Raw genomic sequence first — 54,039 nt, forward strand, 5'->3', positions numbered from 1 at the left:
GCTGCGCGGGTGCGGGCGCCGCGGCCTCGGCGGGCGGCGTCGCCGGCGCGGGTGCCGCCGTCTGGGCCAGCGCAGGGCCGGCCGCCAGCAGGGCGGTAAGCAAAAGATAGGGGGCGCGCTTGGTCATCGGCTGGCTCTTTCTGGCAGAGGCGCTTGAGGAACCCAGACTAGCACCACCGGTTCCGCCCGTCACCTATTGCGTCAGATGCGCCGCAAGCGCGCGGCCCAGCGCGAACAGCCGCTGTTCGAGGATCACCGGCGTCTCGCAAACATAGGTGAGGCTTTGCTGGCGGTCGGAAAAGACGCGCATGTCCCAGTCGAGCGCCTCCTCCTCGGCGTCGATGGCGTCGAAGTCGGGGGGATCGGCCGCCTCGAGCTCGGCCATGCGGGCGCGGCGCGCCTCGACCCGCGCGGCCAGGGCCACCTGCCGGTGGCCATAGCGCGAGATGCCGCCGAGGATCGCCGTGCGCTGCATGTCGATGCGATGGAAGATCGCCTGCATCAGCAGCGCCAGGGTTTCCGCGTCCTTGCCTTGCGCAAAGGCGTCGATGGCGGCGGTGGCCTCCTCGATGGGCATCCGGCGCTGCACCACGCGCTCGGCCAAGGCGGCGATCTCGGGCGTCTCGGCCGCGCCTTCGGGTGGCGGCGGGCCGGTCCAGACCTGGCCCAGCGACAGATGCGACTGGCGCGGCTGCACGCAGGGCCAGTCGGGCGTCGGCGTTGCGGCCCGGGCCGGCACGGCCGCCAGCATGACCAGGATCAGCAGATGGCGCATCATCCCCCCTTTCGCCGGATTCCCAGCCCCCTCGCCGGGTCGTACATCAGCACCGCGCCGCCGAAGAACAGCGCAAGGCACCCCGTGACCACCCCAAGGGACAGCCAGTTGACCTGGAGGTAAAGGGCAAAGCGGATCAGTTCCACCGCATGGGTGAAGGGATTGAACCGGCAGATGTCGTAAAGCAGCACCGAGGATTCCCGCATCCGCCACAGCGGGTAGAGCGCGGAGGAGGCGAAGAACATCGGAAAGATGACGAAGTTCATCACCCCTGCGAAGTTTTCCAGCTGCCGGATGGCCGAGGACAGGAACAGCCCCATCGCGCCCAGCATCAGCCCCGACAGGACCAGCGCGGGCAGCACGGCGACGAGGCCCGCCGGTGGCGGGTGGATGCCCCAGACCCAGGCGATCAGCAGGAAGGCATAGACTTGGAGAAGCGAGACGATCACTCCCGCCACCAGCTTGGAGCCCAGCAGGAACCAGCGCGGGAAGGGGCTGACCAGCAGCGTCCGCATTGCGCCGGTTTCCCGGTCGTAGACCATGGTCAGCGACGACTGCATCCCGTTGAACAGCTGGATCATCGCGCACAGGCCGGGCGTGACATACACCTCGTACAGCACGTAGGTCTGGTAGGGCGGCGTGATCGAGAGGCCCAGCACCGCCCGGAAGCCTGCCGCGAAGATGAACAGCCACACCAGCGGGCGGACCAGCGCCGCAAGGAAGCGGCCGCGCTGGTTGACGAAGCGCAGCGTTTCGCGCCAGGCGATGCCGCGGAAGGCGGTGGTCCAGCCGCTCATGCCTGCACCCCGGTCAGGTCCAGGAAGGCGCGGGTGAGGTCGCCGCCCGCGGCGGTCGCGGCCTCGCCTGCGGTGCCGGTGAACAGGATGCGGCCGCGGTGCAGGATCACCAGCCCGTCCGATGGATCGATCTCGTCGAGGATATGGGTCGCCCACAGGGCCGAGACCTGATGCTCGGCGATCAGGCGGCGGGTCAGGGCCAGCACCTCGGCGCGGGATTTCACGTCAAGGCCCACGGTCGCCTCGTCCAGCAGCAGAAGCTCGGGGGCGTGGATCAGGGCGCGGGCGATCTCGGCCCGGCGCACCTGCCCGCCGGACAGCGCCGAGGCCCTGGCCCCGGCGCGGTCGTCCAGATCGACCTGGGCCAGCACCTCGGCCACGCGCGGGCGGGCCTCGGCACGGGCGATGCCGTGCAGGGCCGCATGATACATCAGGTTCTGCTGCACCGTCAGGTCGGCATCCAGGGCGCGCGACTGGAAGACGACGCCCAGGCGGCGCAGCGCCTGCGTGGGCTGGCGGCGCAGGTCGTGGCCCGCGACCTCGATCGCGCCCGAACGGTTGGCGTAAAGCCGCGTCACGAGGTTGAACAGCGTGGTCTTGCCCGCACCGTTGACGCCCAGCAGCGCGGTGAAGCCCCCGCGCGGAACCGTCAGCGACACATCCTCCAGCGCGCGGGTGGCGCCGAAGCTGTGGCTGACGTTCCGGACGAGAAGTGCGGGCCTGGTGGTCATGGCATGCGGCGAAGGACGGGGGCGCTGTGCCGCGCCGCCCGTCCGTTCATCCTCAGCGGATGTTGAACACGGCCTGCTGGCTTTCGCCCGACGAGCCCGGCACCGACAGGGTGTAGCGGCCGGGCGTGATGGCGATGAAGCTGATCAGCGCCTCGCCCGCCGCATCGAACTCGATCGAGTGGACGCCCATGGGGCGGATCTCGATGTCGTTGACGACAATCTCGTTCACCCAGATCGAGCGGAAGAAGTCGCCTCCCGAAAGCGCCAGTTCCGCGCTGCCGTCGGCCACGATGGGCAGGCGGTAATAGCCGCCCGACTGCAGCGAATATTCCCCGGCCGCGACCGGCTTGCCCGAGGCGAGCGTCAGCGGCGCCAGATCGGCGCGGTTCGAGCGGGTCATGATCCCCGAGGGGCCGAAGTCATGGTGCTGAGCCTCGCTGGCCGCGGGCGTCGCGGCGGTGCTGCCCTCCTCGCCCTCTTCCTGCTCATCCTCCTCCTCGCCTTCGGCCGGGGCGCCGGCTTCCGCCGAAACAGCCGCGGCATCGGCCTCGGGCGAGGCGGCGGGCTCGGCCGGGGCCTGGCTCAGCGCCGGGGTCCCCAGCAGCGCCGCAAGCAGGGCGACGGTCAGCAGTCTGGTCATGTTTCTCTCCCTTGGTGTCGATCAGTTCGGCGCGACGACGACGCCCCAGGGCTGCTGGCCCACGGGGATCGACTTGACCGCGGTGTTCGTCGCCACGTCGATCACCGTGACGTCGTTCGAGTTGCCGTTCGTCGTGTAGAGATGCTTCTGGTCCGGCGTGAAGGCCAGTTGCCAGACGCGCTGGCCGACAAGGATGTAGTCCGTCACCTCCAGCGTGTCGCCATCCACCACCGCCACCCGGTTGGCCGGTCCCAGCGCCACGAAGATCTTCTTGCCGTCCGCCGTGACGCGCACGCCCACGGGCTGGATTGCTTCGGGCAGGACGCCGGGGATCTCGAAGCGGATCGTCCTGGTGATCTGCTGCGAGGCCGGATCGATCACGCTGACCGTGCCGCCGATCTCGGAACTGACGAACAGGCGCGACCCGTCGTCGCTGAACTGGGCAAAGCGCGGGCGGCTGTCCACCAGCACGTTGGCCGTGATCTCGAAACTGTCGGTGTCGATGAAATGGGCCATGTTCGTCGTTTCCGACGTGTTGATCACGACCTTGCCGTCGGGCGAGACGCCCATGCCCTCGGGTTCCACGCCGACGGGGATCTCGGCCAGCACCTTGTGCGCCTTGGTATCGACCACGGTCACGAGGTTGTCGTCCTCGTTGGCGATGTAAAGCGGATTGCCCGAGGGATGCAGGACGAACAGCTCGGGGTCCGGGCCGGATGGCAGGGTATGGGTTTCCTGCATCGTCCCGGGGTCGAAGACGCGCACGAGGTTGTCGTCCGAGGCGCAGACGTAAAGCTCGGTCCCGTCGGGGCTGATGGTGATGCCGCGCGGCCGGTTGCCGACCGGATAGGAGCCCAGCACCTCCAGCGTGTCGCCGTCGATGACGGTCACGTCGTTGCCCTTTTCGTTTGTCACGTAAACCTTGTTGGCCAGCGCAGGCGTGGCCACGGTCAGCAGCAGGATGGCGAGTGCGTGTTTCATCGTCCCTCAGAACTTGCAGGCGGTTTCGGGGCGGTCGATGCCAAGCGTGTCCAGCGGGCTGGTCTGGTGCAGGTATTCGTCCTGCGGGCTGACGCTGGTGGTCAGCAGCCCGGTCGTCAGCAGGACCGGCTGGCGCAGCTGGTGGTCCCAGTCGCGCAGCGTCAGCTTCTGCCCCTTGAAGCCCGCGACCTGGAAATCGGGCGACAGCATGAAGTCGCGCAGCTGCGCCGGCTCGGCGGACCGGGTCTGGGTCGCCGCCTCGCCCACCATGCGCAGGGCGAGCCAGCTCTGGTAATCCTCCTCGCGCATGGGGCGGTTCGCCAGCCGCTCGAAGCGGTTCTGGAACTGGGTCGCGCCCCAGGCCTCCAGCGCGGGGTGCCAGCTGCGGGGGACAAGCCCCGCCGAGCCCGCGACCGGCCGCGCGTCCCAGGTGTGATAGGGCATGTAGCCCGCGAAGACGCCGTTCTCGTCGGCGGTGATCATGATGTCGTAATCGGGCGCGCGCTGGGTAAACACCGGCAACTGCGCCTGCACCTGCACATGACCCGAGTCCGTGGAGCGCGCGCCGCCGGTGTCGGTGAACTCGCGCTCCTCGACGATCTGCGCGCCGAACTTGGTCGCCGCGCGGCGCCAAGCCTCGGCCAGCGCCAGGTCCTCGGGGTGGCTGCCATGGACGAGGAACCAGCGCGGCCAGCGCTTCCACATCAGGAACTGGGCAAGGCCGTCCGCCAGCATCGCGTGGCTGGGCGCGGTGTGGATGACATTGGCCCGGCAATCCGCGCCCCGCAGCGCGTCGCCCCGTGCGGCGGCGTTGAAGACCAGCGCGCGGTCGCCCGCCTTGTCAGCCAGCGCGACGGTCGTGGCGTCGTCCGCCAGCAGGACGACGAACCGGATACCCTCGGCCAGCAGCCGGTCCAGCTCGGCCCCGGCGGTGTCGGGCGTGGCCGCGACCTCGACGGCCTCGAAGTCCTGGCCCATGAAGCGGCCGGTGGTGTCGTTGTCCTCGATCGCCAGCCTTGCGCCTGCGAAGCCCAGGTCCTCGGGCGGCAGTTCCAGCCGCGAGATCGGCGGCAGCTCGGGCGTGTCGACGCGCAGCACGGCCGCGCGGATCAGCTGCGGCTCGGCCTGCGGTGCAGGCGCCTGGGCAAGCGCAGGCATGGGGACCACCGCCAGCAAAGCCAGCGCTGTCAGGCAGTTGGGTGAACGCATCGGCTTCTCCTCCGCCGGGAAGTCTCACGGACGAGGCGTCCTGAATCAACCCGCAAGGTCGTCATTTCGCCGCCAGGCGCCTAAGACGTTCGGCTGATGGACGCGCCCTTGCCTGCGGGTAAGCTTGGCCGCGCAGGCCAGCGGGCGGGGCTGAATGTCGAGGGGCCGCTGGCAATTTACGACACCGGGAGAAACTTGCATGAAATCCGTTCTGGCGCTGATGGCCGCGGCGGCGATCCTGACCTGCGGCACGGCGCAGGCGCATGGGCCCGTGCGGCTCAAGCTCGAATTGTCCGAAAAGCTGAACGCCACGCCCGACGAGGTCTGGGCCACAGTGGGACGCTTCGACGACATGGGCTGGCACCCTGTCGTTGCGCGGACCGAACTGACCTCGGCCGATGCCACGACGCCGGACGGTTCGACGCGCGTGCTGCACCTGAAGGCCGAGAACGGCGACCCCACGATCACCGAGCAGCTGACCAAGTGGCAGCCGGAGAAGCGCTGCTACGGTTACATGATCACGCAGGTGGACGTGGCGGTGCTGCCGGTCACGAACTATGCCGCGACGCTTTGCGTGAAGGACGAGGGCGGCAAGGCCAATGTCGTCTGGAAGGGCGGATTTTATCGCGGCTTTCCCAACAACGACCCTCCGGCCGATCTGAACGACGAGGCCGCGATCCAGGCCGTCACCGGCGTTTACCGCGCGGGACTGGACGCGCTGGTCGAGAAGTTCGGCCGGGTCGAGTGATCCGGGCCACGGCGGCGGGTCTGCTGGCCCTTGCCGCGGGCGCGGCGGATGCGGGCGACATCGCCTTTGTCACGGCACAGAACGCAGGCGCGGTGGCGATCGTGGATCTGGACAAGGGCCGGGTCCGCGCCACGGTCCCCATCGAGGGTGCGCCCGCGCCGGTCGCCTATGACGCGGCCTCGGGTCGTGCCGCCGTCATCGCGGCGGACAGCGGCGAGCTGACGCTGCTGGACAGCCGGGGCAAGGTGCTGGACCGGGTGCCCCTGGGCGAAGGCAGCTTCGGCATCGCCATTGCCCCGGGCGGCGACCTGATCGTGGCGGACTGGTATGGTGCCCGGTTGCGGCGGCTCGACCCCTCTGGCCGGCATGAGCGATGGTCGGCCCCGACGGGACGCGCGCCCGCGGGCGTGGTGCTGTCGGGCGACGGGCGGATCGTGGCCTTGGCGGAACGGGACGACGACTGCGTCTCGGCTTTCGACGCGGACAGCGGCCGGCCGCTGTGGACGGCCGCAACCGGCAGCCATCCCTATGCGGTGGCCTTCCATGACGGCCGCTTCTGGACCACGGACGTGCAATCCCGCAGCGTCACGGTGCTGGAGGCCGCAAGCGGCGCCCGGCTCGGATCGGTCGAGACGGGCGACCATCCCTATGGCGTAGGCTTCGCAGCGGGAAAGGGGTTTGTCACCGACCAGTATGCGGCGACGGTGACGGTCTTCGACCCGGACTCGCTGGAAACCCTGGGCAGCATCGGGATCGGGGACTACCCCGAGGGGATCGCCGCCCTGTCGGACGGCCGCCGGCTTGCGGTGGCAAGCTGGGACAGCAACGAGTTGTCGATCATCGACGGCGAAAGGTTGGTGATCGAGCAGGTGATCGAGGTGCCGGACGGGCCGCGATCCTTCGGGCTGTTCGTGGGGCCCGACCGTTAGGGTTGCGTGGCGGGGACCAGATCCTCGCCCTCGGCCAGCCAGGCGTCGGTGCCCTGGGGGAACCATCCGACCCGACCGTGGCCGCGCAGGACCGCGCGCCGCGCGGCGTTCCAGCTCATCCAGCAGTCGGCCTTGCAGAAGAACACCAGCGGCGCGGTCTTGTCGCCATGGGTCAGGCGGTCGAGCGCCGCGAAGAACGCGGCCTCGACCTGGGGCGCAAGCCGGTCATAGCCCGTGTCGGGCAGCCAGACCGCGCCGGGGATGGTGTAATGCGAGGGCTGCCGCCACAGCGTGCCCTCGGGCAGGTCGGCGGGCTTGCGGACCTGAGGCATCACGTCGATCAGCACCGCGCCCCGGGCACGCCAGTCCTGCATCCCCGCGAAGTCCAGCACTGTCGCGCCCGCCAGCGTTTCGGGCACGGGCGAACGGTAAGGCTCGCCGTGGAAGCCCGGCGGCTCGGGTGGGGCGGACAGCGCCGGGCTGACGAGCGTCGCAAGCGCCAGGCCGACCACCAGCCGCCTCATGGCAGCATCTGCCGCCCGTAGTCGTCCACCAGGGGCACGCCGGCCTCGTGCAGGATGGCGTTGATGTCATCCTGGTTGCGACGGATCAGGCTGTTGAGCTGCCGCTTCCATTCCTGGTCGCTGGGGCGGACGCCCATGGTGATGCGGTAGAAGAGCTTGGGCCCGCCCTCCTCCTTCAGCAGCGGCGTGAACTGCAGCTCGGGATCGGCCTTGACCAGCGGCCCTGTCAGCGGCCCCCACAGGACCGCCGCGTCCAGCGTGCCGTCGCGCACGCCCGTCAGCATGTCGCCGACCGGGTTTTCCACGCGGCGGTCCACGAACAGGTCCCAGCCCCGCATGTCCTTGGCCAGGCCCGCGCGGGCCATGTGCGTGGCCGGGGGCGTGCCCGCGACGACACCGATGTCATGGCCCTTCAGCGCCGGATCGGTCAGGCGGTCCACGCCCGCCAGTTCGCCGTCCTTGCGGGTCACGATGCCGTACACCGAGGTGTAGTAATGGTTGGTGTTCTGCACCAGTTCGTCGCCCTGGGCATAGCCGACCACCACATCGCAATTGCCGTCCAGCAGCGTCTTGCGGATGAAGCCCATCCCCTGGGGAAACCAGAAATATTCAAGCGGCAGGCCGAGCCGGTCGGCCAGCAGATCGGCGATGCGGTTTTCAAAGCCGGTGCCGTCCTCCAGCGACATCGGCTCGGCCGCCGGGTCGGCGCAGACCCGCAGCGCGGTGGTCGAGCGCAGGTCCGCGACCTGCGCACCGGCCCCACCGGCGCCAAGCGCCAGCGCCGCGCAGATCCAGGCCGCGCGAAGGCCCCGCATGATCAGCCCTCCATGCAGGAGGCTTCCTGCGCCGCGAACTCCTCGGACTTGTCGGCCTTGTCGGCGGGGCGGCCGCGCGGGATGGCCTCGGTGCCGCGGGCCAGCAGATAGACATAGATGTCGTCCACGTAGCACCAGACGTTCCGGTTGGTGCCGAAGGCCGGCATCACCAGGTTCGCCGCCTTGTTCACGTCCTGTTTCCCCGAGGCGACGATTTCCTGGTAAGCGTAATAGTCGATCCGGTGAACGACCGACTCCTTCAGGGCCGGGGCATAGGTCGAGCCTTCGCCGTCCGGCCCGTGACACACATGGCATTCCGCGTGATAGCGGCGATAGCCCGAGAAGGTCGCGTAATCGACCTGGCCGTTCTGGATATTGGGCACGGGGATGCCCTCGGCATTGTACCAGCGGCCGTTCTCCATGTGGTCGGGCGTCAGGTCCAGCCCTTCCAGCGTGGGCTTGACGACGCTGACGGTCTGGTGGGCCGCAACTTCTCCGGCGCCCGTGGCAACGGCAGAGCCCGCAGCGTTGGCCTTCATCTCGACCGTGGTGGCGCCTTCGGGGATGGGGGTGGACGAGCCGCGGTTCGGCTGGGTCGCGGCGGGTGCCGCAGAGTCGGCAGCGGCAGGCGCGGTGGCGGGTGCGGCGGCGGTCTGCGCGAAGGCTGCGGTGGCGAACGCGAGGCTTGCCGCCGTGGCACGTACGGTCGTGGCGATCATTCTTTCTCTCTCCCCTGGTTGCCCCATCCTTTCAGATGGGACCGCCCCGAGGTTGGCCCCCGGGGCGGCATCTGGATCGTCAAACCCTGGTCCTGTTCAGGGAACCGTCAGTTCGACGCGGGTGCGGTTCCACCGGCCGCGGCATCCGCCGCGGGCTCCATCGGGACCCCGCCCGTGGCGGTGGACTTGCCCGCGCCCTGACCTTCCGCCGGAGCGGAGGGATCGGCGGGCGCCGCTGCCGCGCCGCCCGACGCCGCGGCGTCGGCTGCAGGCTCCATGGGCACGCCGCCGGTGGCGGTGGACTTGCCTGCGCCCATGCCCTCGGCCGGGGCCGAAGGGTCGGCCGTGCCCTGCGCCGGCATCACCGGGCTGGGCGTGGTCGCCGCATCCGCGGCGGTCGCCGCGGCGGCGCCTGCGGCCTGGGCCGAGGCGGCATTGGCGATGTCCGCCGTCGTCGCGGGCTGCGAGGTGGCCGCCTGCGTGGTCGCCGCCCCGGGCGCATCGCCCGGCAGTTCGAACACGGTCAGCTGACCGCCGAGTTCGGTGAAGTCCGACAGCGCCGCATAGCCGCCGACCGCGCCCAGGCCCTCGTTCGGGTTGGTGAGGCCCGCGGCCAGTCCGATGCCGGCCCAGCCGCCGACGCCGGACAGCACGCCCACATACTGCTTGCCGGCATGCTCATAGGTCATGACGTTGCCGATGATCCCCGAGGGCGTCTTGAAGCGGTAAAGCTCGTTGCCCGTTTCGGCATCGACGGCCTTCAGATAGCCCTCCAGCGTGCCGTAGAAGACCACGTCGCCGTTGGTCGCCAGGGCGCCCGACCAGACCGAGAAGCGTTCCGGCAGCGACCACTTGATCTCGCCCGCGATGTTGTCCCAGGCGATGAAGTTGCCCATGCCGCCATGGCTGTTCGGGGCCGGGTACATCGACAGGGTGGCGCCGACATAGGGCTGGCCGGCGGTATAGGCGACGCGGAAGGGTTCGTAGTCCATGCAGACGTGGTTCGTCGGCACGTAGAACAGGTTGGTCTTGGGCGAGAAGGCCGCGGGCTGCTGGTCCTTGGACCCCAGTGCCGCCGGGCAGATGCCGGTGGTGTTCTCGTCCTCTCCGGTCTGGGCGGTCGAGTATTCGGCCACGACCTGCGGGCGGCCATACTGGTCGCTGGCAGGGTCCATGTTGACCTCGGTCGCCCAGTTCACGGTCGGGTCGTATTTCTTGGCGACCAGCAGCTCGCCCGTGCCGCGGTCCAGCGTATAGGCGAAGCCGTTGCGGTCGAAGTGGGTCAGCAGCTTGCGCGCCTGGCCGTTGAAGTCCTGGTCGGTCAGGATCATCTCGTTGACGCCGTCGAAGTCCCATTCGTCATGGGGCGTCATCTGGTAGAACCACTTGGCCATCCCGTCGTCGGGATCGCGGGCCATGATCGTCATGGACCAGCGGTTGTCGCCCGGACGCTGCGACGGGTTCCAGGTCGAGGGGTTGCCGGTGCCGTAGTAGATCAGGTCCAGTTCCGGGTCATACGAGAACCAGCCCCAGATCGTGCCGCCGCCGATCTTCCACTGGTCGCCTTCCCAGCTGTTGAGCGAGCTGTCCTTGCCGACCGGCTTGCCCAGATGCATGGTCTTTTCCGGGTCGACCAGCATTTCCTCGTCCGGGCCGGTCGAAAAGGCCTTCCACGCCACTGCGCCGTCCGACAGGTTCAGCGCCGTCATGCGTCCGCGGACGCCGTATTCGCCGCCCGAGATGCCGACCATGACCTTGTCCTTGACCGGCATGACGGTCGCGGTCAGCGTTTCGCCGATGGCCGGGTCGCCGACCTTGGTCGCCCATTTCTGTTCGCCCGTCTTGGCGTCGAGGGCGACAACCGTGGTGTCGGCCTGCGACAGCAGGATCATGCCGTCGGCATAGGCGAGGCCGCGGTTCACCGTGTCGCAGCACATGACCGCGATGACTTCCGGGTCCTGCTGCGGCTCGTAGCGCCAGATGATCTGGCCGTCGTTGGCCAGGTCCAGCGCGAAGACGTTGTTCGGGAAGGGCGTGTGGACATACATGATGTCCCCGATCACCAGCGGCGAGCCCTCGTGCCCCCGCAGGACGCCGGTCGAGAAGGTCCAGGCGACGCGCATGTCGCCCACGTTGTCGCGGTTGATCTGGTCCAGTTGCGAATAGCGGGTGTTGGCGTAGTCGCCGGTCTGGATGGCCCACTGGCCGGGAACGGCAATGGCTTCTTGGACGCTGTCATTGGCCAGGATGGCCGAACTCGACAGCAAGAGCGCCACACTGGCGCCGGTCAGCGTGAGTTTCATCGTCTCCCTCCCCTTTTTTCGCCCAAGGCGCCGCGGGGCGGCGGCCTGAGCATGAGAGAGAGTTCTCTTCTAATATCTTTCCGTCAACGACCTATGCCGGGGCTAGGCGAAAAGTCTTAGTCGGCAATGGAGGAGGCCGAGCCGGCGGGTATCAGCTCCGCCGGCCCGGAGGGTTCAGGCCAGCCGCTCGGCGTGCCACAGAACATGGTCGGCCATGAAGGTCTGGACGAACCAGTAGCTGTGGTCATAGCCCGGCTGCATCCGCAGCCAGCCGGGCTGGCGGCGCGCGGCCATGGCCTGGGCCAGTGATTCGGGCTTGAGCAGATCAAGGAACTGGTCGTTCGCCCCCTGGTCGATCAGCACCTCGCCCGGAAATCCCCTTTCCACCATCAGCAGGGTCGCGTCATGAGGGCGCCAGGTCGCGCGGTCCTCGCCCAGATAGGCCGAGAACTGCTTGCGGCCCCAATCCGATTCGGTCGGGTTGGTGATCGGCGCGAAGGCAGACACGCTGCGGTAGCGCTCGGGATGGGTCATGGCGATGGTCAGCGCGCCATGGCCGCCCATTGAATGGCCTGTGATCCCCTGCGCCTCGCGGTCCAGCGGGAAGCTGTCGAAGACCACGCCGGGCAGTTCCTCGACGACATAGTCCCACATGCGGAAATGCGGCGCCCAGGGGTCCTGCGTGGCGTTGACGTAGAAGCCCGCGCCCTGGCCCAGGTCATAGGCCTCGTCGTTGGCCACGCCCTCGCCCCGGGGCGAGGTGTCGGGGAAGATGAGCGCGATCCCCGCCTCGGCCGCGAACTGCTGCGCACCCGCCTTGGTCATGGCGTTCTCATGCGTGCAGGTCAGGCCGGAGAGATACCACAGCACGGGAACCGGCCCGTCGGCGGCATCGGGCGGCAGGTAGACCGCGAAGGTCATGTCGGTGCCGGTCGCCTGCGACTTGTGGCGATAAACGCCCTGGGTGCCGCCGAAGCTGCGGTTCTCGGACAGGGTTTCAAGGGTCACGTTTCGGCTCCTCCGGTCAGGTCGTGATACATCACGAGGGCATCGACATAGCCCTGCGCCGGGTGAAGAAACGCACCGGGCAGGCGGCCGACAATGGCAAAGCCCGCCTTCTGCCACGAATGGACGGCATCGGCGTTGGTGGCGACGACGAAGTTGAACTGCATCGCCCGGAAGCCCTGCGCGCGGGCCCAGTCCTTGGCATGGGCGACCAGCGCCGCGGCCACGCCGCGGCCACGCGCGGCGGGGGCGGTGGCGAAGCTGGCATTGGCCACGTGGGACGCGCCGCCGGGGCGGTTGCGGCCGACGTGGCTGGTGCCCAGCACCTCGCCGCCCTGCTCGGCCACGAAGGCGCTGAAGGGGGCGGCGAACCAGTCCGCCAGCGCATCCCCGCGCGAGATGTCGCGCGGAATGCAGTAGGTCTCTCCCGCCCGGTAGACGGGTTCGAGGATGGCCCAGATCGCGTCGTGGTCGGCGGAGGTGGCGGGGCGGATGCGAAGCTCCGCCCGGTCAAGGGTCATTTCAGCTCGTCCATGCTGCGGATCACGCGGCCCAGCAGGCCATAGTCCAGCGCCTCCTGGGTGTTCAGCCAGAAGTCGCGCTGGGTGTCCTTCTCGATCCGCTCGACCGGCTGGCCGGTGGCCTCGGCGAAGATCTGGTTCAGCCGGTCGCGCATCAGGCGGACCTGCTCGGCCTGGATCATCATGTCGGACGAGGTGCCGCCAATCCCGCCCGAGGGCTGGTGGATCAGGAAGCGCGTGTTGGGCAGGCAGAAGCGGTTTTCCCGCTGCGCGCCCACGAAGATCAGCGCGCCGGCCGACGCCACCCAGCCCGAGCCGATCGTGCGCACGGTCGGGCGGATGAACTTGATCACGTCATGGATCATGTCGCCCGATTCGACATGGCCGCCCGGCGACGAGATCAGCATGTTGATCGGCTTGTCGCTGTCCTCGGCCAGCGCGAGCAGGTGCGAAACGGTGCGCTGCGCGAGCTTGTCGTTGATCGTGCCCGCGACGATCACCGTGCGCGACTGGAAATACAGCTTGTCGATCGAGGGGCTTTGCGGAAGGCCCAGGTCCTCGCCCTTCTGGCGGTCTTCGCGCGGCTCGTCCTCTTCCTCGTCGTCGTCGTCATCGTCCAGGCGGTGGGGCGGGAAGGGGCGCAGCATGGAATCATCCTTTCAGCATTGCGGCGGGACGCCCGGTCCGGGCCCCGCCGCAGTCTTACCTAAGCATCCCTTGAGGATCAGTAAATGACGACCGACCGGATGGATTCACCCGAATGCATCAGGTCGAAGCCCTTGTTGATATCCTCGAGCTTGAGGGTGTGGGTGATCATGGGGTCGATCTCGATCTTGCCGTCCATGTACCAGTCCACGATCTTCGGCACGTCGGTCCGCCCGCGGGCGCCGCCGAAGGCCGAGCCCTTCCAGACGCGGCCGGTGACCAGCTGGAACGGACGGGTCGAGATCTCGGCCCCGGCCGGCGCCACGCCGATGACGATGGACTGGCCCCAGCCGCGATGGGCCGATTCCAGCGCCTGGCGCATCACGGTGACGTTGCCGGTGCAGTCGAAGGTGTAATCCGCGCCGCCGATCTGGTCGAAGGGGGTCTTCGTCATGCTGACGATTTCCTGGACGACGTTGTCCACTTCCCTGGGGTTGATGAAGTGGGTCATGCCGAAGCGCTCGGCCATCGGCTTCTTGTCGGGGTTCAGGTCCACGCCGATGATCATGTCCGCGCCCGCGAGCCGCAGGCCCTGGATCACGTTCAGCCCGATCCCGCCCAGGCCGAAGACCACCGCCTTGGCGCCGATTTCCACCTTGGCCGTGTTGATGACCGCGCCGATGCCGGTCGTCACGCCGCAGCCGATATAGCAGATCTTGTCGAAGGGCGCGTCCTCGCGGACCTTTGCCACCGCGATCTCGGGCAGGACGGTGTAGTTGGAGAAGGTCGAGCAGCCCATGTAATGCATGATGGGCGTGCCATCGAGCATCGAGAAGCGGGTGGTCCCGTCGGGCATCAGGCCCTGGCCCTGGGTCGCCCGGATGGCCGTGCAGAGGTTCGTCTTGCCCGACAGGCACGAGGCGCACTGACGGCATTCAGGGGTGTAGAGCGGGATCACGTGGTCGCCCGGCTTGACCGTGGTGACGCCGGGACCGACCTCGACCACCACGCCCGCGCCCTCGTGTCCCAGGATCGAGGGGAAGATCCCCTCCGGGTCCGCGCCCGACCGGGTGAAGTCGTCGGTATGGCAGATGCCCGTGGCCTTGATCTCGACCAGCACCTCGCCGGCCTTGGGGCCTTCGAGGTTCACTTCCATGATTTCCAGCGGCTTGCCGGCTTCCAGCGCGACGGCGGCACGAGTTCTCATTCTGTTCTCCTTGGTGTGGGGCCGTCCGGCCGGGTGTCGCGCCGAAGGGGCCGGCATGGCCGGCCCCCTGGATCGACGGGCTTTGGCAGGCGTTACACGTTCAACGTGTTCAACTTGCCGGTCTTCTTGGCAACATGCGTCGCGATCGCGTCCATCAGGGGGGGTGACAGCGCGTCATAAGGTTCGAGCCCCAGTTCCCTGAGACGGGCACGAATGGCAGGCAGACGATCCGGACTTACCCCGGATTCGATGATCGAGGAAACAAAGGCCGCGAACTCCGGCGCGGCCCAGCCTTCCTTGTCGGAAAGCTCGGTGTGGACGAAGTCGAGACCGTAGAAGGGATGCTCGGTGTTCTCGATGCGGCCATACATGTGGGTGCCGCATTCGGTGCAGGCATAGCGCTGGATCGGGGCGTCCTTGTTGACGACCTGCAGCTTGTCGCCGTTTTCCACGACTTCGACCGCATCGCGGCCGACCACGGCCACCTGGCTGAAGATCGCGCCGTCGGGCTTCCAGCACTTGGTGCAGCCGCAGACGTGGTTATGGGCGGTCTGCGTGTTGATCCGGACCCTTACGGGGTTCGAAGTGCAGCGGCAGGTGAGTTCACCCCCCGAGAAATCCTGCTCAGCGGATTTGACGCCGTTGTCCACGGCTGGATGGATCCTGATTCCCGCAGTATCTGCCATGACCGGCCCTCCCTTGACCTGGCGGAAGGTTAGGGCCGATCATCGCGCGATCAAGTCCGATGAAGGTTGTATTCCCGAAGGCGGCAGGTGTCAGTTGCCAGCGGGCAGGGATGACACCCCGACCTGGGCCGCGCGCAGCAGCCGGTCGTGCAGCATGAAGCCGTTGGCCATGACCTGGATGATGTCGCCCGCGCGGGTGCCGGGAACGGGGGCTTCGAACATCGCCTCGTGCTGCTGGGGATCGAAGCGGTCCCCGACGGCAGGCGCGATGACCCGGATACCGTGGCGGCCGAAGACGTTCTGAAGCTCGCGCAGGGTCAGTTCGACCCCTTCCAGCAGCTCGGGCGCGACCGACCGGTCGGCGGACTCGATCGCCCGGCTCAGGGCGTCATAGACGGGCAGAAGGTCGCGGGCGAGCTTCGAGCCGCCGTAGTTCTCCGCTTCGCGGCGGTCCTTGTCGGCGCGCTTGCGGGCATTCTCGGCATCCGCCAGCGCGCGCATGAACCGATCACGGTAATCGTCGCGTTCAGCCGTCACCGCCGCGAGCCGGGGATCCTCGCCATCGGCGTCAAGGGGATCGACAGCCAGCGGGTCTGCGGCGAGAGCGTCGCCGGAGTCATCCTTCAGCGGCAGATAGGACAGATCATGAGGCGTCAGCGTGTCGTTCATCTTTCATCCTTTGCGGTCGGACAAGGCCTTGCCGACCAGCTGAGCAGTGTAATCCACAATCGGGACGATGCGGCCGTAATTCAGGCGCGTCGGCCCGATTACACCCACCGCCCCCACAATCCGGCGATCAGCGTTCATATAGGGCGAAACAACGAGAGAGGAACCCGAAAGTGAGAAAAGCTCGTTTTCCGAACCGATGAAGATGCGCACGCCGGGGGCTTCTTCCGCCAGTTCCAGAAAGCGGGCGATGTCGCGCTTGCGTTCCAGATCGTCGAAAAGGCTGCGGATCCGGTCAAGGTCGGCCGCCTCATGTTCAAGAAGGTTCGCGCGGCCGCGCACGATCAGGCGCGGATCCGAGGCATCGGCGTCCCAGGAGGCAAGGCCGGTTTCCACAAGCTGGGCCGCGAGCGTGTCGAGGTCCTGCCGCGCGCGGGCAAGATGTTCGACGATGTCGCGGCGCAGTTCCGCCAGCGTGTGCCCCTCGCCCCGGGCGGACAGGAAATTGCCCGCCTCGCGCAGCGAGCTTGGGGTCTGACCGGGCGGAGGAGTGAATAGGCGGTTCTCGACCCGCCCATCGGCGAAGACCAGGATCACCAGGGCACGGCCCGGGGCGAGGCTGACGAACTCGATATGCTTGAGCGGCGCTTCCTCCTGCCGGGGCATCAGCACGACCGAGGCACCCCGGGTCAGGGTGGACAGCGCAGTAGACACGCGGTCGAGCATGGCCGCGGTGTCGGCCGGCATGTCGCCCATGATCTCGGCGATGCGGACGCGGTCCTCGGGTCCGATGGGACCCACCTCCATCAACCCGTCCACAAAAAGGCGCAGGCCCAGTTGGGTGGGAAAGCGGCCAGCCGAGACATGGGGGCTTTCCAGCAGGCCCATGTGTTCAAGGTCCTGCATGACATTGCGGATGGTCGCCGCGGAAACCGGCATGCTGCGGGTCAGCGTGCGCGAGCCCACCGGCTCGCCGGTGTCCAGGTAGCCCTCGACGACGCGGCGGAAGACCTCGCGTGAGCGGTCGTTCAGGTCTGCGAACAGGTCAGGCTGGGGCATTCGGGTTGCGGTGGTCCGGACGGGGCCTGTAATTTGCGACGATCAAGGCGAAGGCCCATATCGGGCCGAGAAAGGACCACATATGCGACCCTCTGGCCGGAAGTTAGTCGAACTGCGCCCGATTTCAATCGAAACGGGCGTCATGGCGCATGCCGAAGGATCGTGCCTGATCCGGATGGGGAACACGCATGTGCTGTGCTCGGCCTCGATCGAGGAAAAGCCGCCGGCCTTCCTGCGCGGAACGGGCCAGGGCTGGGTCACGGCGGAATACGGGATGCTGCCCCGGGCGACCCACAGCCGCAACCGGCGCGAGGCGGCGGCAGGCAAGCAGTCCGGCCGCACGCAGGAGATCCAGCGCCTGATCGGGCGTGCCTTGCGGGCGGGCGTGGACCGGCTGGCCTTGGGCGAGCGGCAGATCGTGATCGACTGCGACGTCATCCAGGCCGACGGAGGCACCCGTTGCGCCGCGATCACAGGCGGCTGGGTGGCGCTGCGCCTGGCGGTGAGCAAGCTGCTGGCGGCGCGCCTGGTGACGAGCGACCCGATCATGGACCATGTGGCCGCCGTCAGTTGCGGGATCTATGCGGGCCAGCCGGTGCTGGATTTAGACTATGCCGAGGACAGCGAGGCGGGCACTGACGGCAACTTCGTCATGACCGGCGCGGGGCGTCTGGTCGAGGTGCAGATGTCCGCGGAAGGCTCGGCCTTTTCCCGGGCCGAGATGGGCTCGCTGCTGGACCTGGCCGAGGCGGGGATCGCGCAATTGGTCGAGGCGCAGAAGGCGGCAGTGTCGTGAGGCGGTTCACCGAGGGAAAGCTGCTGGTCGCCACCCACAACGCCGGCAAGCTGGAGGAGATGCGCGCGCTGTTCTCTCCGCATGGCATCGAGGTCGTGGGTGCGGCCGAGATGGGCCTGGAGGAGCCTGTCGAGACCGAGACGAGCTTTCTGGGCAATGCGCGCATCAAGGCACGCGCGGCCATGGAGGCGACCGGCCTGCCGGTGCTGGCGGATGACAGCGGGATCACCGTGGACGGGCTGGACGGGGCTCCGGGCGTGCATACGGCGGATTGGGCCGAGACCGGGAATGGACGCGATTTCATGCAGGCCATGACGCGGACGTGGACCGAGCTGGAGGCCCGGGGTGTACCCGAGCCGCGAACGGCCCAGTTCCGGGCCACGCTGCTGATGTTGTGGCCGGACGGGCACGAGGAAGTCTTCGAGGGCGTGGCGCCCGGGCGGCTCGTCTGGCCGCCGCGGGGGCAGCTGGGACATGGCTATGACCCGATGTTCGTGCCGGACGGCGGAGAGCGCACCTATGCGGAACTGACCGCCGGGGAAAAGAACGCGATCAGCCATCGGGCTCGGGCCTTTGACAAGCTGAAGGCGAAGCTGGGATAGTGTTGGACAGCGCTCACGAGGATTGGCGGGACGGCGGCTTCGGGCTTTACATCCATTGGCCGTTCTGTGCCTCGAAATGCCCATATTGCGATTTCAACAGCCATGTCGTGGCCTCGATCGACCAGCGCGCGTGGCTCGACGCTTACCGGCTGGAGATCGCGCGGCTTTCGGCCGAGACGGGACCGCGGGTGCTGCGCAGCATCTTCTTCGGAGGCGGAACCCCGTCGCTGATGGACCCCGAGGTGGTCGCAGGCGTGATCGAGGCCGCGCGGGCGGGCTGGAGCTTTTCCAACGATCTTGAGATCACGCTGGAAGCCAACCCCGGAAGCGTCGAGCGCGGCCGATTTGCGGGTTATGCCGCTGCCGGGGTCAACCGGCTGTCGATGGGTGTGCAGGCGTTGAACGATGATGACCTGCGCCGCCTGGGGCGGCTGCACAGTGTTGCCGAGGCGCAGGCTGCCTTCGACGTGGCCCGCGCCTGCTTCGGCCGGGTGAGCTTCGACCTGATCTATGCCCGGCAGGGGCAGACGCGCGAGGGGTGGAAAGCCGAGCTGCGCGAAGCCTTGGGCATGGCAGTGGACCACCTGTCGCTCTACCAGCTGACGATCGAGGACGGGACGGCCTTCGGCGCGCGAGCCGCCGCGGGCAAGCTGAAGGGCCTGCCCGACGATGATCTGGCGGCTGACATGTACCTGGATACGCAGGATATTTGTTCTGCCCATGGCCTTCCGGCCTACGAGGTTTCGAACCACGCGCGGCCCGGTGCGGAAAGCCGGCACAACCTTGTCTATTGGCGTCAGGGGGACTGGGCCGGCATCGGGCCGGGAGCCCACGGACGGCTGATGCTTGAAGGACAACGGTGGGCGACGGAGGCCCCGCGCGCCCCGGGCGCATGGCTTGATGCGGTGCGGCATGGATCGGGAGAGTTGCCCCGGGTCCCTGTTCCCACGATGGAACAGGCCACGGAATATCTGCTAATGTCCACGCGGCTGGCAGAGGGGATGGATGTTGCCCGATACGAGAGGCTCTCGGGAGCCCCGCTGCCCGAGGTCGCCGTAGCAGACCTATCGGCGCTGGGGCTCGTGGAGCTTTGTCAGGGACGATTGCGCGCCACCGAGACAGGCCGGCCTGTGTTGAATGCTATCCTGCGCGCCTTGGCCTGAACCTTACAGCCCGGCGCCAAGGGCTTGGCACAGCCGGTCCAGCTGGTCGAGATCACGATAGGTGATCGTGAGGCGACCGCCTTCCTGGCCTGCATGCTCGATCCTGACGCGCATCTTCAGGTGGGCAGAAAGGTCGGCCTCGAGCGCGCGCGTGTCGGCGTCCTTTTCGGCGCGGACGCGCGCAGCCGGTTCGGGCCGCTCGGCCTGTTGACGGGCCAAGGCTTCCGTCTCGCGAACGGAAAGATTGCGGTCGATGACTTTCCGGGCCATGGCGACCGGGTCCGGCGCCGTGATCAGGGCGCGTGCGTGGCCCGCACTGATCTTGCCCTCGCGCACGAAGCCCTGAACCTGATCGGGCAGGTTCAGAAGACGTAGCGAGTTGGAGATGTGGCTGCGGCTCTTGTCGAGCGCATCGGCCAGCTTTTCCTGCGTATGGCCGAAACGGTCCATCAATTGCCGAAAGGAGGTGGCTTCTTCGATCGCGTTCAGGTTGGCGCGCTGGATGTTCTCGATCAGGGCGACCTCAAGCACCTCGGTGTCGTTGAGTTCACGCACCAGAACAGGAAGTTCGTGCAGCTGGGCGATCTGTGCGGCACGCCAGCGACGCTCTCCGGCGACGATTTGGTAAAGGTCGGGCTCGGTCGGGTGGGGACGGACGATCAGGGGCTGAAGGACGCCCCGGTTGCGGATGGACGCCGCGAGTTCAGCCAGCGCCTCGGGTTCGAACTGGCGCCGCGGCTGGTCGGGGTTCGGAATGAGTTGCTCGACCGGAACGGCAAGCGGCGCGCGGCCGGGACCGGGCGCAGGTGCCCCCGGTGCGAGCTCGACATCGGCCATCAGAGCCGAAAGACCGCGGCCCAGGCCGCCTTTGCGGGGTTTCGGATCAGCCATTTGCGGCCTTTCTCCTGTCGATACCCTTGGCGAGAAGTTCTTGCGCAAGTGCGCGATACGCGGCGCTGCCCTTCGAAGCCGGATCGTAGTGGATCACCGGCAGGGCATAGGAGGGGGACTCGGAGACCCGCACATTGCGGGGCACGACGGTCCTGAACACAAGCGGCCCGAGCGTCTTGCGGGCATCTGCCTCGACCTGCTGCGAAAGGTTGTTGCGGGAGTCCGCCATGGTCAGCAGAACCCCTTCGATCCGGAGCCGGGGATTGGCCGTGGTCCGCACTTCGCGAATGGTCAGCATGAGCTGCGACAAACCTTCGAGAGCGTAGAACTCGGCCTGGAGGGGCACGATCACCCCGTCTGCCGCCACCATGGCGTTGAGAGTCAGAAGCCCGAGGGCAGGCGGGCAGTCGATCAGCACCACCCCCTCGGCCGCACCAAGCGCATCGGCAAGCAGTTGGGTCCGGCGAGGCCGGGTCGCGATATCGAGCTCCGCCGAAGCCAGATCCGCAGTCGCAGGGATGACAGTGAGGTTGGGCAGAGCCGTTTCGCGCCGCGCCGCGCTCCAGTCGCTTTCCCCTGTAAGGAAGTCGTAGCTTGTCGTCTCGCGGCTCTCGGCATCAATACCCAGACCGGTCGAGGCATTCCCCTGCGGATCCAGATCGATAATGGTGACCGGCAGGCCTTGTTCAGCCAAGGCGGCGCCCAGATTGATCGCGGTCGTGGTCTTTCCCACCCCACCTTTCTGGTTCGCAATGGCGAGAATCAGGCGATCAGACATGATGGACATCGCGGATGGCAAGGATCGCTGAAGCCGAATCTGTCATGCTGGGATGCACGACAACATCGAAGTTCCAACTCTCTCGGGCAGTATCAAGTTCTGCTTGCCAGTTGCGTCCTTTCATAAGCCAAGCCGTCCCATTTTCCGCAAGATGCCGGGCGACATATGGCATGAGGCGATCCATCGGGGCAAGCGCACGCGCACTGAGGTTGTCGGCTGACGCAGGTGGAAGGTCTTCGATGCGTGTCGCGGTGGCGGTGCAGTTCTTGAGGTCCAACTGACGGATGGTCGCCTGCAGGAAGGCGACCTTCCGACGGTCCGAGTCGACAAGGCTGATCTTGCAGTCCGGCCGACAGATGGCCAGGACAATCCCGGGCAACCCCCCACCGCTTCCGATGTCCAGCCAGAGACCGGCCGGTTCATCCTGAAGGTTGGCCAGTTGCAAGCTATCCTCAAGGTGCCGCGTCTCGAGATCCTTCAGTGTCGAAGGAGCCACAAGATTGATCGCGGGGTTCCATTTGCGGATCAGGGCTGCAAAGGCAGCGAGGTCGGCTTCACGTGAAGCAATCACGCCACTGCATCCTGTAGGTTACGCAGGGTGGCGATCAACAGTGTCAGGGCAGCTGGTGTCATCCCCTCGATGGCTGCAGCCTGCGCCAGAGTAGCCGGGCGACGAGTGGACAACTTGATCTGAAGCTCGCGCGACAGGCCTTTCACGCTGGCGTAGTCAAGTTCCTGCGGAACCGACCAACCTTCATGACGGCGAATGTCAGCAGCGTCACGTTCCTGTCGCACGGTGAACTGCGCGTACAAGGCATCATTTCGGACAAGCGTCAGGGTGTCGGGGTCCTCGGTCAAGTCGGAAGGCAACACGGAAGACACACTTTCGAGTTCTAGGTCCGCTTGGCCCAGAAGATCAAAGGCCGAGCGCCGCCGCCCGTCCTGGCGTACTACGACACCGCAGGCTTCGAGCTGCTTCGGAGTGAAGACCGTTTCTTCGGCTTTCTTCCGCAGGGAGATGAAGCGCTGCAGCTTGTCAGCGAACTGTCGAGCGCGATCTTCGCCCACAAGCCCCAGCTCGGTCCCCCATGGCGTCAGGCGACGATCGGCATTGTCGATCCTGAGAGACAACCTGAATTCAGCACGTGAGGTGAACATGCGGTAAGGCTCGGTCACCCCACGCGTGATCAAGTCGTCTATCATGACGCCGATATAGCTTTCCGTGCGACTGAAGATCGCGGGAGAGCGTCCTTGGACATCCAACGCCGCGTTCAGCCCTGCCACCATCCCTTGCGCCGCCGCTTCCTCATAGCCTGTGGTCCCGTTGATCTGGCCCGCTAGGTAAAGGCCCTTGACGTTCTTGGTCTCGAGAGTTGGCCGGAGTGATCGAGGATCGATGAAGTCATACTCAACCGCATAGCCGGGTTGAACGATCACGGCCTCCTCTAGGCCGCGAATGGAGCGGACATAATCATGCTGCACATCCAAGGGCATCGAGGTCGATATGCCGTTCGGATAAACCAGATCGTTGTCTATCCCCTCCGGCTCCAGAAAAATCTGGTGAGAGTCCTTTTCAGAGAAGCGTACCACCTTGTCTTCGATCGAAGGACAGTAACGAGGCCCCACCCCATTTATGTGACCGCCGTACATCGCGGAGCGTCCGAGATTCTGCCGGATGATGTCGTGAGTCCTGGCATTGGTCTGGGTGATGGCGCAGGAAACCTGAGGCGCGGCATGTTTGTCACTGAGGAAGGAAAAAAAGGTCGGCTCGTCGTCCCCCGGTTGCTGAGGCAAGCTATCCCAGTCGATGGAGTCCCGCGCCAGTCGCGGGGGCGTGCCGGTCTTCAAACGTCCAAGAGGAAGGTTCAAGGACAGCAAGCTTGCAGAAAGGCCAGCTGCCCGATCGTTCCCCCAGCGTCCTGCGGGACGCACACTGTCGCCGACATGGATCAATCCGTTCAGGAAGGTCCCGGCAGCAACGATGACGGAATTGCAGCTCAGCTGAGATCCATCGGAAAGGAGAACTCTCTGAACCCTTTGCCCCTCGATGACGAGGGAGCGAACTTCTCCAAGTACGATTTCAATGCTGTTCAGTCCGGCAAGCGCTGCACCTGCCGCGGCGCGATACAACTGTCGGTCAGCTTGGGCCCGCGGCCCTTGGACTGCCGGTCCCTTGCGCCGATTGAGCAGCCGGAACTGGATCCCTGCCGCGTCCGCGAGACGCCCCATAAGGCCGTCCAGCGCATCTATTTCCCGCACCAGATGACCCTTGCCGAGGCCGCCGATGGCCGGGTTGCACGACATCGTTCCCGCGTCGTCAGGACGCATGGTGACCAGCGCGACCTGTACACCCATCCGGGCGGCCGCAGCGGCAGCCTCCAAACCCGCATGTCCCGCACCTATGACCAGCACATCATAATGTTTCACGTGAAGCACCTACTTGCCGATGCAGAAGCTGGAGAAGATCTCATCAAGGTAGTCATCGGGCGCGATGCGTCCAACCACCTCACCCAAGCGATGTGACGCGGCCCGAACTGCTTCGGCCAGCACCTCGGCCGGTTGATCCGGATGCACGTCCAGAACTCTTGCGGCATCCTCAAGCGCCTGCGCCTGCCGCTGCCGGGTAATCATTCCCGCTCCCGCGACTTGTCCTGCCAACCGGTTTCGAATCTCGTCCAGCATTTCCCGGACGCCTGCTCCCGTCACCGCAGAAACACCTGGACCACCCAAGTCGGCCTTCGTCCGAACAACAAGATCACCGTCACGAAGCAATTCAGAAATCGCCTGTCCGTCTTCGGAAAGATGCACGCGAATATCAGCAGCGCTCGCTCGTGCCCGTGCCCGCTCGACCCCCATGCCCTCGACCATGTCCCGGGTCTCTCGCAAGCCGGCCGTGTCAAGAAAGGTGACCGCCAAGCCCCCGAGTTCCGTATGCAGTTCGATCACGTCGCGCGTGGTTCCGGCGATCTCGCTCACCAAGGCAAGTTCGCGTTGTGCGATACGGTTGAGCAGCGAAGACTTGCCCGCGTTCGGCGGACCCACGATCGCCACCTCGAAGCCTGCCCGCAGCCGCTCGGCAGCAGGGTAGCCGGCAATGGCAATCCCGATGTCCTGCCGGACCCGGGCCAGCAGATCAAACACTTCTGCGGGCACCTCTTCAGGCACGTCTTCGTCGGCAAAATCCAGCGAGGCCTCGATCAGCGCGCCTGCCCGCACCAGTCGATCCCGCAACATCCCTGTCCAACGTGCGAGATCGCCCGAAACGATCTTCATGGCCTGCTGCCGCTGCGCCTCGCTCTCGGCAGACAGCAGGTCCGAAAGGGCTTCGACTTCACTCAGCGCCAGGCTGCCATTCAGCAGGGCCCGCCGGGTAAACTCGCCCGCCTCGGCAATGCGGGCACCATGGTCCCGCAACGCCCTTTCAAGCCTTCGAACGATGACGGGTGCGCCGTGAAGATGGAACTCGACAACCGGTTCGCCCGTGAAGCTGCTGCCCCCGTCGAAACGTATCACCAGCGCACGGTCGATCTGTTCCCCGTCACGCAGCAAGCGCAACTCGGCCCGCCGGGCTTCGGGCAAGGGGCCTGCGATGGCCTCGCCAATGGCGCGCGCCTCCGGCCCGCTCAGGCGGACGACAGAGACCCCACCCCGTCCCGAGGGCGTCGCTTCGGCATAGATCGTGTCCATCCCATGCTCAGGCGTTCATCGATTCGAAGAAGTCGGCGTTGGTCTTGGTCTGCTTCAGCTTCGAGATCAGGAATTCGATCGCATCCGTCGTTCCCATCGGGTTGAGGATGCGCCGCAGCAGATAGGTCTTCTGCAGGTCCTTCTGGTCCACCAGCAGTTCTTCCTTCCGCGTCCCGGACTTGAGGATGTCCATGGCCGGGAAGACCCGCTTGTCGGCAACCTTCCGGTCCAGCACGATCTCGCTGTTGCCGGTGCCCTTGAACTCCTCGAAGATCACCTCGTCCATGCGCGATCCGGTATCGATCAGCGCCGTTGCGATGATCGTCAGCGAGCCGCCTTCCTCGATGTTGCGGGCGGCGCCGAAGAACCGCTTCGGCCGCTGCAGCGCATTCGCGTCCACACCGCCCGTCAGAACCTTGCCCGACGAGGGCACAACCGTGTTGAAGGCGCGTCCCAGGCGGGTGATCGAGTCGAGCAGGATCACCACGTCGCGCTTGTGCTCGACCAGGCGCTTGGCCTTCTCGATCACCATTTCGCTGACCGCCACGTGACGGGTCGCCGGCTCATCGAAGGTCGAGCTGATGACCTCGCCTTTCACCGACCGCTGCATGTCCGTCACTTCCTCGGGCCGCTCGTCGATCAGCAGCACGATCAGATAGCACTCGGGATGATTCTTCTCGATGGAATGGGCGATGTTCTGCAGCAGAACCGTCTTGCCGGTGCGCGGGGGCGCCACGATCAGCGAGCGCTGGCCTTTCCCGATCGGCGCCACCAGGTCGATGATTCGAGCGGAACGATCCCTCACCGCGGGATCGTCCAGTTCCATCTTCAGCCGCTCGTTGGGGTAAAGCGGGGTCAGGTTGTCGAAGGCCACCTTGTGGCGTGCCTTCTCGGGGTTCTCGAAGTTGATCTTCTCGACCTTGGTCAGCGCGAAATAGCGCTCGTTCTCGCCCGGCGCGCGGATCACGCCCTCAACGGTGTCGCCGGTCCGCAGGCTGTGCTGGCGGATCATGTCGGGGCTGACATAGATGTCGTCGGGGCCGGGCAGGTAGTTCGCCTCGGGCGAGCGCAGGAAGCCGAAGCCGTCCTGGACGACCTCCAGCACGCCGTCACCGCCGATCTCGAACCCTTCCTCCGCATGCTCCTTCAGCAGCGAGAACATCATCTCGCCCTTGCGCATGGTCGAGGCGTTCTCGATCTCCCACTCCTCGGCGATCGACAGCAGGTCGGCGGGGCTCTTGGCCTTCAGGTCGGCCAGATTGAGACGTTCTTCGGTCATCATGTCACCATGCGCCGGACCTGCCCGTTGGGGCGCTGCGGCAGTTCTCATGTCGGAAGGATTCGCCCCGGACGGGACGCGCCGAGTCACATAGGGTGGAAGCGGCCGTGAGTCAAATCTTCAGAACTTCACGATCACCGACAGCACGATCACGACCATCAGCAGGGTCGGCACTTCGTTCATCAGCCGATAGCGCCGCCCGGTCGATCCTTCGCCCCGCGCAAGCTTCTTCCGCTCGATCATCAGCCAATGGTGAAAGACCGTCATCGCGAGCACGGCCGTGGCCTTGGTCCAAGGCCAGACCATCGTCCAGTCCACGATGCCGGGCGTGAAGACCAGCGCCAATCCGGCAACCCAGGTCGCGATCGAAGCCGGCCCCATGATGAAGCGAAGAAGCTTGTATTCCATGATCTTCAGGCTTTCGCGCGGCTCGCCCGCGCTTGTGCCGCGCTCGGCGTGATACACGAACAGCCGAGGCAGGTAGAACAGCCCCGCCATCCACGAGATCACCGCCATGACGTGGAACGCCTTGGTCCACGGGTAAACGCTCGCAAGCCAATCGGTGATCATTCGACCTCACTTCACTGCCTTATCTTTAAAAAAGGAAAGAGAAGAAGGGTAGATGGAGTCGTAGGGCCTGTGGACTTCGGAAGACTGCCGAGTCGCGTGATTCAATCCACGGGAATCCGCCTGTGGGAAAACCCTGTGGACCTGCAAGGACGACTCACATGGAAATGGAACAAGATCAAAGATCTATGTCGCATATACGGTCTGTGGATAACTCTGTTAATCCACAGACCGGGGATTGATCTTGGGATAGTTGTCTTCCTGTGGACAAGGATCCGGTGTTCTCTCTTTGTCTCGGCCATTCATCCCCAGCCCTCGTGGTCCATCCAGTTGTCCCCCGGGCACACCCCTGTCCTGCCCTGCGGTTTGGCGAACAGTTATCCACAGGCAGGGCTCCCCCACCCCGCGCTTTCCCTCCAACGCACCCCGCGCTAGACAAGGAGGGCTGGGGCGGCGAGGGTACGGAATGAACGACAGCGCGGCGGCGAAAGTGGCGGACGGGCAGGCTGGCCCGGCAGTGCAGGTGCCGCTGGCGGGGGTGATGGGATGGCCGGTGGCGCATTCGCGTTCGCCTGCGCTGCATGGCCACTGGCTGAAACGCTACGGCGTGGCGGGTCATTATGTTCCCCTGGCTGTCCGGCCCGAGCACCTGGGCCAGGTTCTCCATGCGCTGCCTCGCGCGGGCTTTGTCGGCGTCAACGTGACGATCCCGCACAAGGAAGCCGTTCTGGCGCTCGCCGATGTCGTGACCGACCGTGCGGCGCTGATCGGCGCTGCCAACACCCTGACCTTCGGCCCGGACGGAAAGATCCATGCCGACAACACCGACGGGCACGGTTTCATCGCCAATCTGCTGCAACAGGCGCCTGACTGGCGCCCGCCCTCGGGCCCGGCGGCGGTGATCGGCGCGGGGGGCGCCGCCCGCGCCGTGGTCGCCGCCCTTCTGGAACGCGGCGTGCCGGAACTGCGCATCGCCAACCGCACCCGCGCCCGCGCCGAGCGGATCCGCGAGGATTTCGGCGCCCGCGTGACCGTCCACGACTGGTCGCGGCTTGACGAAATGCTGGATGGCGCCGCTACCGTCGTCAACTCGACCTCAATGGGGATGAAGGGCGGCCAGCCGCTGGATCTGCCGCTGGAGGCACTGCCACCCGGGGCGCTGGTGACGGATCTCGTCTACACCCCGCTCGACACCGAGTTCCTGCGTGCGGGACGGGCGCGGGGCTGCATCACCGTGGACGGCCTCGGCATGCTTCTGCACCAGGCGGCACCGGGGTTCGAGCGCTGGTTCGGCGTCCGCCCCGAAGTCGACGAACCCCTGCGCGCGGCGGTGCTGGGATGAGCTTCAGGCTCGGCCTGACCGGGGGCATCGGCATGGGCAAGACCACGACGGCCGCGATGTTCGCGCGTCGGGGCGTGCCCGTCTGGGATGCCGATGCTGCCGTCCACCGGCTTTACGCGAAGGGCGGCGCTGCCGTCGAACCCGTGGCCGCGCTTTTCCCTTCGGCCCTAGGCCCCGAGGGCATCGACCGCGCCGTGCTGAAGGGGCTTCTGGCCGAGGCGCCCGGCCGTCTGGCCCAACTTGAAGCCGTCGTGCACCCGCTGGTTGCCGCCGACCGCGCTGCCTTCCTGGCGGACCGTGCCGGGGCGCCCGTGGTCCTGCTCGACATCCCGCTCCTGTTCGAAACGGGGGCCGACGCCTATATGGACGGCATTGCCGTCGTGTCCGCCCCGCCCGAAATCCAGCGCGCCCGCGTCCTCGCCCGTCCGGGCATGGACGAAGGGACGCTATCCCTGATCCTGTCCCGGCAGATGAGCGACGCCGACCGCCGCGCCCGCGCGACGTGGATCATCCCGACCGACACCCTGGCCCAGGCCGAAGCTGCCGTCGAAGCCATCCTGGCCGAGATCGCCGACCGAAAGACCAAGACCCATGCGTGAGATCGTCCTCGACACCGAAACCACCGGCTTCGACCCCGACACCGGCGACCGCATCGTCGAGATCGGCGCGGTCGAACTGATGAACCACCTGGCCACGGGCCGGCATTTCCATGTCTACATCAATCCCGAACGCGACATGCCGGCGGACGCCTTCGCGGTCCACGGACTTTCGACCGAGTTCCTGTCCGACAAGCCGCGCTTTGCCGAGGTGGCCGCCGACTTCCTCGCCTTCATCGGCGATGCCCGGCTGGTCATCCACAATGCCGCCTTCGACATGAAGTTCCTGAACGCCGAACTGCGCCGCGCGGGCCATCCCACGATGCCCATGTCGCGCGCGCTCGACACGGTCGCGATGGCGCGCCAGAAGTTTCCGGGCGCCCCGGTGTCGCTGGATGCGCTGTGCCGGCGCTGGGGGATCGACAACTCGAACCGCACGCTGCACGGCGCGCTTCTGGACAGCGAGCTTCTGGCCGAGGTCTATCTCGAGCTGATCGGCGGCCGCCAGCCCGACCTCGTGCTGGTCGCGGAACCCGCCCGCGCGGCCGAAGGCCCTGCCGCCACGACCCAGCACCGCCCGCGCGCGGCCCGGCCCGCGCCGCTTGCCCCCCGCATCACCGCCGCCGAGCGCGAGGCCCATGCCGCCTTTGTCGCCCGCATGGGCGGCAAGGCCCTGTGGCTGCGCGATGTCCCGGCGAACTGACGGGCGCGCCATGCCGGGATGGCCTGCATGATCAGCTATCTGCGCGAATCCTGGGGCTTTGTCGCCGCCCTGTTCGAGCGGATGGACAAGATCCACATGGGCCTGATCGCCGCAGGGGTGGCCTTTTACGCCATGTTTGCGGTGTTTCCCGGGCTCGCGGCCCTGATCACCCTGTGGGGGCTGTGGTTCGATCCGGCGATCATCCAGGAATACGACCGCTATGTGGACGAGTTTGTGCCCAGCCAGGCAGCCGCCCTGCTTCATGCCCAGATCGACGCGCTGACCTCGGGTGGGCGCACCCAGCTGGGCTGGGCCTCGGCCATCTCTTTCGTGATCGCCACCATTGCCGCACGGGCGGGCGTCGATGCGCTGGTGCGGGGCCTGAACGCGGCCTACGGGGTCAGGTCGCATTCGACGATCGTAGGCTTCGTGCTGGCCTATGCGCTGACGCTGGCCATCGTGGGGGTGGTGATCCTAGGGCTTGCCACCATCGTCATCGTGCCCCTGGCCTTCAACTTCATGGAGCCGGGACCGGTTCGCAACTGGCTGATTGGCGTGGTGCCCTGGGCCGCGATGTTTTCCATCGTGATCATCGGGATCGGCATCCTTTACCGCTACGGGCCGAACGTGAAGACGCCGCGCACCCGCATCTTCACCTGGGGGGCGCTGTTCGCGGCCCTGGCCTGGGCCGCGGCCTCGGTGGCGTTTTCAGGCTATCTGGCCCGCTTTGACAGCTACAACCGCATCTACGGCTCGATCGGTGCGGTGGTGGCGCTGCTCATGTGGTTCTATCTCGCCGGTTTCTCGGTGATGATGGGCGCGCTCATCAATGTGGAATTGGACCGCCACAAGCGGCTGGTGCAGGCGCGCAAGGCCCGCGCGCTGGCCCGCAGGATGGCCGAGGAACGCAGGAACGCCGAAACCCAGCGCGCCGCCTAGTGGCGCGCGCCCTCGCGGGCCGCCGAGGTCAGCACCACCCGGCGCTGTTCCGGCTCGCGCAGGTTGTGGCGCGTGTCGGGGCGGAAGCGCAGGTGCAGGCGGAACACGTTGCCTTCGGTGGTGACCTCGCTCTCGGTATCGAGCTGCATGGCGAAGGCCTCGATCAACTGGCTGCCGAGGCCCGTTCCTTCCAGCTCGTTGATCGGCCGGCCGAGGGAGTTCTCGATCGTCAGCACCGCGCAGCCGTCCCGGTCGCGATGCAGTTGCACGCGGACCCAGGCACGCTCGGCCCCCGGAGGCTTGCCGGCGTATTTCAACGCGTTGGTGAAGGCCTCGGTGGTCAGCAGCGTCAGCGGCACCGCCTGGTCGGGCAGCAGCACCAGGGGCTCCAGTTGCGTATCGACCTGGATCGACTGGTCGTTCACGACCGAGGCCGTGGACATCTGGCCGATGATGTCGCGGATCAGCCGGTCGGCCTCGACCGATTCAAGATGCTCGGCCTGATAGAGGTTCTTGTAGATCGTGGCCAGCGACGCCACCCGGTCCTGGACCGAGCGCAGCACCCGCTTGGCGTCGGTGTCGTCGATCACCCGGCTTTGCATGTTGATGATCGAGGCGATCAGCTGAAGGTTGTTCTTGACCCGGTGGTGGACCTCTTTCAGCAGGACCGTCTTCTCGGCCACCGCTTCCTCAAGCGCCGCCTCGTCGCGGATCACGATGCGGGCCATGTTGTGGAAGGTCTCGCTCACGTCGCGGATCTCGCCCGGCGCGCTTTCCAGGATCGGTGGCGGGGCGTCGCGGTTGCCAAGCGCGAAGCGGCGCATCTGCCCGCGCAACTCGCGCACATGGCGCAGAACCAGGCGGTAGACGGCGAAATAGGCGACGGCCAGCGACACCACCCAGAGGGCCACCGGAAACAGCACCGCTGCGAAGCGCGACACGTTCAGCCCGGCGATGCCGGTCAGCTGCGGGCTCCAGCTGCCCATCGCGTAGACGAGGTCGGGAACCACGGCGACGACGGAAAAGACCCGCTGCTCGCCCGAGTTCGAGGTCGCGCGGAAGGTCGTGTCGGTCAGCGGGATCAGCGAATCCAGCGTCATGCCCTGCGGCAGGATCCCGGCAGGATCGCTGCCATTGCCGAAATCCCCGACCAGCGCCTGGCCCGCGCTGTTGAAGGTGACGATCCGCGCCCCGTCCGACCAGTAGGCGGTGGCATGGGTGGACAGCAGCAGGTCATGGGACAGCGACACCGCCACATAGCCCAGCAGTTCCTGATCGCGGTAAAGGGGCTGCGAGACGATGACCACGGACTGCCGCGACACGGCCCCCGACTGGGTGGCGGTGATCAGCGTCCCGGGGTTCTGCATGAAGGCTTGGAAATGCGGCGATCCGCTCAGATCGACCACACGGTTTCCGGACGAGCAGGTGTTGCGCCCGTCGATGGTGGTGAAGCCGGCATAAACGAATGTCGCGCTGCGCTGGACGAAGTCGCGCATCATCTCGGAACAGGCGGCCGGGTCGCCCAGCAGCGCCAGAACCGAACTGCCCAAGGCGTCGGCTGTCCCGATCGCGCCCTGCAGCAGGGCCCGTTCCCCGGCGGCCGCGGCCGCGGTCCGCCCTTGGATCGCGATCTCGGACGAGCGTTCCGCTTCGCGCGACAGGTGCAGCGTCTGCAGAATCGAGATCATGCCGATGGGCAGGATCGCGATGCTGAGCAGCATCCCCAGCCGGAACCCGAGTGTCCGGGTGAAGGACGCGCCTGTTCCCAGCATCCCGTTTCCCTTCAGCGGGAAACGGGCTGGTTCACCGCCATGACGGCCAGCGTTGCGCGATCGGTCATGTCCAGTTCCTCGCCCTCGGCCATCTGCATAAGCTCGGCCAGCCGGCGCCGGCCCCGGTTTGCCCGTGACTTGACGGTACCGACGGCCACGCCCGTCATGCTGGCGGCCTCCTCATAGGAAAAGCCCGAACCGCCAACAAGGATCAGCGCCTCGCGCTGCTCGTCGGGCAGCTGCTCGAAGGCCACCTTGAAGTCGTTCATCGCCAGCCGCCCGTCGTGTTCGGGGCGGGTGGCCTGCCGGGCGGCATGGATGCCGTCGGTGTCGCTGACCTCGCGCCGGGTCTTGCGGCGCGCGGAATAGAAGGTGTTGCGAAGGATCGTGAACAGCCAGGCACGCAGGTTGGTGCCGGCCTGGAACTTCTCGATGTTGGTCCATGCCTTGACGATCGTGTCCTGCACGAGGTCGTCCGCCGACGCGCTTTCGCGGGTCAGGGACAGGGCAAAGGCCCGCAGGGCGGGCAGGTGATCCACCAGCTCGCTGCGGGGATCGGGACCGGACTGGGCCTTGCTGTCGGCCGCTCTGGACATCCGCATCACTCCTGCTCGCGCAGGCGCTCGAGAAGAATCAGAAAGCGATCAGGCACTTCCTGTTGCGTTTCCTGCTCATAGACGCGCCGCAGATTCTCATCGATCTGCTTTTCAAGGGCGGCGCGTTTTCGTTCTTCCCGCCTCGTGTTCATGTATTTGTTGGTCCCGGAAATCTTGTGCGCACGTTGCCTAACCGTTAGAGGACGTCAAGGTTCCCGTTGGGGATAAATTTGAGGTTTCGCCATGTCCGCTGCTGATCTTGCCCAATCCATCGGCCGCGAGCTGCCCTATCTGCGCCGCTATGCGCGTGCCCTGACGGGCAGCCAGACGGCGGGGGACAACTATGCCGCTGCCACGCTGGAAGCGATTCTCAGCGACCGCAGCCTGATGAATGGCGACGACACCCGCATCGGGCTGTTCCGCACCTTTCATGCCATCTGGCAGAGCTCGGGCCAGCCGGTGGCCAGCGACGACCAGAACTCGCGCGAGGCGGTGGCCCAGTCGCACCTGCGCGGCCTGACCGCGAACTCGCGCGAGGCGCTGCTGCTGCGCACGATCGAGGAACTGCGCTACGATCAGATCGCGCAGATCATGCAGATCGACCAGGAAGAAGCCGAGGAACTGGTCCAGATCGCCCTGAACGAGATGGGCCGGGCGATCCGCGGCCGCGTGATGATCATCGAGGACGAGACGATCATCGCCATGGATCTCAAGGGCATCGTGCAGGCGATGGGTCACGAGGTGACGGGCGTCGCCCGCACCCACACCGCCGCGGTGGAACTGGCCGCGAACCGCCGCCCCGACCTGATCCTGGCCGACATCCAGCTGGCCGACGGCTCCTCGGGGATCGACGCGGTGAACGAGCTTCTGGGCTCGCTCGGCGATATCCCGGTGATCTTCATCACCGCCTTCCCCGAACGGCTGCTGACCGGCGACCGGCCCGAGCCCGCCTTCCTGATCTCGAAGCCCTATTCGGAAGAACAGGTGCGCTCGGCCGTGTCCCAGGCGATGTTCTTTGCCTCGACCGAGGGCCTGGGCGCCGCCTGAGGCCTTTCCCCGAGAACGGAAAAAAGCGGCGCCCCTTGGGGCGCCGCTTTTGTTTTTCGGACGGGGATGGGTGTCAGAGGGGGACGAAGCGGTCGTCCTCGGCCAGCATCATCAGCTCGCCGTCGCGGATGTCGTGCCACAGACCGTGCAGCGACAGCTCGCCCGCCTCGACCGCGCTGGCCACGAAGGGGAAGGTCATCAGGTTGTCCAGCGACACCCGCACCGCCATCTTTTCCAGCGCATGGACCTGTTCGTCGGCGGGCAGGCCGGTCACGCGCTCGTAGCCCGGGCGCAGGATGTCCATCCAGCGGCCGACGAAGCTGGTGGCATCTTCAAGCTCGGGCGCCTGACCCGAGCACATCGCGTGGCAGCCCGCCACGCCGCCGCAGCGGCTGTGGCCCATGACGATCAGATGCGCCACCCGCAGGCTGCGCACCGCGTATTCGACGGCGGCCGAGGTGCCGTGCTGTTCGCCGTCCGGCGCATAGGGCGGCACCAGGTTGGCGATGTTGCGGTGGATGAAGAACTCGCCGCTGTCGGCCCCGAAGATCGAGGTGACGTGCACGCGGGAATCGCAGCACGAGATCACCATCGCGCGCGGCCTTTGCCCGTCGTCGGCAAGCCGTCGGTACCAGGTCTGGTTTTCCTCGAACGAAGTGGCGCGCCAGCCATGATAGCGCTGGATGAGGTAGTTGGGCAGCGGACGGGTGACGGTCATGAGGGCCTCGGTTCGGATCTCGGCCCTCTGGATAGTTCCGCGATCCCTAAACTTCGAGGGTTTTCTGCGGTCTCGCTCAAGGATTTCTTAGGTCGCCATCTGCAATCTGCGCCTCACGTGTGGGGACACGGGGTAAGACAACAATGGGGCAAGGTGATGGCGAACCTGATGGTTCTGGCCGTGCAGGAGCCCGTGCATGTCGATGCGCGGCGCCTAAGCGAGATCGTGGACGAACTGGGGGAAACGGCGGCGCAGGACGTGATCTGCGTGGCGCTGGAACAACTGGCGCAGGCCCTGGCCGACGCGCGGCAGGCAGCGATGGCGGGTGACATGGCGACCCTGACGGCGGGGGCCGAGATGCTGTCGCGCCTTGCCTGGCAGGTGGGGCTGACCTCGCTTGCGGGCGTCGCTGTCGATGTCGCGGCCTGCGCGGAACGGCGCGACGGGATCGGGCTGTCGGCCACGCTGGCGCGGCTGATGCGGATCGGCAACCGCTCGCTGACCGAGATCTGGGACGAGCGGCAGGGCCTCAGCTGAGCCGCAGCCTTGGGTCCGCCACCGCACGGGCCCGGACCCAGGCGGCCTCGGCCGCGAAATCGTGGGGCACCTGCGCCGCGCTGCGCGAGCCGGACAGCGACTGCGAGGCAAAGAAGTCGAAGCCGTAGAGGGTCAGCGCGGAAAGCGGCGCGCGCAGCAGCAGGTCCACCGCCATGATCCCGGTGCTGGGTGGCGCGCCAAGCTGGCGTGCCAGGGCATGATAATCCGCCAGCGGATGCAGGTAGAAACCGGGGCTGCGGGCCGTCGCCCAGTCCAGCCGCTTGCGCTTGGGCGACATCCAGAGGATGCGCCCGGGCTCAAGTCTTTGGCGGTCGGCTTCGGGCAGCCGCACGGCCAGCGCCAGCCAGTCGGTGCGCGTTCCGTGGCTTTCGGCCGAGGTCATGGGCGCGCGGTTGATCCGCACCACCAGATCTGCCGCGTCGATGGCGGCCCCCTGCCGCCCGCCCGACAGCGCGCGGGCATTGCCGACCAGCGCGACCTGCTTGCCTGAAGCAGCCCCCAGCAGCTCGGCCTGCGGCACGGAAAGCGCGGCAATGGCCGCGTCGTTCCGCAGCGTCCGGGCAAGATAGAAGCCCAGCCGGTTCATCGCCCCGTCTCCAGCAGGCGGCGGTAAACGGCGACAATGGCACGGGCCTCGGACTCGATCGCGTGGTTCGCCTCGACATGGGCACGGGCGGCCCGGCCTGCCGCCGCGCGGCCCGCATCGTCGGACAGCCAGCGGTCGAGGGCCGCGGCCAGCGCATCCACATCCTCGCGGGGGATCAGCGTTCCCGTCTCGCCGTCGCGGATCAGCGTCTCGTAGGCGCCGACGCGGGCCGCGATCACCGGCACGCCGCTGGCCATGGCCTCCAGCGGCGTCAACCCGAAGCCCTCCCACCGGGCCGGGGCCGCGAAAAGGTCGAGCGTCCGGTAAAGCTTCACGACCTCGTCCCACGGGATCTCGCCGAGGAAGCGGATACGGTCGTCCAGACCCGCCGCCCTGGCCTTTGCCATCAGTTCGTCGGCGAAGGCGCGGTTGTCGGGCGTGATGCGGCCGGAGAAGACAAGCTGCGCCCGGGGGTGGCGGGGGAAGACGCGCAGCGCGGCCTCGACCAGCAGGTCCACGCCCTTCTGTGCCCGCACCCGCCCGAAGCAGCCGACCAGCAGCGCGTCAGGGTCCAGCCCCATCTCGCGCCGCAGGGCCGCCCGGTCCTCGGCGGGATGGAAGACCTGCGTGTCCACGCCGTGCAGGATCACGGTCGCCGGGCGTTCCAGATAGCTCGCCGCCTGCGGTGAGGTCGCGATCAGCGCGTCCTGGCGCCGGATCAGCCAGCGGGTGAAGCCGGTGTGCCGCCGCTGCGCCGCGCTGGTGAACAGCAGCCGATAGCGGCGGCGCAGGACGTGCCGCAGGATCAGCCCCAGCGCCATCTCGGTGTTCCGCCGCGCGTGCCAGACCCGCCAGCGGTCGCGCGGCAGGGTCGCGGCGCGGGCCAGCGGGATATGCGGCAGATCCGAGGGCAGCCCCGGCCCGGTCGCCACGATCCCGATCATCCGCGCCTGCACCGGAATCAGCCGCACCACGGTCGCCGTCACCCCCGACAGGCGTTTCTTGAGGTTCGGGGCCACGACCTCGATCTGCATGGGCTCAGGCATCGGCGGCCTCGGGCGTTCTGAGGTAAAGGACCATCCCGATCACCACCGGCACCAGGAAGAACAGGAACAGCAGCGCATAGGATTGCGCCGGCGCGAAAAGGGCATCGGTCGCGTGATGCACGGGGCGCGAGGCGAACTGCATCACCCCGACCCCGCCGACCGAGATCATGTTGAGAAAGGTCACGCCGCGCCCGACCAGATGCACCGGCAGAAGCCCGCGCGCATGGGCCATCAGCAGCGCATAGTTGGTCCCGCACATCCCCAAGGCCGCCAGCAGCGCGACCGACAGTCCCAGCGACAGCGCGGGCAGCAGGCACAGCCCCGCCAGCGCCACGATCGCCAGCACATGCCCCACCACCGCCGCCCTGCGCGCCGACCGGCACAGCCACACGAAGCGCCCCGCCAGAAGGTTGCCCGCGACCATGGCGATGCCCATCGCCATGGTGGCCTTGCCGATCGCCGCATCGTCCGCCCCGAAGACGTCGCGCAGGTAGGGTGCGGCCCACAGCCCCCGGATCGCGGCCGAGACGGCATAGCTTCCGGCGATCAGCGGCAGCATCAGCCACAGCACGCGCAGCCGCAGCACGTCCGCGATCCGTCCGCGCGGCGCATCCGCCGCATGGGTCGGGTTGCGCACCAGCCACATCTGCAGGCCCGCGACCAGCAGCGTGGCGCCGGTCAGCAGCCACAGCGCGTTGCGCCATCCCGCCGAATGGATCAGCGCGACCAGCGGCGCGGTCCCGAGGATGTCCCCCAGCGAGCCGAAGCCCACCACCAGCCCCGTCATGCCCGCAAAGACGGCCGGCGGAAACTCGTGCGCGAGGATGTAATAGGCCGCCATCAGCGCGGGGGCGCAGCCGATCCCGATCAGCGCCATCGCCAGGTGCAGGTGCCAGACCTGGGTGGCCAGCGCAAAGATCGCGGCGCCACCGCCTCCGCCCAAGGCCAGCAGGATCGCCGCCGTCCTTTTGGGTCCGATGTTGTCCAGCGCCCAGCCCACGGGAACCTGCACCGCCGCGAAGCTGACGAACCACATCCCCGACGAGATCGCGAGGTCGCCCGCGCTCGCCCCCAGTTCGGCCTGCAGGGTCGAGCTCAGCACCGCCAGGAAAGCGCGGTAGAACTGACTGAGCACATAACCGAGCGTCAGGGCGACAAGGCCGGGGTGCAGGAACAGGCTCATCGGATCTCCGGGCAGGACGGCGCGAGGCTGGGCCAGCGGGCAGGCGGTTGCAAGGTCAGACCCGCCCTAGCGCGGCGGCCAGCCACAGCGCGGCCTGCGACAGGTGCCCCTGCCGGTAGAAGGCCCCGCGCCGCAGCGCCCGCAGCCGCGCCACTGCGCCGGGGCCGGCCAGCGCGGCGAAGTCGTCCAGCAGGCGGCGGTTCTCGGGCGTCAGCCGGTCGCGCAGGCGCTGCATCTCGCGCAGGTTCGCCCGGCTCCAGTCCCGGTGCCGGCCCTGCAGCATCCGCGTCAGGCTTGCCAGCCGCGCGCCGGCGCCGTCGTTCGCCCCCACGACATTCGCCCCGTGCTGGCGGTAAAGCAGCGAGGGCTCGGGGTCGTGGATCACCCTCCCGCCCGCGCCGCTCACCACCTGGTAAAGCCACCAGTCGTGCATCACGACCTCGCCCGCGCCCTGCGCCGCCGCGCGCGCCAGTGCGGCGGCGGCCGGGTTCAGGACCGCCGTGTTCCCCTGCACGAGGTTCTGCACCAGCGCGTGCCGGAAGGACGGCGGGCGCACCGGCAGGCGCGACAGGCCCAAGGGCCGCAGCGCCTCGTCGCAGATTTCGACCCGGCTGCAATACAGCGCCGGATGATCGCCGCAGGGTTCCAGCGCCGCCAGGGCGCGCGACAGCTTGTCGGCTTGCCAGACATCGTCCTGGTCGGCCAGCGCGACGTGGCCGGGCGCCTTAGGCAGACCGGCCAGCAGCGCCATGAAATTGGCCGCGGCCCCCCGGCGCGGCCCCGGGCGCAACTCGACGCGCCCGGGCCGGTCGCGGGCGAAGTCCTGCAGGATCTGCGGCCCTGCATCGCTCGAGCCGTCGTCGCCGACCACCAGCCTCCAGTCGGCGGTCTGGGCGGCGAGGCTGTCCAGTTGCGCGCGCAGGTGACGCTCGCCCTGGTAAAGCGCCATCAGCACCGTGACCTTCGGCTGGGGCAAGCCCAGGCCTCAGGCGGGCGTTGCGGCGAGGCTGCGCGAGGGCGCCTCGCGCACCGGCAGGTGGATCAGGGCCGAAAAGGCGCCCACGCCCACGCCGACCCACCAGACCATCGTGTAGTCGCCGTAGACGTCGTAAAGCCGCCCGCCCAGCCAGACGCCCAGGAAGGAGCCGATCTGGTGGGACAGGAAGACGAAGCCGTACAGCGTTCCCATGTAGCGCAGCCCGTAGATATGGGCGACCAGCCCCGAGGTCAGCGGCACCGTGGCCAGCCACAACGCGCCCATGGACAGCGAGAAGACCACCACCGTCGCGGGCGTGATCGGCGTCAGGATGAACCAGGCCGAGATCACCGTCCGCAACGTGTAGATCCCGGCCAGCAGGTACTTGCGGGTGTATTTCTTGCCCAGCCAGCCCGACAGGATCGAGCCCCCGATGTTGGCCAGCCCGATCAGCGAGATCGCGACCGCCCCCAGCGCCGAGGTCGTGGTGATCCCCAGCGCCGCAAGGCCGCCGTCGGGCGCGATGGGGCCGCACATCTCGGTGATCATGGCCGGGAAATGCGCGGTGATGAAGCCGAGCTGGTAGCCGCAGGAAAAGAAGCCCGCGAAGATCATCAGATAGCTCGGGTCGGTGAAGGCGCGGCGCAGCACGGTGCCCATGCTGTCCTCAAGCTCGTGGCGCGGCGCGGGCCTGCCGTTGCCCAGCAACGGCAGGAACAGCAGCACCGACAGGATCAGCAGGGCAAAGACCATGAAGACCTGCTGCCAGGGCAGGAACGCCAGCAGCCCCTGCGCCAGCGGCGCGCCCACCACCTGTCCCGCCGAGCCCGCGGCCGTGGCGATCCCCAGCGCGAGGCTGCGGTTCTCGTCGCTGGCCGCGCGGCCCACGACCGCCAGCACCACGCCGAAGCCGGTGCCCGCGATGCCGAAGCCGACCGCGATCTCCCACAGCTGCATCGCCTCGGGTGTGGTGGCGACGGCCGTCATCAGCAGCCCTAGGGAATAAAGCGCCGCGCCCAGGATGATCGCCCACCGGTCGCCCCATCGTTCGGCCAAGGCCCCGAACAGCGGCTGGCCGAAGCCCCAGGCGAGGTTCTGGATGGCGATGGCCAGGCTGAACTCGGCCCTTGGCCAGCTGAAGGTCTCGGCCACGGGGATCTGGAAGACGCCGAAGCTGGCGCGCAGGGCGAAGTTGATCAGCAGGATCAGGCACCCGCCGACAAGGATCGGGGTGAAGAGGCGGGACTGTGACATGGGCGCTCCTCGGGGACGGGACGCAGATGACTACGGGCGTGACGGGCCGTCAATGGGGTCGCGGAACGGTTGCGCCTTCACGCTTTGCTAACGCCTGCGTGGCAGGATGCCGGGCCTGAGGCGTCGCACGAGGAACGGATGTACAAGGTGATCGGCTATGGCGGCACGCGGGCGTTCCGCCTGCTGTGGATGCTGGAGGAGCTGCACATCCCCCACCGGCACGACCGGGTGATGCCCTTCACGCAGGCCGCGCATGACGCCGTGCCGGGCGGCCGCCTGCCCGCGCTGGAACTGCGCGACGGGACGATCCTGCAGGATTCGACGGCGATCCTGTCGTTCCTTGCCGACCGATACGGCGCGCTGACCCATCCGCCCGGCTCGGTCGAGCGGGCGGTGCAGGAGGGATGGATGCATCGGGTGGCCGAACGGATCGACAGTCCGCTGATGAACTGGACAAGCTTCATGCAGGGCCGCGGACCCCCGCCTGTGCCCGCGGTGCGCGCCTGGGTGGCGGACTGTCTGGCGGAAGGGTTCGCGGGGGCGGCCGACTCCCTGCCCGACACCCCTTGGCTGGCAGGGGAAGATTTCACGATCGCCGACATCGTGCTGGGCCATTGCCTGCACTGGGCCGAACGCTACCAGGCTCTGCCCGAGGATGCGCGGCTGCGGGCCTATCTAGCGCGCGTCAGGCAGCGTCCGGCCTATCTGGCGGCCGACAGCTCGTGATCCAGGCGCCGGGCGGCGGCACGTCCCGCGTGCCGCCCCGTGGCAAGGCAGGTCGTCAGCAGATAGCCGCCTGTCGGCGCTTCCCAGTCCAGCATCTCGCCGGCGGCGAAGATGCCCGGTCGCGCGCTCAGTTCCAACTCGGGCGAGAGCGCGCCTGCCTCGATGCCGCCGGCCGAGGAAATGGCGCGTTCGATCGGCATCGGCCCCGCGTGCCGCAGGGGCAGCGCCTTGATGCGGGCGGCCAGCGCTGCCGGACTGTCGGGCAGCGTACGTCCCCATTCCAGCAGCAGCGCGACCTTGACCGGATCGCCCAGAGCCCGCCTCAACCAGTTGCCGACCGACAGCTTGCCACGCGGTCGCGCCAGCCGTTGCGCCAGCGCCCGAGCATCCAGGTCTGGCACCAGATCGACGACGCCCGCCGCCCCATCCCGCAGCGCCGCCGAGATCTCGTAGACCGCGCCTCCCTCGATCCCGGTTGCCGTCACCACCCATTCGCCCCGGCTTTCCAAGGGCCCCGCCGACAGCCGCGTGCCCTTGACCGCCGTGCCCTGCAATGGCGCCATCGCCGCGGACCAGCCCACGCGGAAGCCCATGTTCGCCGGCCGGAACGGCGCAACCGCGACGCCTGCCGCGCGCAACCACGGCACCCAGGCCGCGTCCGACCCCAGCCGAGGCCAGCTTGCCCCGCCCAAGGCCAGCACGGTCGCGCCTGCCCGCAGCACCCGGGAACCCTCCGGCGTGTCGAAAGCCAGGCCTTCATCTGCAAAGCCCGTCCATCGCCAGCGCACCCGCAACTCGGCCCCCTGCGAGGCCAGCCGCGCGAGCCAGGCCCGCAGCAGGGGCGAGGCCTTCATGCCGACCGGAAACACCCGCCCCGTCGAGCCCGCGAACAGCGCGATTCCAAGCCCCCGTGCCCAGTCCATCACGTCAGCCGGGCCGAAGCCCTCGACGATGGAGCGCAGTTCTTCTTCGTTCAAGTATCCCGGGGGAGCGTCCCGCAGGGACGCGGGGGCAGCGCCCCCCGCCACCCGCGCCGCGAACACACCCGCGGGCTCGTCCTTGGTCAGGTTCAGCCCCGACTTCCCCGCCATCAGGAACTTCCGCGCGGGCGAGGGCATGGCTTCGGCGATCACCACGCGGTGCCCGGCCGCGCCCAGGGCCTCGGCCGCCATCAGCCCCGCCGGGCCCGCGCCGATCACCAGGGCGGGAACCTTCTCGGTCACCGCCGCCCCCTCGGCATCATCGCCAGCCGGATCAGGGCGCGTTCCATCACCGCCATCGCCGGCGCGCGCGAGGACGAGCGCAGGACCAGGTCCGTGTCGATCAGCAGGTGCAGCGCTTCCTCGAGCGCGCGCATCCCCCAGGCCTGCGCCTGCCGCGCCATGCGGTCGCGGCGTGGCCCGAATACGGGCGGCCGCAGCCGCCCGATTCCCGCTGCAGCGCCGCCGGGGTCGGATGCCGCCGCATGCAGCGCGCGGAAATGGCGCAGCGCCGCGATGCAGATCGTGACGGGCAGGATGCCCTGCGTCTCGACCCGCCGCATCAGCGCGCCCAAGCTGTCCGAGCGGCCCTCGGCCACCGCCTCGACCAGTTCGTCCACATCCCCCTCGACGGTCGCAGGAGCCAGCGCGGCGATCTCGTCCGGCGTCAGCGGGCTGTCGTCGCCGTGCTTGTAAAGCCCGATCTTCTCGACCGTCTGCCGGAAGTCGCCGGGGTCGAGCGCGCGGGCCAGCGCCGTCAGGTCGCGCATCGCCGCCGGCGGGACAGCGCGCAGACCCGCCTCGGACAGCCAGCGCGAAATCTCCTCCTCGCCCGGAGGATCGTCGTAGATGGGCGCGACGACGGCCGACCCGTGCGGCTCGAAAAGCTTCCGCAGCGCCGAGGTCTTCCCCAGGCTCCCGGCGGTCACAACGATCACCGCGTCGCCGTGGGACCAGGCGTCCAGCGCGGCGGCAATGGCGGGGGCGGCAGCGTCGTTCGCGTCCTCGACCAGCACGACACGCGGGCCGGGGAAAAAGCCCACGGCCTTGATCTCGTCCATCAGCGCGGCCGCGTCCCGGCGCAGATCGCCCCCCGCAAGCCGCGTCAGGCGCATCTCGGCCTCGGCGTCGGGGCCGGTCAGGGCGGCGACCGCCTCGGCCCGCTTCAAGGCCACGCGCATGGCGTCCTGCCCGTAGATCAGCAGCGCGGGCCGGGTCGGGTCTGGCCGCGCGAGATAGCGCGCGATCTCGGCGCCCTTGAGAAGCATGGCCTCAGGGCACCGTGGCCAGCAGTCGCGTCACCACCTGATCGGCCAGCATCACGGCCAGCCGGCCCCGCGCGTCCTGCTCGGCCGCATTGGTCGCGATCACCGTGCCCTCGGCCGAGTAGCTCGAGAAGTTGCTGACCTCGCCTTGTGCCACGACCGCGCCCGTGGCTGCGTCCGTCAGCGTATAGGCGGCGGTGCCGTTCAGCGAATAGCGGGTCGTCACTTCGTCGGGCGTGATCGCCTGACCGACCGTGGCGATCTGCAGCCGGTAGCCAAGATCGTAGCGGACCGCCTGCTCGGGACCCAGCCGTTCCGTCAGGTGGCGCAGGAAGGCATAATCGTCGGCCGTTCCGGGGTCGGCCACGCGGACCTGACCCTGCAGCCGCGTGCCCGCGCCGCCCGGCCCGTAGACCGGCTGGAAGCCGCAGGCGGCCAGCGCAAGACCTGCCGCCAGGGCCGCCCTACGCGACCACATTGACGATCCGCCCCGGCACGACGATCAGCTTCTTCGGAGGCTGGCCGTTGAGGAACTTCTGCACGGCCTCGTCGGCCAGCACGGCCTGCTCGACCTCGGCCTGGCCCATGTCGGCGGGCACGGTGATCTCTCCGCGCCGCTTGCCGTTGATCTGGATGGGCAGCGTGACCTGGTCGCTGACCAGCAGCGCCGGGTCCGCCTTGGGCCAGGGCGCATCGACCAAGAGCCCTTGGCCGCCCGCCAGCGCCCAGACATCCTCGGCCAGGTGCGGGACCATCGGCCCCATCAGGGCGGCCATGATCCGCAGCACGGCCCGGCGCGGCTCGCCCGAGGCAGGGGACTTCGACAGGGCATTCGCCAGTTCGTAGAGCTTGGCCACCGCCTTGTTGAAGGCAAAGCCCTCGATGGCGCGGGTGACCTCGTCGATGGCGCGGTGGGCGGCGCGCATCAGGTCGGCGTCCTCGCGGTCCCCGGTTCCCTTGTCCTCGGCCAGCCGGTGGACGCGGGACAGGAACTTGGCGGCGGCCTCGGCGCCGGCGGCGGTCCATTCCACGTCACGCTCGGGCGGGCTGTCGGACAGCATGAACCAGCGCGCGGTGTCGGCCCCGAAGCCCTGCACGATGTTCACCGGGTCCACGACGTTCTTCTTGGACTTGGACATCTTGGCCGAGGGGATGGTCTCGACCGGGGTGCCATCGGCCAGCCTCCCGTCGGTCACGTCCTCGGGCAGGTGATAGACCGGCCGGCCGCGCTCGTCGCGGGTCAGATAGATCTCGTGCGTCACCATCCCCTGGGTGAACAGCGCGTCAAAGGGCTCCTTCGCCGTTTCCGGCAGGTGCCCGGTCTTCACCATCGCCCGGGCGAAGAAGCGGGAATAAAGCAGGTGCAGGATCGCGTGCTCGATGCCGCCGATATACTGGTCCACGTTCATCCAGTAGTCGGCATCTTCGCGGACGGTCGGCGTCGGCGCGTGCGGCGCGGTGAAGCGCGCATAATACCAGGACGAATCGACAAAGGTGTCCATCGTGTCGGTTTCCCGGCGCGCCTGCCCGCCGCATTTCGGGCAGGTGGCCTGCCGCCAAGTCGGGTGGCGGTCCAGCGAATTGCCCGGCACGTCGAAGCTGACGTCGCGGGGCAGAAGGACCGGCAGGTTCTCCTTGGCCTCGGGGACGGTGCCGCATTTGTCGCAATGAACGACCGGGATCGGGCAGCCCCAGTAGCGCTGGCGCGAGATGCCCCAGTCGCGCAGGCGGAACTTGGTCACGGCCTCGCCCCAGCCCGCTTCCTCGGCATGGGCAATGGCGACGTCCACACCGGCCTCGCCGGTCTGGTCGTGCGGCCCCGCGAAGCCGCGCACATAGGTCACGGTTTCGGATTTCAGGGGGACGTAAGGCTCGTCGGCCACAAGGGCGTCGGCCTCCTCCACGGTCATGCCGGGCTTGCCGAAGGTCGCCCGGATCGGCAGCCCGTATTTCACCGCAAAGTCATGGTCGCGCTGGTCATGCGCGGGCGAGCCGAAGATCGCGCCGGTGCCGTAATCCATCAGCACGAAGTTCGCGATCCAGACCGGCAGCTGCCAGTCGGGGTCCAGCGGATGGCGGACGCGCAGGCCGGTGTCGATGCCGACCTTCTCGGCCTTCTCCAGCGCTTCTTCCGAGGTGCCGACCCTGCGCGCCTCGGCGGCAAAGGCGTTCAGCCGCTCGTCGCCCGCCTCCAGCGCCCTGGCCAGCGGGTGGTCGGGGGACAGCGCCACGAAGCTTGCCCCCATCAGCGTGTCGGGGCGGGTGGTGTAGACCTCGATCTGCCCGAAGCCCTCGGGCGCATTCACGGTGTCGAAGCGGAACTGCAATCCGCGCGACCGCCCGATCCAGTTGGCCTGCATCAGCCGGACCTTTTCCGGCCAGCCCTTCAGGGTCTCCAGCGCCTCCAGCAGCTCTTCGGAATAATCCGAGATGCGGAAGAACCACTGCGTAAGCTCCCGCCGCTCGACGGGAGCGTTCGACCGCCAGCCCTTGCCGTCGATCACCTGCTCGTTGGCCAGAACGGTCATGTCCACCGGGTCCCAGTTGACCACGGCGTTCTTGCGATAAATCAGGCCAGCGTCCAGGAAATCCAGGAACAGCGCCTGCTGCTGGGCGACATAGTCGTCGTCGCAGGTGGCGAACTCGCGGCTCCAGTCGATCGAAAGGCCCAGGGGCTTCAGCTGGTCGCGCATGGTGGCGATGTTGCCATAGGTCCAGTCGCGCGGATGACCGCCCTGTTCCATCGCGGCGTTCTCGGCCGGCATCCCGAAGGCGTCCCAGCCCATCGGGTGCAGCACGCTGAAGCCCTGCGCGCGCTTGTAGCGGGCCACCACGTCGCCCATCGTGTAGTTGCGGACATGCCCCATGTGGATGCGCCCGGAAGGATAGGGGAACATCTCGAGCACGTAATACTTGGGCCGCTCGTCCCGGACGGCGCGGAAGCTGCCGGCCTTTTCCCACGCCTCTTGCCAGCGCTTTTCGCTATGGGCGGGATCATAGGGCATGGCGGGACTCCGGGCGGTGAAATGGCCCGGCGGGTTTAGCCCTGCAAGGGGGTCAGGTCCAGCGGCTTACAATTGCCCGTCGCGGACGCGCAGCTGCCGGGCGCGGGTCAGGATCGCATCCTCGACCGCCCGCACGGTGTCGGGCGCGACAGCCGAACCGCCCGCGCCCTGCAGCGAGACCTTGAGGCTGCGCGCGTCCAGCGCCGGGTCCGACACCTTGATCGTTGCGCGATAGGCGCGCCCCCCGCCTGGAGGCGTGCCGTAGCCCGTGACGATCACGCCGGTGAAGGGATCGACCGTCTGGATCGGCAGAAAGTCCAGCACCTCGAGGCTCGCGTTCCACAGGTAGCGGTTCACGGCGACCATGCGCTGCGGATCGCCGCTGTTGGAAAACAGGTCCCAGATCGTGGACCGGCGCGGCTGGGCGGCCTCGCGCGCCTCGTGCTGCGAGGCGGGAAGCCCGCCCTGGCCGCAGGCTGCAAGCGCGCAAAGCGACAGGACCGCGGCAAGGCGCATCGGGTGGCGGATCGTCAGGGCGGCGCGAATGGTCATGGCAGGATCATCCCGAAGGCCCCGGCGTCAGGGCGTTGGGGCAGGCATAGCTTGTTTGCCCGCGGGACGACAAGCGTCCGTGCCGCGGGGTGCGCCATGCGGGACCCGGCAGGCGACGCCCTGCGGCAACAAACTGTGGCGCTTGTGCATCACGGTCTCGTCAAGTCGCTGCGCTTCCGGCCAATTCGTTGCAATGCGGACCTCAAAGCGCGAGACCTGAAGCACACCCATTCCGCTCGATCGGACTGGGGACAGAGAGAGACAAGAGGGAAAGCCATGAAAAAGCTTCTGATCGCCACCAGCGCGCTGGTTGCCCTGACGGGTGCCGCGTCTGCTGAGGTCGCCCTGACCGGCGACGGCCGCATGGGTCTGGTGTGGGACGGTGAAAACGCGCAGTTCTCCAGCCGCGCTCGTGTCAAGTTCAACCTGTCGGGCGAAACCGACTCGGGTCTGTCGTTCGGTGGCTCGTTCCGCGTCGACCAAGAAAACTATAACAATGAAATCGACGAAGGGGGCAATAGCAACGAGTCCAATCGTTCGGCTGCCCGTGGCACGGCGGGTTCGGTCTACATCTCGGGTACCTTCGGCAAGTTGTCGATGGGCGACGTCGTCTCGGCTGCTGAAGCCGCGATCGGCGACTTGACGGAACTTGGCTACACCAGCGGTGAATTCGCGGCGAACCCGGAAGAAATCGACTTCCTGACCGGCGACGGCGAGAACGAAGAGCAGGGCCCGACCGCTCTGTACGAATACACATTCAACGGCGTGAACCTGTTTGCGTCGATGACCGACGGCTCGCGTCGTGACTGTGGTGCTGGAAACGTAACCTACGGTACGCTCGGGTGCTATGAATTCGACGAAGACGACGACACCGATGTCGCCTTCTCGCTGGCTGCCGGCTACGAGTTCGGCGCCTACAATGTTGCCTTGGCCTACTCGGAAAACGGTGACGGCCGCGAGATCGTCATCGGCGGTACCGCCGCCATTAACGAGTTTAAGATCAAGGGGTTCTACGCCGACTACGACGACCGTGACCTAGGCCAGCTGGGTGACTTCGAATTCGACTTCGACGACAACGCAGACACCTTTGAAGTCGACTACGATCGCGCTTACGGTCTGTCGGTCGAATACGCGATGGCCAATGGTGTCGGCATCCAGGGTCTGTGGATCCGCCGCGAAGTCGAGATCCTGGAAGCCTTCGCAGACGGTGCTGAAGACGCTTATGACGCCTACGGCATCGGTGCGTCCTACGACCTGGGCGCCGGTGCGACCCTGGCCGGTGCGATCATCAAGAACGAGATCTTCGCCGACAACGAGACCCGCGCCGACGTGGGTATCAAGTTCCAGTTCTGATCCCTTCGATCAGGCTTGAAACGAATCGAGCGGGCCTTGTGCCCGCTCTTTTCATTTGCGATTCGCTGAACGTGAAAGGACGGCATGCCATGAGCCTTGACGACATCCGGCAGCGTATCGAGACGGCGTCCCGAGCGGCGGGTCGTGACCCTGCGGACGTGACCCTGATCGCGGTCAGCAAGCTGCAGCCCGACGCGCGGGTGATCGCCGCGCTGGAGGCAGGCCAACGCGTGTTCGGCGAGAATTATGTGCAGGAGGCGCAGCGGAAATGGCCCGCGCTGCGCGACGGTCGCCCGGGGATTGAGCTGCACCTGATCGGCCCGCTGCAGTCCAACAAGGCGCTTGCCGCGGTCGAACTGTTCGACGCGATCCACAGTCTGGACCGCCCCTCGCTGGCGCAGCGGCTGGCGCGCAGCGTGCAGGACCTGGGCCGCGCGCCCCGGATGTTCGTGCAGGTCAACACCGGGGACGAGCCCCAGAAGGCTGGCATCCTGGCTGCCGAGGCGGACGGCTTCATCGCGCTTTGCCGCAGCCTCGATCTGCCGGTCGCAGGCTGCATGTGCATCCCGCCGGAAGGAGAAGACCCGCTGCCGCATTTCCGTCTGCTGCGCGTGATCGCCGAACGGAACGGCCTGAACGGCCTGTCCATGGGCATGAGCGCGGATTTCGACACCGCCATCGCCGAGGGTGCGACCCATGTCCGCGTCGGCAGCGCGATTTTCGGCATGCGACCGAAGCAGACGCCTGAGGACGGGGACACCGCATCCCAGGCCTGACCGGCCACCTCGCAGGACCGCCATCTCTTGCCGATGCAACGTGTGCCGGAAGCCGCCGCTCCATTGCGGTACCGCGCCCATTGGGCTGGAGTTTCCAAGCGGGGCGGCGCGGCCTTCTCCGGCCGGCCGGGATCAGGCCTTGCCGGGCAAGGGTTACCATCATCCTAGGCGGCAGCGCCGTTCCGGGTCTGGCCTTGGTCTCCCTCCTCGAAGACAGGGCGAGAGAACCGTTGGTCGCACGCAAGGGTCGTTGCGGTGCCGCAGGGCGTGGCCGCGTGGTCCCCGGTTGCCGACCTCTCTGTGAGATCCGCAACGCAGCGTGGGTGTTGCGGCCTTGGGCAAGCACAGGCGGTTGGCGGCCTCGGCCACGACCGGGTGGAGCAACCGGTTCTGCCCCCAAGCGGCCAAATCTTCCCCATGAGGAAGCAACGGCTAGGCATCCGGCGCGACCCGAGAGCCGGGCCGCAGGCATCGCGCGCAATCGATTGCTCAGGCCGCCCCTGCGGCCACCCGGGCCGCCGCGCCATCCGTCGCCTCCCGCCCGGGAGAGGGTGCGGCTGCCTCCGCCGCCAGCGTGGCCGTCACCGATGGAACGAACTGCACCATCCTGCGGCCTGCCGACAGCGGGCGCACCCGCCAGGACAGGATTGATCGGTCCGGCCCTGCGATCGCGCCATGCAGGGGCGCGTCGCCGCGGCCCGAGGCGAGCGCGCGCCGCAGGCTCTGGTAGCCGGGGCTGTCCGCGGCGATGCGTCGCCACAGATCCAGATAGCCGCGCAGGCTTTCGGCCGCCTTGGCACCCCAGATCCCCTCGAAGGCGCGGTTCGCGCTGAGTACCCGGCCATCCGAGTCGAAGATGGCGACCGCCGCGTCGATCCCGTCCAGGATCTCGGCGCCCAGGGACAGTTCGGCCTTGAAGCGGCGGGTCATGGCGATCTCGCCCGTGATGTCCTCGAACAGAAAGGCAATCGCCCCGTCGGGGTGGGGGCGCCCGGTCACGCGGTAGGTCTGGCCGCCCGGCAGCGACCAGGTCTCGACATGGCGGCCCGAGGCGGCCTCGGCTTCCAGCGTGGCGATGGTGTTGCGCCAACTGGCATAATCCTTGGGCTCGGGTACCATGCGCAGCTCGCGTAGGCCATCCAGCAGCGCGTGCAGCGTGGGCCGCCCGGTCAGGAAGCCGATGGACAGGCCCGTCAGGTCCATCAGCGCGGGGTTGAACAACTGAAGCCGCCGGTCACGATCGAAGATCGCGAGGCCCGTCGGCAGGTCGGCAAAGGTCTTGGTCAGGGTCTGGACGAACTCGCGCAAGCTGCGTTCCGCCCGCACCGCGCTGTCGGCGGGGACGGCGAAGATCGTGCGATGCCCCTCGCCGGGCTGCAGGTGGCAATCGAACCAGCGCAGCTGGTCGTCACCCTCGATCTGGGCGCGGGTCGTCCCCTCGGCCTCTGGGGGAAGGGAGATCAGCCGGGGTAGGGGCCAGCGCGTCTCGTCCGTCAACTGCGCCTCGACCGCGCAGAGATAGGCGGCATTTGCCCAGACCACGGCGCCCGCGTCGTTCTCGCGCCAGATCAGCACGGGGGCATGATCGACCGAATCCCGCAGGATGGAGAGCTCATCTTCCAGCGCAGCGAGGGAGTGAGCGTTGACGGTGATCCCGGCATGTTCCAGCCCCGGGTCCGCGATCTCGACCCGGATCAGCCCGCCGCCGAGGTCCTGCAGATCCAGGCGCAGGCCGGAAAGACCTTCCTGGGCCGCCAGCGTGGCTGTGCCGTCCAGTGCCGCCTGCTCGAGCAGGCGCTGGGGAGAGTCGAACCGCTGGGCAAGCCACGTCCAGAGGCGCGACCAGTCGCCTTCGCCCGGAAGGGCGTCGATCAGGCTGCGTGCCGTGCCGGTGGCGTCGATCAGGCGCCGGTCGCGGAACAGAAAGGCGACCGGCTCGGCCTCGGGCCGCGCCGCCGGGGTGCGGGGCGCACGCGGCCCCATGCCCATCCATTGCGCCAGGGCCAGTCCGACGAGGACCGAGGCGATCCCCGCCGCAAGGGCCAGCCCAACCGTGATGCCATCCGTCATGCGCCGCCCGCCGCGTCCTGTCCGGCGAGCGTGATAGCAGCTTGCGCCTTAAGAAATGGTTAAGCGGCAACCATGCCGCGATCAATCGGCGATTGCGGGGTTGGGTCCCAGGGCGGCTCGGTCATCAGCCAGGATCTCGGCTTCGGGCCAGACCACGCGGGCCACCGCGCCCTTCTGGTTGAAAAAGGTGACCGTGCCGCCGCTGCGTTCCAGAAGCGTCCGCGCAATGAAGAGGCCAAGCCCCATCCCTTCATAGGGTCCCGCCGAGGAACCCGCCTTGCGCGTCGAGAGATATGGCTCGCCCAGCCGTCCGAGCAGATGGGCCGGATACCCCGGCCCGTCGTCCCGGATTTCCACCACGATCCGGGCCTGGTCCCGACTTGCGCGGACCTCGACGGTGACAGAGGCGAAATCGACCGCGTTCTGGATGAGGTTGCGCAGCGCGTGGATCAGCCCCGCATCGCGCCGCACGATCAGGGCGCCCGCCGGACCCAGTTCCATCCCGATCCGGGCGCCCCGCTGTCGGTGGGGGGCCGCGGCTTCGTCCAGAACGTCGGCCAGGGGGGCCGAATGCAGCAGCAGGTCGTCCTTGCCGGTGGACCCCATGCTGCGCAGGATGTCCCGGCAGCGATCAACCGAGCGGCGCAATTCGGCCAAGTCCTCGGCGATCTCGAGGCGGTCGGCGAACTCGTCGGCCAGTTCACCGGCGATCAGCTTGATGGTGGCCAGGGGTGTGCCCATCTCGTGCGCCGCCGCCGCGACGACCCCGCCCAGGTGCTGCAGGCGTTGTTCGCGGGCAAGCCCCATCTGCGTCGCGGCCAGCGCGTCCGAGGTGGCCCGCAGGTCCGACGAGACGCGCCAGACGCACAGGGCGAAGAAGGCGCCGCCGATGAACAGCTCGAGCACGCGCCCGATGTGCAGCGCGACCTCGGGGCGCATGGAGCCGGGCAGGAAGGTCAGCGGCACGCCCGCGGTCGTCATCACCACCAGCATGGCCGCGGTGGTGGCGGCCAGCACGAGGATGTGGCGCAGCGGCAGGACCGACGCTCCGATGGTCAGGGGCGCCAGAACGAACAGCGCAAAGGGGTTGGCGATCCCGCCCGTCAGGGTGAGCAGCGCGCCCGTCTGCAGCGTGTCGAAGCCAAGCTGCGCCAGCGCGTGCCGGTCGTCGCCGCGATGGGGCCCGGCGCCGAGCCGCAGGTTCATCACCACCGCCGCCGCCATGACCAGCGCCACCGGGGCCAGGGGGAAGCGCGCGCCCAGGGCCCAGGCGCCCGCGACCGCAGCGGCCTGTCCTGCCAGCGCGATCCAGCGGGCGGCGATCAGCGTGCGCGGGCGGACAGGCCCCGGACGGTTGCGCGCCTGCGGGGCCGCCGCGCCAATGGCCGTGGGCAAAGGGTCGTGGCGCGTGGAAAGCTTCAATGGCATGATGCGGGCCTTGCCTCGTTGGCATGACGGTTGATAGCCACGAGCGCCGAACGCGGCAATGAAGAGGATGGACGCATGACCGACCGCCGACTGATGATGCTGGGGCTTCTGGCCACCGTGCTGGTGCTGCTGACGGGCTGGCTGTGGCTGCGTCCGGCCTCGGGCGATCCCTTCGCGGGATGCCGCCGCTCGGTCGTGGCGGGCGGGGCCGAGGCGCTGGGCGGCAGCTTCACCCTGACGGACGAGACGGGCGCGCGGGTGACCGAGGCGCAGGTCTTCGACAAGCCCTCGATCTTCTACATGGGCTACACCTATTGCCCGGATGTCTGCCCGATGGATGCCGCGCGCAATGCGGCCGCGGTGGATATCCTGACGGAGCGGGGCATGTCGGTGAAGCCTGTCTTCCTGTCGGTCGATCCCGCGCGCGACACGCCCGAAAGACTGCGCGAGTTCACCGATGCGATGCATCCCGACATGCTGGGCATTACCGGAACGCCCGAGGAAGTGACGGCGGTCAGCCAGGCGTGGCGGGGCTATTTCAGATTGAACGATGCCGAGGACAAGGAAAACTACCTGGTGGATCATACCACCAACAGTTTTCTGGTCCTTCCGGGTTATGGAACGGTCGAGTTCTTCACGCGCGATACGAGCCCGGAACAGATGGCGGAACAGATCGCCTGTTTTGTTGACGCAGCGTAATTTCGATACAAATCGAGCAATTCCGAAATCGATGATCTTGGCGAGGAAATGAGATCGACATGAGCGCAGAGAATGCCACCCGCATCGGCGAGGACCCGAGTCTGCTTCTGGTCGATGACGACGAGGTCTTTGTCACGCGGCTGTCGCGCGCGATGGAACGGCGGGGCTTTCGGCCCCGGATCGCCACCAGCGTGGCGGCTGCCCGCGAGATGGTGGCCCAGGCTGCCCCCGCCTATGCCGTGGTCGATCTGCGGCTCGAGGATGGCAGCGGGCTAGATGTTGTGGATGCCCTGCGGTCGCGCCGCGATGAGTGCCGTATCGTGGTGCTGACAGGCTACGGCGCGATCGCCACGGCCGTTGCGGCCGTCAAGATGGGCGCTGCGGATTACCTGTCGAAGCCCGCGGATGCGGACGAGGTGATGAATGCGCTGCTGACGCAGGCGCAGGCATTGCCGCCGCCGCCCGAGAACCCGATGTCGGCCGATCGCGTCCGCTGGGAACATATCCAGCGCGTCTTCGAGCAATGCGATCGGAATGTCAGCGAAACGGCGCGTCGCCTGCATATGCATCGGCGCACCTTGCAGCGCATTCTTGCCAAGCGCAGTCCGCGCTGAAGATTTCGGTTGCGGCATTCCGCGGGATTTGCGATCCGGGCGTTCCATTTCGCGCGAAAGGAATGACCATTGGAAATAGACGTGGACTCGATGTCGCTGGAAGATCTGCGCAACCTGCGCACCCAGATCGATCGGGCGATCAGTTCCTACGAAACTCGCCGCCGCAAGGAGGCAATGGCCGCGCTTGAGCGGACGGCCCGTGAGCTGGGCTTCAATCTGAACGAACTGACCAGCCCTTCCTCCCGCGGTCGCCGTGGCGGTGCAGGCGAAGGCCAGGCCAAATACGCCCATCCCGAAAATCCCAGCCAGACCTGGTCCGGCCGGGGCCGCCGCCCGCGCTGGGTGACCGAGCAGATCGAATCCGGCAAGTCGCTGGAAGACCTGCTGGCCTGACGACCCTGTTCCGCGCGCGGCTCAGCCGTCCAGGCGGGCCATCAGCGCGGCGAAACGATCCAGGAAGGCCGCGCGCGTCTCGGTTGGCGGGCGCAGCCGGATCGCCAGCCCCTCGGTGCTCAGGCCGGGGGGCAGCGGA

The 54,039-nt window shown here is 67.6% G+C and carries 56 protein-coding genes and 2 pseudogenes (1 of these 58 only partly in view); 17 read left to right on the forward strand and 41 right to left on the reverse strand.

The features are described 5' to 3' along the window. Nucleotides 1-193 precede the first annotated feature (193 nt). The 6 genes and pseudogenes from CK240_RS10535 to CK240_RS10560 all read right to left on the reverse strand — a co-directional run bounded on the left by CK240_RS10535 (nucleotide 194) and on the right by CK240_RS10560 (nucleotide 5,133). Entirely contained in the window at nucleotides 194-775 is a 582-nt protein-coding gene (locus CK240_RS10535) for a hypothetical protein (RefSeq protein WP_095640308.1), read from the reverse strand. Further along, on the reverse strand, nucleotides 775-1,572 hold the full coding sequence (locus tag CK240_RS10540; protein ID WP_095640309.1) for an ABC transporter permease: 798 nt from the start codon (nucleotides 1,570-1,572) through the stop codon (nucleotides 775-777). Before CK240_RS10540 ends, CK240_RS10535 begins: the two co-directional genes overlap by 1 nt. Beyond that, nucleotides 1,569-2,303 (reverse strand): ATP-binding cassette domain-containing protein, encoded by a 735-nt coding sequence (locus tag CK240_RS10545; protein ID WP_095640310.1) that lies wholly within the window; start codon nucleotides 2,301-2,303, stop codon nucleotides 1,569-1,571. The genes CK240_RS10540 and CK240_RS10545 overlap by 4 nt, the downstream gene beginning before the upstream one ends. A gap of 52 nt (nucleotides 2,304-2,355) precedes the next feature. Beyond that, nucleotides 2,356-2,757 (reverse strand): annotated as a pseudogene (locus tag CK240_RS10550) (cupredoxin domain-containing protein); the annotation flags it as partial. Between the two features lie 207 nt (nucleotides 2,758-2,964). Then, nucleotides 2,965-3,924, reverse strand: coding sequence for a YVTN family beta-propeller repeat protein (locus tag CK240_RS10555; RefSeq protein WP_095640312.1), 960 nt, complete (start codon nucleotides 3,922-3,924; stop codon nucleotides 2,965-2,967). A gap of 6 nt (nucleotides 3,925-3,930) precedes the next feature. After that, nucleotides 3,931-5,133 (reverse strand): ABC transporter substrate-binding protein, encoded by a 1,203-nt coding sequence (locus CK240_RS10560; protein ID WP_095640313.1) that lies wholly within the window; start codon nucleotides 5,131-5,133, stop codon nucleotides 3,931-3,933. A gap of 199 nt (nucleotides 5,134-5,332) precedes the next feature. Here CK240_RS10560 and CK240_RS10565 point away from each other — a divergent pair, with 199 nt between their 5' ends. After that, nucleotides 5,333-5,881 (forward strand): SRPBCC family protein, encoded by a 549-nt coding sequence (locus CK240_RS10565; RefSeq protein WP_095640314.1) that lies wholly within the window; start codon nucleotides 5,333-5,335, stop codon nucleotides 5,879-5,881. After that, nucleotides 5,878-6,810 carry a YncE family protein gene (locus tag CK240_RS10570; RefSeq protein ID WP_095640315.1) on the forward strand — a complete coding sequence of 311 codons (933 nt, stop codon included), beginning with the start codon at nucleotides 5,878-5,880 and terminating at the stop codon, nucleotides 6,808-6,810. Before CK240_RS10565 ends, CK240_RS10570 begins: the two co-directional genes overlap by 4 nt. Here CK240_RS10570 and CK240_RS10575 read toward each other — a convergent pair. From CK240_RS10575 to hrcA, 11 genes and pseudogenes are all read right to left on the reverse strand, one after another. Further along, entirely contained in the window at nucleotides 6,807-7,334 is a 528-nt protein-coding gene (locus CK240_RS10575; protein WP_095640316.1) for a rhodanese-like domain-containing protein, read from the reverse strand. The two genes, CK240_RS10570 and CK240_RS10575, sit on opposite strands and share 4 nt — an antisense overlap. After that, nucleotides 7,331-8,149, reverse strand: a complete 819-nt coding sequence (locus tag CK240_RS10580; protein ID WP_095640317.1) for a substrate-binding domain-containing protein — start codon at nucleotides 8,147-8,149, stop codon at nucleotides 7,331-7,333. Before CK240_RS10580 ends, CK240_RS10575 begins: the two co-directional genes overlap by 4 nt. Before the next feature lie 2 nt (nucleotides 8,150-8,151). Beyond that, nucleotides 8,152-8,868, reverse strand: a complete 717-nt coding sequence (locus CK240_RS10585) for a c-type cytochrome, methanol metabolism-related (protein ID WP_095640318.1) — start codon at nucleotides 8,866-8,868, stop codon at nucleotides 8,152-8,154. Between the two features lie 506 nt (nucleotides 8,869-9,374). After that, nucleotides 9,375-11,171 (reverse strand): annotated as a pseudogene (locus tag CK240_RS10590) (methanol/ethanol family PQQ-dependent dehydrogenase); the annotation flags it as partial. A 174-nt stretch (nucleotides 11,172-11,345) separates the two neighbouring features. Beyond that, nucleotides 11,346-12,179: an S-formylglutathione hydrolase gene (gene fghA / locus CK240_RS10595; protein ID WP_095640319.1), complete on the reverse strand. Its 834-nt coding sequence runs from the start codon at nucleotides 12,177-12,179 to the stop codon at nucleotides 11,346-11,348. Beyond that, entirely contained in the window at nucleotides 12,176-12,697 is a 522-nt protein-coding gene (locus CK240_RS10600; protein WP_095640320.1) for a GNAT family N-acetyltransferase, read from the reverse strand. The genes fghA and CK240_RS10600 overlap by 4 nt, the downstream gene beginning before the upstream one ends. Then, nucleotides 12,694-13,344, reverse strand: coding sequence for an ATP-dependent Clp protease proteolytic subunit (locus CK240_RS10605; RefSeq protein ID WP_095640321.1), 651 nt, complete (start codon nucleotides 13,342-13,344; stop codon nucleotides 12,694-12,696). The genes CK240_RS10600 and CK240_RS10605 overlap by 4 nt, the downstream gene beginning before the upstream one ends. A gap of 77 nt (nucleotides 13,345-13,421) precedes the next feature. Continuing rightward, nucleotides 13,422-14,549 carry an S-(hydroxymethyl)glutathione dehydrogenase/class III alcohol dehydrogenase gene (locus CK240_RS10610; protein WP_095640322.1) on the reverse strand — a complete coding sequence of 376 codons (1,128 nt, stop codon included), beginning with the start codon at nucleotides 14,547-14,549 and terminating at the stop codon, nucleotides 13,422-13,424. A gap of 92 nt (nucleotides 14,550-14,641) precedes the next feature. After that, the gene (gfa, locus tag CK240_RS10615) at nucleotides 14,642-15,235 is read right to left on the reverse strand and encodes an S-(hydroxymethyl)glutathione synthase (protein WP_095640323.1); all 594 of its coding nucleotides are present in this window, start codon (nucleotides 15,233-15,235) and stop codon (nucleotides 14,642-14,644) included. A gap of 90 nt (nucleotides 15,236-15,325) precedes the next feature. Beyond that, nucleotides 15,326-15,904, reverse strand: a complete 579-nt coding sequence (locus CK240_RS10620) for a nucleotide exchange factor GrpE (protein WP_095640324.1) — start codon at nucleotides 15,902-15,904, stop codon at nucleotides 15,326-15,328. A gap of 3 nt (nucleotides 15,905-15,907) precedes the next feature. Next, nucleotides 15,908-16,960, reverse strand: a complete 1,053-nt coding sequence (gene hrcA, locus CK240_RS10625; protein WP_095640325.1) for a heat-inducible transcriptional repressor HrcA — start codon at nucleotides 16,958-16,960, stop codon at nucleotides 15,908-15,910. A gap of 82 nt (nucleotides 16,961-17,042) precedes the next feature. Here hrcA and rph point away from each other — a divergent pair, with 82 nt between their 5' ends. From rph to hemW, 3 genes are read left to right on the forward strand one after another with little or no spacing between them, the layout of a single operon-like run. Then, the gene (rph, locus tag CK240_RS10630) at nucleotides 17,043-17,756 is read left to right on the forward strand and encodes a ribonuclease PH (RefSeq protein WP_095640326.1); all 714 of its coding nucleotides are present in this window, start codon (nucleotides 17,043-17,045) and stop codon (nucleotides 17,754-17,756) included. Continuing rightward, a complete protein-coding gene (rdgB, locus tag CK240_RS10635; protein WP_095640327.1) occupies nucleotides 17,753-18,358 on the forward strand; it encodes an RdgB/HAM1 family non-canonical purine NTP pyrophosphatase in 606 nt (201 codons plus the stop codon). Before rph ends, rdgB begins: the two co-directional genes overlap by 4 nt. Before the next feature lie 2 nt (nucleotides 18,359-18,360). Then, nucleotides 18,361-19,521, forward strand: coding sequence for a radical SAM family heme chaperone HemW (gene hemW / locus CK240_RS10640; protein WP_095640328.1), 1,161 nt, complete (start codon nucleotides 18,361-18,363; stop codon nucleotides 19,519-19,521). Nucleotides 19,522-19,524: 3 nt separating this feature from the next. Here the strand turns inward: hemW and CK240_RS10645 are convergent, their stop codons facing one another. From CK240_RS10645 to CK240_RS10675, 7 genes are all read right to left on the reverse strand, one after another. Next, nucleotides 19,525-20,412 (reverse strand): ParB/RepB/Spo0J family partition protein, encoded by an 888-nt coding sequence (locus CK240_RS10645; RefSeq protein WP_095640329.1) that lies wholly within the window; start codon nucleotides 20,410-20,412, stop codon nucleotides 19,525-19,527. Beyond that, the gene (locus CK240_RS10650) at nucleotides 20,405-21,190 is read right to left on the reverse strand and encodes a ParA family protein (protein ID WP_095640417.1); all 786 of its coding nucleotides are present in this window, start codon (nucleotides 21,188-21,190) and stop codon (nucleotides 20,405-20,407) included. Before CK240_RS10650 ends, CK240_RS10645 begins: the two co-directional genes overlap by 8 nt. Further along, on the reverse strand, nucleotides 21,183-21,761 hold the full coding sequence (gene rsmG, locus CK240_RS10655) for a 16S rRNA (guanine(527)-N(7))-methyltransferase RsmG (protein ID WP_095640330.1): 579 nt from the start codon (nucleotides 21,759-21,761) through the stop codon (nucleotides 21,183-21,185). The genes CK240_RS10650 and rsmG overlap by 8 nt, the downstream gene beginning before the upstream one ends. Next, nucleotides 21,758-23,617, reverse strand: coding sequence for a tRNA uridine-5-carboxymethylaminomethyl(34) synthesis enzyme MnmG (gene mnmG, locus CK240_RS10660; protein ID WP_095640418.1), 1,860 nt, complete (start codon nucleotides 23,615-23,617; stop codon nucleotides 21,758-21,760). Before mnmG ends, rsmG begins: the two co-directional genes overlap by 4 nt. Nucleotides 23,618-23,626: 9 nt before the next feature. Then, a complete protein-coding gene (gene mnmE, locus CK240_RS10665; protein WP_095640331.1) occupies nucleotides 23,627-24,877 on the reverse strand; it encodes a tRNA uridine-5-carboxymethylaminomethyl(34) synthesis GTPase MnmE in 1,251 nt (416 codons plus the stop codon). 7 nt (nucleotides 24,878-24,884) lie between these two features. Next, nucleotides 24,885-26,156 carry a transcription termination factor Rho gene (gene rho / locus CK240_RS10670; protein ID WP_240517377.1) on the reverse strand — a complete coding sequence of 424 codons (1,272 nt, stop codon included), beginning with the start codon at nucleotides 26,154-26,156 and terminating at the stop codon, nucleotides 24,885-24,887. Between the two features lie 120 nt (nucleotides 26,157-26,276). After that, nucleotides 26,277-26,723 (reverse strand): CopD family protein, encoded by a 447-nt coding sequence (locus CK240_RS10675; RefSeq protein ID WP_095640419.1) that lies wholly within the window; start codon nucleotides 26,721-26,723, stop codon nucleotides 26,277-26,279. Nucleotides 26,724-27,189: 466 nt separating this feature from the next. Between CK240_RS10675 and CK240_RS10680 the strand changes: the two genes are divergently transcribed. From CK240_RS10680 to CK240_RS10695, 4 genes are read left to right on the forward strand one after another with little or no spacing between them, the layout of a single operon-like run. After that, nucleotides 27,190-28,065 (forward strand): shikimate dehydrogenase, encoded by an 876-nt coding sequence (locus CK240_RS10680; RefSeq protein WP_095640333.1) that lies wholly within the window; start codon nucleotides 27,190-27,192, stop codon nucleotides 28,063-28,065. After that, the gene (gene coaE, locus CK240_RS10685) at nucleotides 28,062-28,664 is read left to right on the forward strand and encodes a dephospho-CoA kinase (protein ID WP_095640334.1); all 603 of its coding nucleotides are present in this window, start codon (nucleotides 28,062-28,064) and stop codon (nucleotides 28,662-28,664) included. The genes CK240_RS10680 and coaE overlap by 4 nt, the downstream gene beginning before the upstream one ends. After that, the gene (gene dnaQ, locus CK240_RS10690) at nucleotides 28,657-29,364 is read left to right on the forward strand and encodes a DNA polymerase III subunit epsilon (protein WP_095640335.1); all 708 of its coding nucleotides are present in this window, start codon (nucleotides 28,657-28,659) and stop codon (nucleotides 29,362-29,364) included. The genes coaE and dnaQ overlap by 8 nt, the downstream gene beginning before the upstream one ends. 27 nt (nucleotides 29,365-29,391) lie before the next feature. Continuing rightward, the gene (locus CK240_RS10695) at nucleotides 29,392-30,303 is read left to right on the forward strand and encodes a YihY/virulence factor BrkB family protein (RefSeq protein WP_240517378.1); all 912 of its coding nucleotides are present in this window, start codon (nucleotides 29,392-29,394) and stop codon (nucleotides 30,301-30,303) included. Here the strand turns inward: CK240_RS10695 and CK240_RS10700 are convergent. The 3 genes from CK240_RS10700 to CK240_RS10710 are packed head-to-tail and all read right to left on the reverse strand — an operon-like array spanning nucleotide 30,300 to nucleotide 32,823. Next, nucleotides 30,300-32,075 (reverse strand): sensor histidine kinase, encoded by a 1,776-nt coding sequence (locus CK240_RS10700; protein ID WP_095640337.1) that lies wholly within the window; start codon nucleotides 32,073-32,075, stop codon nucleotides 30,300-30,302. The two genes, CK240_RS10695 and CK240_RS10700, sit on opposite strands and share 4 nt — an antisense overlap. Nucleotides 32,076-32,086: 11 nt before the next feature. Further along, nucleotides 32,087-32,671, reverse strand: a complete 585-nt coding sequence (locus CK240_RS10705) for an RNA polymerase sigma factor (protein ID WP_240517379.1) — start codon at nucleotides 32,669-32,671, stop codon at nucleotides 32,087-32,089. Nucleotides 32,672-32,676: 5 nt separating this feature from the next. After that, a complete protein-coding gene (locus CK240_RS10710; RefSeq protein ID WP_095640339.1) occupies nucleotides 32,677-32,823 on the reverse strand; it encodes a NepR family anti-sigma factor in 147 nt (48 codons plus the stop codon). A 91-nt stretch (nucleotides 32,824-32,914) separates the two neighbouring features. Between CK240_RS10710 and CK240_RS10715 the strand changes: the two genes are divergently transcribed. Next, nucleotides 32,915-33,718 (forward strand): response regulator, encoded by an 804-nt coding sequence (locus tag CK240_RS10715; protein WP_095640340.1) that lies wholly within the window; start codon nucleotides 32,915-32,917, stop codon nucleotides 33,716-33,718. A gap of 73 nt (nucleotides 33,719-33,791) precedes the next feature. Here CK240_RS10715 and CK240_RS10720 read toward each other — a convergent pair whose 3' ends face one another. Further along, entirely contained in the window at nucleotides 33,792-34,436 is a 645-nt protein-coding gene (locus tag CK240_RS10720) for a carbonic anhydrase (RefSeq protein WP_095640341.1), read from the reverse strand. Nucleotides 34,437-34,592: 156 nt separating this feature from the next. Between CK240_RS10720 and CK240_RS10725 the strand changes: the two genes are divergently transcribed. Further along, nucleotides 34,593-34,973: a hypothetical protein gene (locus tag CK240_RS10725; protein ID WP_095640342.1), complete on the forward strand. Its 381-nt coding sequence runs from the start codon at nucleotides 34,593-34,595 to the stop codon at nucleotides 34,971-34,973. On the opposite strand, the gene CK240_RS10730 is transcribed toward CK240_RS10725, so the two are convergent. Genes CK240_RS10730 through CK240_RS10750 form a run of 5 tightly spaced genes read right to left on the reverse strand, consistent with a single transcriptional unit; the run spans nucleotide 34,966 to nucleotide 40,039 of the window. Next, nucleotides 34,966-35,580: a glycosyltransferase family 29 protein gene (locus tag CK240_RS10730; protein ID WP_095640343.1), complete on the reverse strand. Its 615-nt coding sequence runs from the start codon at nucleotides 35,578-35,580 to the stop codon at nucleotides 34,966-34,968. The two genes, CK240_RS10725 and CK240_RS10730, sit on opposite strands and share 8 nt — an antisense overlap. Next, nucleotides 35,577-36,626, reverse strand: a complete 1,050-nt coding sequence (locus tag CK240_RS10735) for a glycosyltransferase family 4 protein (RefSeq protein WP_095640344.1) — start codon at nucleotides 36,624-36,626, stop codon at nucleotides 35,577-35,579. The genes CK240_RS10730 and CK240_RS10735 overlap by 4 nt, the downstream gene beginning before the upstream one ends. Continuing rightward, nucleotides 36,619-37,809: an MFS transporter gene (locus CK240_RS10740; protein ID WP_095640345.1), complete on the reverse strand. Its 1,191-nt coding sequence runs from the start codon at nucleotides 37,807-37,809 to the stop codon at nucleotides 36,619-36,621. The genes CK240_RS10735 and CK240_RS10740 overlap by 8 nt, the downstream gene beginning before the upstream one ends. Nucleotides 37,810-37,864: 55 nt before the next feature. Then, entirely contained in the window at nucleotides 37,865-38,785 is a 921-nt protein-coding gene (locus CK240_RS10745; protein ID WP_240517380.1) for a glycosyltransferase, read from the reverse strand. A 9-nt stretch (nucleotides 38,786-38,794) separates the two neighbouring features. After that, nucleotides 38,795-40,039, reverse strand: coding sequence for an MFS transporter (locus tag CK240_RS10750; RefSeq protein WP_095640346.1), 1,245 nt, complete (start codon nucleotides 40,037-40,039; stop codon nucleotides 38,795-38,797). 138 nt (nucleotides 40,040-40,177) lie between these two features. Between CK240_RS10750 and CK240_RS10755 the strand changes: the two genes are divergently transcribed. After that, the gene (locus CK240_RS10755) at nucleotides 40,178-40,765 is read left to right on the forward strand and encodes a glutathione S-transferase family protein (RefSeq protein ID WP_095640347.1); all 588 of its coding nucleotides are present in this window, start codon (nucleotides 40,178-40,180) and stop codon (nucleotides 40,763-40,765) included. On the opposite strand, the gene CK240_RS10760 is transcribed toward CK240_RS10755, so the two are convergent. The 5 genes from CK240_RS10760 to CK240_RS10780 all read right to left on the reverse strand — a co-directional run bounded on the left by CK240_RS10760 (nucleotide 40,741) and on the right by CK240_RS10780 (nucleotide 46,567). After that, nucleotides 40,741-41,988 carry a BaiN/RdsA family NAD(P)/FAD-dependent oxidoreductase gene (locus tag CK240_RS10760; RefSeq protein ID WP_095640348.1) on the reverse strand — a complete coding sequence of 416 codons (1,248 nt, stop codon included), beginning with the start codon at nucleotides 41,986-41,988 and terminating at the stop codon, nucleotides 40,741-40,743. The genes CK240_RS10755 and CK240_RS10760 overlap by 25 nt on opposite strands. After that, nucleotides 41,985-43,013, reverse strand: coding sequence for a DNA polymerase III subunit delta (gene holA / locus CK240_RS10765; RefSeq protein ID WP_095640349.1), 1,029 nt, complete (start codon nucleotides 43,011-43,013; stop codon nucleotides 41,985-41,987). Before holA ends, CK240_RS10760 begins: the two co-directional genes overlap by 4 nt. Nucleotides 43,014-43,017: 4 nt before the next feature. After that, complete coding sequence (gene lptE / locus CK240_RS10770) at nucleotides 43,018-43,488, reverse strand: LPS assembly lipoprotein LptE (protein WP_095640350.1); 471 nt, start codon at nucleotides 43,486-43,488, stop codon at nucleotides 43,018-43,020. Continuing rightward, the gene (gene leuS / locus CK240_RS10775; protein ID WP_095640351.1) at nucleotides 43,475-46,015 is read right to left on the reverse strand and encodes a leucine--tRNA ligase; all 2,541 of its coding nucleotides are present in this window, start codon (nucleotides 46,013-46,015) and stop codon (nucleotides 43,475-43,477) included. Before leuS ends, lptE begins: the two co-directional genes overlap by 14 nt. 66 nt (nucleotides 46,016-46,081) lie before the next feature. Then, the gene (locus CK240_RS10780) at nucleotides 46,082-46,567 is read right to left on the reverse strand and encodes a DUF3576 domain-containing protein (protein WP_240517381.1); all 486 of its coding nucleotides are present in this window, start codon (nucleotides 46,565-46,567) and stop codon (nucleotides 46,082-46,084) included. Between the two features lie 276 nt (nucleotides 46,568-46,843). On the opposite strand from CK240_RS10780, the gene CK240_RS10785 reads away from it, so the two are divergent. Further along, on the forward strand, nucleotides 46,844-47,920 hold the full coding sequence (locus CK240_RS10785; protein ID WP_095640352.1) for a porin: 1,077 nt from the start codon (nucleotides 46,844-46,846) through the stop codon (nucleotides 47,918-47,920). Nucleotides 47,921-48,009: 89 nt separating this feature from the next. Continuing rightward, nucleotides 48,010-48,696 (forward strand): YggS family pyridoxal phosphate-dependent enzyme, encoded by a 687-nt coding sequence (locus CK240_RS10790; protein WP_095640353.1) that lies wholly within the window; start codon nucleotides 48,010-48,012, stop codon nucleotides 48,694-48,696. Nucleotides 48,697-49,185: 489 nt separating this feature from the next. Here CK240_RS10790 and CK240_RS10795 read toward each other — a convergent pair whose 3' ends face one another. Beyond that, complete coding sequence (locus CK240_RS10795) at nucleotides 49,186-50,766, reverse strand: PAS domain-containing protein (protein ID WP_095640354.1); 1,581 nt, start codon at nucleotides 50,764-50,766, stop codon at nucleotides 49,186-49,188. An 81-nt stretch (nucleotides 50,767-50,847) separates the two neighbouring features. Beyond that, nucleotides 50,848-52,194: an ActS/PrrB/RegB family redox-sensitive histidine kinase gene (locus CK240_RS10800; RefSeq protein ID WP_095640355.1), complete on the reverse strand. Its 1,347-nt coding sequence runs from the start codon at nucleotides 52,192-52,194 to the stop codon at nucleotides 50,848-50,850. A 75-nt stretch (nucleotides 52,195-52,269) separates the two neighbouring features. On the opposite strand from CK240_RS10800, the gene CK240_RS10805 reads away from it, so the two are divergent. From CK240_RS10805 to CK240_RS10815, 3 genes are all read left to right on the forward strand, one after another. Continuing rightward, nucleotides 52,270-52,893: an SCO family protein gene (locus CK240_RS10805; RefSeq protein ID WP_095640356.1), complete on the forward strand. Its 624-nt coding sequence runs from the start codon at nucleotides 52,270-52,272 to the stop codon at nucleotides 52,891-52,893. A 59-nt stretch (nucleotides 52,894-52,952) separates the two neighbouring features. Further along, nucleotides 52,953-53,507 (forward strand): ActR/PrrA/RegA family redox response regulator transcription factor, encoded by a 555-nt coding sequence (locus CK240_RS10810; RefSeq protein WP_095640357.1) that lies wholly within the window; start codon nucleotides 52,953-52,955, stop codon nucleotides 53,505-53,507. 90 nt (nucleotides 53,508-53,597) lie between these two features. Then, a complete protein-coding gene (locus tag CK240_RS10815; protein ID WP_338048962.1) occupies nucleotides 53,598-53,900 on the forward strand; it encodes an H-NS histone family protein in 303 nt (100 codons plus the stop codon). A 21-nt stretch (nucleotides 53,901-53,921) separates the two neighbouring features. Here CK240_RS10815 and CK240_RS10820 read toward each other — a convergent pair whose 3' ends face one another. Further along, nucleotides 53,922-54,039: the 3' portion of an HD domain-containing protein gene (locus CK240_RS10820; RefSeq protein WP_095640359.1), read on the reverse strand. The gene runs 479 nt beyond the window's last position; 118 of the gene's 597 nt are visible here — the last part of the coding sequence; its start codon lies beyond the right edge, outside the window; it ends in the stop codon at nucleotides 53,922-53,924.

Source organism: Paracoccus salipaludis, assembly GCF_002287065.1.
Classification (GTDB): Bacteria; Pseudomonadota; Alphaproteobacteria; order Rhodobacterales; family Rhodobacteraceae; genus Paracoccus; species Paracoccus salipaludis.

Excerpts from the sequence above, each read along its gene's own strand:
- CK240_RS10750 (WP_095640346.1), bottom strand. The coding sequence starts at position 40,039 with ATGTCACAGTCCCGCCTCTTCACCCCGATCCTTGTCGGCGGGTGCCTG.
- leuS (WP_095640351.1), bottom strand. The coding sequence starts at position 46,015 with ATGCCCTATGATCCCGCCCATAGCGAAAAGCGCTGGCAAGAGGCGTGG.
- CK240_RS10715 (WP_095640340.1), top strand. The coding sequence starts at position 32,915 with ATGTCCGCTGCTGATCTTGCCCAATCCATCGGCCGCGAGCTGCCCTAT.
- CK240_RS10780 (WP_240517381.1), bottom strand. The coding sequence starts at position 46,567 with ATGACCATTCGCGCCGCCCTGACGATCCGCCACCCGATGCGCCTTGCC.
- CK240_RS10805 (WP_095640356.1), top strand. The coding sequence starts at position 52,270 with ATGACCGACCGCCGACTGATGATGCTGGGGCTTCTGGCCACCGTGCTG.
- CK240_RS10695 (WP_240517378.1), top strand. The coding sequence starts at position 29,392 with ATGATCAGCTATCTGCGCGAATCCTGGGGCTTTGTCGCCGCCCTGTTC.
- gfa (WP_095640323.1), bottom strand. The coding sequence starts at position 15,235 with ATGGCAGATACTGCGGGAATCAGGATCCATCCAGCCGTGGACAACGGC.
- CK240_RS10565 (WP_095640314.1), top strand. The coding sequence starts at position 5,333 with ATGAAATCCGTTCTGGCGCTGATGGCCGCGGCGGCGATCCTGACCTGC.
- CK240_RS10790 (WP_095640353.1), top strand. The coding sequence starts at position 48,010 with ATGAGCCTTGACGACATCCGGCAGCGTATCGAGACGGCGTCCCGAGCG.
- CK240_RS10645 (WP_095640329.1), bottom strand. The coding sequence starts at position 20,412 with ATGGCTGATCCGAAACCCCGCAAAGGCGGCCTGGGCCGCGGTCTTTCG.
- CK240_RS10795 (WP_095640354.1), bottom strand. The coding sequence starts at position 50,766 with ATGACGGATGGCATCACGGTTGGGCTGGCCCTTGCGGCGGGGATCGCC.
- CK240_RS10585 (WP_095640318.1), bottom strand. The coding sequence starts at position 8,868 with ATGATCGCCACGACCGTACGTGCCACGGCGGCAAGCCTCGCGTTCGCC.
- CK240_RS10555 (WP_095640312.1), bottom strand. The coding sequence starts at position 3,924 with ATGAAACACGCACTCGCCATCCTGCTGCTGACCGTGGCCACGCCTGCG.
- CK240_RS10700 (WP_095640337.1), bottom strand. The coding sequence starts at position 32,075 with ATGCTGGGAACAGGCGCGTCCTTCACCCGGACACTCGGGTTCCGGCTG.
- dnaQ (WP_095640335.1), top strand. The coding sequence starts at position 28,657 with ATGCGTGAGATCGTCCTCGACACCGAAACCACCGGCTTCGACCCCGAC.
- CK240_RS10620 (WP_095640324.1), bottom strand. The coding sequence starts at position 15,904 with ATGAACGACACGCTGACGCCTCATGATCTGTCCTATCTGCCGCTGAAG.
- CK240_RS10810 (WP_095640357.1), top strand. The coding sequence starts at position 52,953 with ATGAGCGCAGAGAATGCCACCCGCATCGGCGAGGACCCGAGTCTGCTT.
- CK240_RS10600 (WP_095640320.1), bottom strand. The coding sequence starts at position 12,697 with ATGACCCTTGACCGGGCGGAGCTTCGCATCCGCCCCGCCACCTCCGCC.
- coaE (WP_095640334.1), top strand. The coding sequence starts at position 28,062 with ATGAGCTTCAGGCTCGGCCTGACCGGGGGCATCGGCATGGGCAAGACC.
- rph (WP_095640326.1), top strand. The coding sequence starts at position 17,043 with ATGCGACCCTCTGGCCGGAAGTTAGTCGAACTGCGCCCGATTTCAATC.
- lptE (WP_095640350.1), bottom strand. The coding sequence starts at position 43,488 with ATGTGGTCGCGTAGGGCGGCCCTGGCGGCAGGTCTTGCGCTGGCCGCC.
- CK240_RS10535 (WP_095640308.1), bottom strand. The coding sequence starts at position 775 with ATGCGCCATCTGCTGATCCTGGTCATGCTGGCGGCCGTGCCGGCCCGG.
- CK240_RS10610 (WP_095640322.1), bottom strand. The coding sequence starts at position 14,549 with ATGAGAACTCGTGCCGCCGTCGCGCTGGAAGCCGGCAAGCCGCTGGAA.
- CK240_RS10725 (WP_095640342.1), top strand. The coding sequence starts at position 34,593 with ATGGCGAACCTGATGGTTCTGGCCGTGCAGGAGCCCGTGCATGTCGAT.
- CK240_RS10705 (WP_240517379.1), bottom strand. The coding sequence starts at position 32,671 with ATGTCCAGAGCGGCCGACAGCAAGGCCCAGTCCGGTCCCGATCCCCGC.
- CK240_RS10730 (WP_095640343.1), bottom strand. The coding sequence starts at position 35,580 with ATGAACCGGCTGGGCTTCTATCTTGCCCGGACGCTGCGGAACGACGCG.
- CK240_RS10740 (WP_095640345.1), bottom strand. The coding sequence starts at position 37,809 with ATGAGCCTGTTCCTGCACCCCGGCCTTGTCGCCCTGACGCTCGGTTAT.
- CK240_RS10540 (WP_095640309.1), bottom strand. The coding sequence starts at position 1,572 with ATGAGCGGCTGGACCACCGCCTTCCGCGGCATCGCCTGGCGCGAAACG.
- CK240_RS10720 (WP_095640341.1), bottom strand. The coding sequence starts at position 34,436 with ATGACCGTCACCCGTCCGCTGCCCAACTACCTCATCCAGCGCTATCAT.
- CK240_RS10755 (WP_095640347.1), top strand. The coding sequence starts at position 40,178 with ATGTACAAGGTGATCGGCTATGGCGGCACGCGGGCGTTCCGCCTGCTG.
- CK240_RS10800 (WP_095640355.1), bottom strand. The coding sequence starts at position 52,194 with ATGCCATTGAAGCTTTCCACGCGCCACGACCCTTTGCCCACGGCCATT.
- CK240_RS10680 (WP_095640333.1), top strand. The coding sequence starts at position 27,190 with ATGAACGACAGCGCGGCGGCGAAAGTGGCGGACGGGCAGGCTGGCCCG.
- rho (WP_240517377.1), bottom strand. The coding sequence starts at position 26,156 with ATGACCGAAGAACGTCTCAATCTGGCCGACCTGAAGGCCAAGAGCCCC.
- CK240_RS10605 (WP_095640321.1), bottom strand. The coding sequence starts at position 13,344 with ATGCTGCGCCCCTTCCCGCCCCACCGCCTGGACGATGACGACGACGAC.
- CK240_RS10785 (WP_095640352.1), top strand. The coding sequence starts at position 46,844 with ATGAAAAAGCTTCTGATCGCCACCAGCGCGCTGGTTGCCCTGACGGGT.
- CK240_RS10560 (WP_095640313.1), bottom strand. The coding sequence starts at position 5,133 with ATGCGTTCACCCAACTGCCTGACAGCGCTGGCTTTGCTGGCGGTGGTC.
- CK240_RS10650 (WP_095640417.1), bottom strand. The coding sequence starts at position 21,190 with ATGTCTGATCGCCTGATTCTCGCCATTGCGAACCAGAAAGGTGGGGTG.
- CK240_RS10815 (WP_338048962.1), top strand. The coding sequence starts at position 53,598 with ATGTCGCTGGAAGATCTGCGCAACCTGCGCACCCAGATCGATCGGGCG.
- CK240_RS10735 (WP_095640344.1), bottom strand. The coding sequence starts at position 36,626 with ATGCCTGAGCCCATGCAGATCGAGGTCGTGGCCCCGAACCTCAAGAAA.
- CK240_RS10545 (WP_095640310.1), bottom strand. The coding sequence starts at position 2,303 with ATGACCACCAGGCCCGCACTTCTCGTCCGGAACGTCAGCCACAGCTTC.
- CK240_RS10710 (WP_095640339.1), bottom strand. The coding sequence starts at position 32,823 with ATGAACACGAGGCGGGAAGAACGAAAACGCGCCGCCCTTGAAAAGCAG.
- CK240_RS10575 (WP_095640316.1), bottom strand. The coding sequence starts at position 7,334 with ATGAGGCGGCTGGTGGTCGGCCTGGCGCTTGCGACGCTCGTCAGCCCG.
- holA (WP_095640349.1), bottom strand. The coding sequence starts at position 43,013 with ATGCTTCTCAAGGGCGCCGAGATCGCGCGCTATCTCGCGCGGCCAGAC.
- hrcA (WP_095640325.1), bottom strand. The coding sequence starts at position 16,960 with ATGCCCCAGCCTGACCTGTTCGCAGACCTGAACGACCGCTCACGCGAG.
- mnmE (WP_095640331.1), bottom strand. The coding sequence starts at position 24,877 with ATGGACACGATCTATGCCGAAGCGACGCCCTCGGGACGGGGTGGGGTC.
- CK240_RS10580 (WP_095640317.1), bottom strand. The coding sequence starts at position 8,149 with ATGCGGGGCCTTCGCGCGGCCTGGATCTGCGCGGCGCTGGCGCTTGGC.